Raw genomic sequence first — 41743 nt, forward strand, 5'->3', positions numbered from 1 at the left:
GGCAACAGCGCGGTGGTCCCACCTGACCCCATGCCGAACTCAGAAGTGAAACGCCGTAGCGCCGATGGTAGTGTGGGGTCTCCCCATGCGAGAGTAGGGAACTGCCAGGCATCAAATAAGTGAAGAAGCCCATCCTGACGGATGGGCTTTTTTGCGTCTGTACGTCAGAAAAAAGAACGATTACTGGCAAGTTCCGGCCACTTTTCCCCGCGATATAACCGCAAGCCTTCCCGCTACAGATACGGTAAACTACCGTCGATATAGCATCAGGAAAGCAACCATGACCCACTCCTTGAAACCCTGGAATACCTTCGGCATTGACCACTGTGCAAAACACATCGTATGCGCTGAAAATGAACAACAATTACTAAGCGCCTGGCAGACATCGACCCGTGAAGGGCTGCCAGTTTTGATTCTGGGTGAAGGCAGTAATGTACTTTTTCTGGAAGACTATTCTGGTACGGTGATCCTTAACCGAATCAAGGGCATTACGGTTAGTGAAACGGCGGATGCATGGCATTTGCACGTAGGGGCTGGCGAAAACTGGCATCAGCTGGTGCGTTTTGCGTTAGAAAACAACATGCCAGGTCTGGAGAATCTTGCACTGATCCCCGGTTGTGCGGGTTCTTCCCCAATTCAAAACATCGGCGCCTATGGCGTTGAACTGCAGCATGTTTGCGAATATGTTGACTGTATTGAACTGGCTACTGGGGAGCATCAGCGTCTCTCAGCGGCACAATGCCAATTTGGCTACCGCGATAGCATCTTTAAGCATGCCTATCAGGATCGCTTTGTGATTGTGGCTGTTGGTTTCCGATTGGTAAAAGAGTGGAAACCGGTTCTGACCTATGGCGATCTTACCCGGCTGGATCCTCAAACGGTTACGCCGCGTGATGTGTTTGACTCGGTATGCCATATGCGGATGACGAAATTGCCCGATCCGAAAGTGAACGGCAATGCGGGCAGCTTCTTTAAAAATCCCGTTGTTAGCGCTGAGTACGCCGCAACATTGCTGGCAAATTTCCCTAACGCACCACATTACCCACAGGCCGATGGCAGCGTAAAATTGGCGGCTGGATGGCTTATCGATCAATGCCATTTGAAAGGGCACGCCGAAGGTGGCGCTGCCGTTCATCAGCAGCAGGCATTGGTTTTGATAAATGTCGATCATGCGCAGAGTCGTGATGTTGTGCAGCTCGCCCATCACGTTCGCCAGCAGGTTGGTGACAAATTTAACGTTTGGCTGGAGCCCGAGGTTCGGTTCATCAGCCAGAAGGGTGAAGTCAGCGCGGTTGAGGTAATTAAATGAAAGACAACACGGTGCCATTAACGCTTATTTCCCTGTTAGCAGATGGCGATTTTCATTCTGGCGAACAGCTGGGTGAACAATTAGGTATGAGCCGCGCGGCTATCAATAAGCACATGCAGACGTTAAGGGACTGGGGTGTCGATGTTTTTACGGTTCCCGGAAAAGGTTACTGCTTACCTGAACCTATCCAGTTACTGGATGTGGAACGTATACGTCATGCGGTAAAGCACGGTAACGTTGCGGTTCTGCCGGTTATCGACTCAACCAATCAGTATCTACTGGATAGAATGAGTGAACTACAGTCTGGCGATGCCTGTGTGGCCGAATACCAGCAGGCGGGTCGTGGCCGGCGCGGGCGAAAATGGTTCTCACCATTTGGCGCGAATCTGTATCTCTCCATGTTCTGGCGCCTCGAACAAGGGCCGGCAGCCGCGATCGGCCTTAGCCTCGTTATCGGGATTGTGATGGCTGAAGTCTTACAAAGTCTGGGGGCTGATAAAGTTCGTGTGAAATGGCCGAATGACCTGTATCTCAACGATCGTAAGCTGGCAGGGATCCTGGTCGAACTGACGGGGAAAACGGGCGATGCAGCGCAAATTGTTATTGGTGCAGGCATCAATCTGGTGATGCGCAGGGCTGAGAATGACGTGATTAATCAGGGGTGGATTAACCTGCAGGAAGCGGGAATTGTGATTGATCGTAATATTCTGGCTGCTCGTTTGATTAACGAATTGCATGATGCATTATATCTGTTCGAGCAAGAGGGCTTGGCTCCTTATCTTGCGCGCTGGGATAAATTAGATAACTTTATTAACCGACAGGTCAAATTGATTATTGGCGATAAAGAGATCTTTGGTATTTCCCGCGGTATTGATACGCAAGGTGCCTTATTACTTGAGCAGGATGGGATTATCAAACCCTGGATTGGTGGTGAGATCTCACTGCGTAGTGCGGAATAGAAAAGGGAGCCAAGGCTCCCTTTTTAATATCAAAATAATCATTTACGTAGACGAACTTGCTCTACTGAATGATTCGCACTTTTAGTCAGGATTAAGCTGGCTCTTTCACGCGTCGGCAAGATGTTTTCGTTAAGATTCCTAAGGTTAATCTCATTCCATAGTGAGGTCGCGACATGCACTGCTTCCTCTTTTGAAAGCTGTGCATAGTTATGGAAATAAGAATCAGGGTCAGTAAAGGCCCCCTCTCGGAATTTAAGGAAGCGATTTATATACCAGGATTGTAATAGTTTTTCTGGTGCGTCAACGTAAATCGAGAAATCAACAAAGTCAGATACGAATACATGATGCGGGTCATGAGGATAATCCATTCCACTTTGTAGAACGTTGAGCCCTTCAAGTATTAAGATATCCGGATGGGTAACCGTTTTATCACCGTCAGGGATCACATCATAAATAAGATGGGAATATACAGGGGCGGTGACATTAGGTACGCCAGACTTCAGGTCGGATACGAACTGTACCAGACGGCGCATATCATAAGATTGGGGGAATCCCTTCTTCTTCATCAAGCCACGCTCTTTCAGCACTTCGTTAGGGTGCAAGAAACCATCGGTGGTGATGAGCTCAACGCGGCGATGTTCAGGCCAGCGGCTAAGTAATGCTTGCAGCACACGCGCGGTGGTGCTTTTTCCAACCGCCACGCTGCCAGCAATGCTAATGATATAAGGAATGCGCTGACCATTCGTTCCCAGGAACTGCTCCAGAACTGCCTGGCGACGGAGGTTAGAACTAATATAGAAGTTCAGTAAACGTGATAAAGGCAAATAGATCTCGGCCACTTCTTCCAGTGACAGATCTTCGTTGATACCTTTCAGGCGCGTAATTTCCCCTTCGGTCAGGGTCATTGGCACTGAATCACGCAGCGCCGCCCACTGGCTACGATTGAACTGTAGGTAAGGTGTCATTAACGTCTGCTCTTGTTTATTCATAAGCATGTTTTGGCTACCGCGCGGATTTCACGCGACGCTTCACATTAAGTTAATCAGGACAATGGGCAGGAGGTTAACACCAGATGGAAGATAAAAAGAAGAAAAAATCCAAATCAGTCGCGCTTTCGTGAGAAAACACCGCTCTTTATCACTGACTTCGGCTATCGATTCCGTATTGAGATAGCTATATAGAAAGAGAATAGCGCCGGATAGGCAATTTAGTACCTCCTTATGTCGTACACCGAAGGTAATAAGCGGGGCATTGCCAGGTTCATCATCCTATTTTTGGTCATAAAACTGGCAAGGTGATGAGTTTTTACGCGCAAACGCACAAAACATGAGCGATAGAACATTTTATGCAAATTTTTAGTTGCATGTCGCCGCAGGTCTCCATAGAATGCGCGCTACTTGATGCCGACTTAGCTCAGTAGGTAGAGCAACTGACTTGTAATCAGTAGGTCACCAGTTCGATTCCGGTAGTCGGCACCATCAGGTGGGGTTCCCGAGCGGCCAAAGGGAGCAGACTGTAAATCTGCCGTCACAGACTTCGAAGGTTCGAATCCTTCCCCCACCACCACTTTCAGGCTAAGCATTGCGAAGCCAGAGTTGGTTGGTAAGATAACTAGCTCAAACAAAGAAAAGAGAGAAATCTCTTTTTTTTGCACAGAAAGAACTGGGTAGCCGAGTTTCAGGATGCGGGCATCGTATAATGGCTATTACCTCAGCCTTCCAAGCTGATGATGCGGGTTCGATTCCCGCTGCCCGCTCCAGACGTGCTGATATGGCTCAGTTGGTAGAGCGCACCCTTGGTAAGGGTGAGGTCCCCAGTTCGACTCTGGGTATCAGCACCACTTCACTTCTCCTTCCCGTTTCTCTCTGTTTAAATTATGCATTCAACAGTTCAGGCGTATCGTCTGGTTGATGTGGTGATATCACCGATTTATCCGTGTATTAGAGGGACTATCGATGTCTAAAGAAAAATTTGAACGTACCAAACCGCACGTCAACGTCGGTACTATCGGCCACGTTGACCATGGTAAAACTACCCTGACCGCTGCAATCACTACCGTACTGGCTAAAACCTACGGCGGTGCTGCTCGTGCTTTCGACCAGATCGATAACGCACCAGAAGAAAAAGCTCGTGGTATCACCATCAACACTTCCCACGTTGAATATGACACCCCGACTCGCCACTACGCACACGTAGACTGCCCAGGCCACGCCGACTATGTTAAAAACATGATCACCGGTGCTGCGCAGATGGATGGCGCGATCCTGGTTGTTGCTGCAACTGATGGCCCTATGCCACAGACTCGTGAGCACATCCTGCTGGGTCGTCAGGTAGGCGTTCCTTACATCATCGTGTTCCTGAACAAATGTGACATGGTTGATGACGAAGAGCTGCTGGAACTGGTTGAAATGGAAGTTCGTGAACTTCTGTCTCAGTACGATTTCCCAGGCGACGACACTCCTATCGTTCGTGGTTCCGCGCTGAAAGCGCTGGAAGGCGACGCTGAGTGGGAAGCAAAAATCATCGAACTGGCTGGCTTCCTGGATTCTTACATCCCAGAACCAGAGCGTGCGATTGATAAGCCGTTCCTGCTGCCAATCGAAGACGTATTCTCCATCTCCGGTCGTGGTACCGTTGTTACCGGTCGTGTAGAGCGCGGTATCATCAAAGTTGGTGAAGAAGTTGAAATCGTGGGTATCAAAGACACTGCTAAGTCTACCTGTACCGGCGTTGAAATGTTCCGCAAACTGCTGGACGAAGGCCGTGCTGGTGAGAACGTTGGTGTTCTGCTGCGTGGTATCAAACGTGAAGAAATCGAACGTGGTCAGGTTCTGGCTAAGCCAGGCTCCATCAAGCCGCACACCAAATTCGAATCTGAAGTTTATATCCTGTCCAAAGACGAAGGCGGCCGTCATACTCCGTTCTTCAAAGGCTACCGTCCACAGTTCTACTTCCGTACTACTGACGTGACTGGTACCATCGAACTGCCAGAAGGCGTAGAGATGGTAATGCCGGGCGACAACATCAAAATGGTTGTTACCCTGATCCACCCAATCGCGATGGACGACGGTCTGCGTTTCGCAATCCGTGAAGGCGGCCGTACCGTTGGTGCTGGCGTTGTTGCCAAAGTAATGAGCTAATTGCTGATATTATTTGACGCAATGCGCAATAAAAGGGCATCATTTGATGCCCTTTTTATACGCTGTCGAACCAGAACCTGGCTCATCAGTGATTATTTTTGCCATAATCATTGCTGAGACAGGCTCTGTAGAGGGCGTTTAGTCCGAAACTCAATTTCGGTTTGGATCGCCTCGCACTCGCGGGGTGGAAATGTTTGTAGAATACTTCTGACAGGTTGGTTTATGAGTGCGAATACCGAAGCTCAAGGGAGCGGGCGCGGCCTGGAAGCGATGAAGTGGGTAGCCGTTGCCGTACTGCTGATCGTAGCAATCGTAGGTAACTACCTTTATCGTGACATGATGCTGCCGCTGCGTGCGCTGGCCGTAGTAATTATTATTGCTGCAGCGGGTGGTGTCGCGCTGTTGACGACGAAAGGCAAAGCGACCGTTGCGTTTGCTCGTGAAGCGAGAACTGAAGTTCGTAAGGTGATTTGGCCAACTCGCCAGGAAACGCTGCACACTACGCTGATTGTTGCTGCGGTCACTGCGGTAATGTCACTGATCCTGTGGGGACTGGATGGTATTCTGGTTCGCCTGGTATCCTTTATCACTGGCCTGAGGTTCTAAGATGTCTGAAGCACCTAAAAAGCGTTGGTACGTCGTTCAGGCGTTTTCCGGTTTTGAAGGCCGTGTAGCCACGTCGCTGCGCGAGCATATCAAATTACAAAACATGGAAGAACTGTTTGGCGAAGTCATGGTTCCGACCGAAGAAGTTGTCGAAATCCGTGGCGGCCAGCGTCGTAAAAGCGAACGCAAATTCTTCCCGGGCTACGTGCTCGTTCAGATGGTGATGAACGATGCAAGCTGGCACCTGGTTCGTAGCGTTCCGCGCGTGATGGGCTTTATCGGTGGTACATCTGACCGCCCAGCGCCTATCAGCGACAAAGAAGTTGATGCGATCATGAACCGCCTGCAGCAGGTGGGTGATAAGCCGCGTCCGAAAACAATGTTCGAACCGGGTGAAATGGTTCGCGTTAGCGACGGTCCATTCGCTGACTTTAACGGCGTTGTCGAAGAAGTGGATTACGAGAAGTCCCGCCTGAAAGTTTCTGTTTCTATCTTCGGTCGTGCGACCCCGGTAGAACTCGACTTTGCTCAGGTTGAGAAAGCGTAAGACGGCGATCAAAAAAGCATCGATTTAATCGTTGCACGAGGCGCGAAATTGGCATACAATTTCGCGCCTTTTGTTTTTATGGGCATCTGCCTGTAAAACGAATTTTTATCACGGGGAGCCTCCTTGAGGCGCTATCACCCAATTAGAGGATTTTAGAATGGCTAAGAAAGTCCAAGCCTACGTTAAGCTGCAGGTTGCAGCTGGTATGGCGAACCCAAGTCCACCGGTTGGTCCAGCACTGGGTCAGCAGGGCGTGAACATCATGGAATTCTGCAAAGCGTTCAACGCAAAAACTGATTCCATCGAAAAAGGTCTGCCAATTCCGGTTGTTATCACCGTTTACGCTGACCGTTCTTTCACCTTCGTTACCAAAACGCCTCCAGCAGCAGTTCTGCTGAAAAAAGCCGCTGGTATTAAGTCTGGTTCCGGCAAGCCGAACAAAGACAAAGTAGGTAAAGTTTCCCGTGCTCAGGTACAGGAAATCGCGCAGACCAAAGCTGCCGACATGACTGGCGCCGACATTGAAGCGATGACTCGCTCAATCGAAGGTACTGCACGTTCCATGGGCCTGGTAGTGGAGGATTAAGAAATGGCTAAACTGACCAAGCGTATGCGCGTGATCCGTGAAAAAGTTGATGCGACTAAACAGTACGACATCAACGAAGCCATTGCTCTGCTGAAAGAGCTGGCCACTGCTAAATTCAACGAAAGCGTTGACGTTGCTGTTAACCTCGGCATCGACGCTCGTAAATCTGACCAGAACGTACGTGGTGCAACTGTACTGCCGCACGGTACTGGCCGTTCAGTTCGCGTTGCTGTATTTACCCAGGGCCCTAACGCTGAAGCAGCTAAAGCTGCTGGCGCAGAGCTGGTAGGTATGGAAGATCTGGCTGACCTGATCAAGAAAGGCGAAATGAACTTTGACGTTGTTATTGCTTCCCCGGATGCAATGCGCGTTGTTGGCCAGCTGGGCCAGGTTCTGGGCCCACGTGGTCTGATGCCAAACCCGAAAGTTGGTACTGTAACTCCTAACGTTGCTGAAGCGGTTAAGAATGCTAAAGCAGGTCAGGTTCGTTACCGTAACGACAAAAACGGCATCATCCACACCACCATCGGTAAAGTGGACTTTGACGCTGACAAACTGAAAGAAAACCTGGAATCTCTGCTGGTTGCGCTGAAAAAAGCAAAACCAACTCAGGCGAAAGGCGTGTACATCAAGAAAGTTAGCATCTCCACCACCATGGGTGCGGGTGTTGCTGTAGATCAGGCTGGTCTGAGCGCTGCGGCGAACTAAGATTAGCTTTACGTGGGCGGTGGATTTGTCTACAATTCTACCCCCACGTTTGTTAACGAAAGTTAGCAGATAAAAAGATTTGTTCGTTGGAGCCTGGCCTATCCAGGCCTCCGTCGAAGACCGCAGGTGTTTCGAAAGAAGCTTAATGCCCTGCGTAGACGGTGACAGAACGCTAAGATTATTTTTAATACTCTGGCTTGTTTCTGCTCACCGTATTTAGACGCTCTTTCCGTTGGGGAGAGTGAAGTGAGTTCCGGAACATGAGTTCCGGCAAACATCCAGGAGCAAAGCTAATGGCTTTAAATCTTCAAGACAAACAAGCGATTGTTGCTGAAGTCAGCGAAGTAGCCAAAGGCGCGCTGTCTGCAGTAGTTGCGGATTCCCGTGGCGTAACTGTAGACAAAATGACTGAACTGCGTAAAGCAGGTCGTGAAGCTGGCGTATACATGCGTGTTGTTCGTAACACCCTGCTGCGCCGCGTCGTTGAAGGTACTCAGTTCGAGTGCCTGAAAGACACGTTTGTTGGTCCGACCCTGATTGCATACTCTATGGAACACCCGGGCGCAGCTGCTCGTCTGTTCAAAGAGTTCGCGAAAGCGAATGCAAAATTTGAGGTCAAAGCCGCAGCCTTTGAAGGTGAGTTGATCCCGGCATCGCAAATCGATCGCCTGGCTACACTGCCAACCTACGAAGAAGCAATTGCACGCCTGATGGCAACCATGAAAGAAGCTTCGGCTGGCAAACTGGTTCGCACTCTGGCTGCTGTACGCGATGCGAAAGAAGCTGCTTAATAGCAGTTGTCTTTGTAAAGTATTTGCTTACGTATAAACTTATTCTGATTTTCAGGAACAATTTAAATGTCTATCACTAAAGATCAAATCATTGAAGCAGTTGCAGCTATGTCCGTAATGGACGTTGTAGAACTGATTTCTGCAATGGAAGAAAAATTCGGTGTTTCCGCTGCTGCTGCTGTAGCTGTAGCTGCTGGCCCGGCTGAAGCTGCTGAAGAAAAAACTGAATTCGACGTAATTCTGAAAGCTGCTGGCGCTAACAAAGTTGCTGTAATCAAAGCAGTACGTGGCGCAACTGGCCTGGGTCTGAAAGAAGCTAAAGACCTGGTAGAATCTGCTCCAGCCGCTCTGAAAGAAGGCGTGAGCAAAGATGACGCTGAAGCACTGAAAAAATCTCTGGAAGAAGCTGGCGCTGAAGTTGAAGTTAAATAAGCCAACTTTTCTAGTTGAAGCCTGAGAAATCAGGCCGATGGCTGGTGACTTTTTAGTCACCAGCCATTTTGCGCTGTAAGGCGCCAGTAGCGTTTCACACTGTTTGACTGCTGGCTGTCCTGACAATGCCTGTTTCTATCGACGACTTAATATATTGCGACAGGGTGCTCGCTCTGTGTAAATCGCAATGAAATGGTTTAAGCGTGATAGCAACAGGTATTGCGGAAAGTGTTCCATTTTCCGGTCAACAAAATAGTGTTGCACAAACTGTCTGCCAATGGACAGATGCGTCGACTTGTCAGCGAGCTGAGGAACCCTATGGTTTACTCCTATACCGAGAAAAAACGTATTCGTAAGGATTTTGGTAAACGTCCGCAGGTTCTGGACATACCTTATCTCCTTTCTATCCAGCTTGACTCGTTCCAGAAGTTTATCGAGCAAGATCCTGAAGGTCAGTATGGTCTGGAAGCAGCTTTCCGTTCCGTATTCCCGATTAAAAGCTACAGCGGTTATTCGGAGCTGCAATACGTCAGCTACCGCCTGGGCGAACCGGTGTTTGATGTTCAGGAATGTCAGATTCGTGGCGTGACTTACTCCGCACCGCTGCGCGTAAAACTGCGTCTGGTGATCTACGAGCGCGAAGCGCCGGAAGGCACCGTTAAAGACATCAAAGAACAAGAAGTGTACATGGGCGAAATTCCGCTCATGACCGACAACGGTACCTTTGTTATCAACGGTACTGAGCGTGTTATCGTTTCTCAGCTGCACCGTAGCCCAGGCGTCTTCTTTGACTCCGATAAGGGTAAAACCCACTCTTCGGGTAAAGTGCTGTATAACGCGCGTATCATCCCTTACCGTGGTTCCTGGCTGGACTTCGAGTTCGATCCGAAAGACAACCTGTTTGTCCGTATCGACCGTCGTCGTAAACTGCCTGCAACCATCATCCTGCGTGCACTGCAGTACACCACTGAGCAGATCCTTGACCTGTTCTTTGACAAAGTTGTCTTCGAAATTCGTGACAACAAACTGCAGATGGAACTGGTGCCAGAGCGCCTGCGTGGTGAGACTGCCTCCTTCGACATCGAAGCCAATGGCAAGATCTACGTAGAAAAAGCGCGTCGTATTACTGCGCGTCATATTCGCCAACTGGAAAAAGACGATATCAAGCATATCGAAGTTCCAGTTGAGTACATCGCGGGTAAAGTTGCGGCGAAAGACTACGTTGACGAATCCACCGGTGAGCTGATCTGTGCAGCGAACATGGAGCTGAGCCTGGATCTGCTGGCGAAGCTGAGCCAGTCTGGTCACAAGCGTATCGAGACGCTGTTCACCAACGATCTGGACCACGGCGCATACATTTCTGAGACTATCCGTGTCGACCCAACCAACGACCGCCTGAGCGCGCTGGTAGAAATCTACCGCATGATGCGCCCTGGTGAGCCGCCGACTCGTGAAGCTGCAGAAAGCCTGTTCGAGAACCTGTTCTTCTCTGAAGACCGTTATGACCTCTCTGCGGTCGGTCGTATGAAGTTCAACCGTTCTCTGCTGCGCGACGAAATCGAAGGTTCCGGTATCCTGAGCAAAGAAGACATCATCGAAGTGATGAAAAAGCTCATCGATATCCGTAACGGTAAAGGCGAAGTCGATGATATCGACCACCTCGGCAACCGTCGTATCCGTTCCGTAGGCGAAATGGCGGAAAACCAATTCCGCGTTGGCCTGGTGCGTGTAGAACGTGCGGTGAAAGAGCGTCTGTCTCTGGGCGATCTGGATACCCTGATGCCTCAGGATATGATCAACGCCAAGCCGATTTCTGCAGCCGTGAAAGAGTTCTTTGGCTCCAGCCAACTGTCTCAGTTTATGGACCAGAACAACCCGCTGTCTGAGATTACGCACAAACGTCGTATCTCTGCCCTCGGCCCAGGCGGTCTGACCCGTGAACGTGCAGGCTTTGAAGTTCGAGACGTACACCCGACTCACTACGGTCGCGTATGTCCAATCGAAACGCCTGAAGGTCCAAACATCGGTCTGATCAACTCCTTGTCCGTGTACGCACAGACTAACGAATACGGCTTCCTCGAGACTCCGTATCGTAAAGTGACTGACGGTGTGGTAACCGACGAGATTCATTACCTGTCCGCTATCGAAGAAGGTAACTACGTCATCGCTCAGGCGAACTCCAACCTGGATGACGAAGGCCACTTTGTAGAAGACCTGGTAACTTGCCGTAGCAAAGGCGAATCCAGCTTGTTCAGCCGCGACCAGGTTGACTACATGGACGTATCCACCCAGCAGGTGGTTTCCGTCGGTGCGTCCCTGATCCCGTTCCTGGAACACGATGACGCCAACCGTGCATTGATGGGTGCAAACATGCAACGTCAGGCCGTTCCAACTCTGCGTGCTGATAAGCCGCTGGTTGGTACCGGTATGGAACGTGCTGTAGCCGTTGACTCCGGTGTTACCGCTGTTGCTAAGCGTGGCGGTACCGTTCAGTACGTCGACGCATCCCGTATCGTTATCAAAGTTAACGAAGACGAGATGTATCCGGGCGAAGCGGGTATCGACATTTATAACCTGACCAAATACACCCGTTCTAACCAGAACACCTGTATTAACCAGATGCCGTGCGTGTCTCTGGGTGAACCAATCGAGCGCGGTGACGTGCTGGCAGATGGTCCATCTACCGACCTCGGTGAGCTGGCGCTGGGTCAGAACATGCGCGTGGCATTCATGCCATGGAACGGTTACAACTTCGAAGACTCCATCCTCGTATCCGAGCGTGTTGTTCAGGAAGACCGTTTCACCACCATCCACATTCAGGAACTGGCCTGTGTGTCCCGTGACACCAAGCTGGGGCCAGAAGAGATCACCGCTGACATCCCGAACGTGGGTGAAGCTGCGCTCTCCAAACTGGATGAATCCGGTATCGTTTACATCGGTGCAGAAGTGACCGGTGGCGACATTCTGGTTGGTAAGGTAACGCCGAAAGGTGAAACCCAGCTGACGCCAGAAGAGAAGCTGCTGCGTGCAATCTTCGGTGAGAAAGCGTCTGACGTTAAAGACTCTTCTCTGCGCGTACCGAATAGCGTTTCCGGTACCGTTATCGACGTTCAGGTCTTTACTCGCGATGGCGTAGAAAAAGACAAACGTGCGCTGGAAATCGAAGAGATGCAGCTGAAGCAGGCCAAAAAAGACCTGTCTGAAGAACTGCAGATCCTCGAAGCTGGCCTGTTTAGCCGTATCTACGCGGTGCTGGTTGCCGGTGGTGTTGAAGCTGACAAGCTCGACAAACTGCCTCGCGATCGCTGGCTGGAACTCGGCCTGACCGACGAAGAGAAACAAAATCAGCTGGAACAGCTGGCTGAGCAGTACGACGAACTGAAGCACGAGTTTGAGAAAAAACTCGAAGCGAAACGCCGCAAAATCACCCAAGGCGACGATCTGGCACCGGGCGTGCTGAAGATTGTTAAGGTATACCTGGCCGTTAAACGCCGTATCCAGCCTGGTGACAAAATGGCAGGTCGTCACGGTAACAAGGGTGTTATCTCCAAGATCAACCCGATCGAAGATATGCCACACGATGCTAACGGTACGCCGGTAGATATCGTACTGAACCCGCTGGGCGTACCATCGCGTATGAACATCGGTCAGATCCTTGAAACCCACCTGGGTATGGCTGCGAAAGGTATCGGCGATAAGATCAACGCCATGCTGAAACAGCAGCAAGAAGTCGCGAAACTGCGCGAGTTCATCCAGCGTGCCTACGATCTGGGTACCGACGTTCGTCAGAAAGTCGACCTGAGCACCTTCAGCGATGACGAAGTGCTGCGTCTGGCAGAAAACCTGCGTAAGGGTATGCCAATCGCGACACCAGTGTTCGATGGTGCGAAAGAGTCTGAAATTAAAGAGTTGCTGCAACTCGGCGGTCTGCCTTCCTCTGGTCAGATTACCCTGTTCGACGGTCGCACCGGTGAGCAGTTTGAGCGTCAGGTAACCGTAGGTTACATGTACATGCTGAAACTGAACCACCTGGTTGATGACAAGATGCATGCGCGTTCTACCGGTTCTTACAGCCTGGTTACTCAGCAGCCGCTGGGTGGTAAGGCACAGTTCGGTGGTCAGCGCTTCGGGGAGATGGAAGTGTGGGCGCTGGAAGCATATGGCGCAGCATACACCCTGCAGGAAATGCTCACCGTTAAGTCTGATGACGTGAACGGCCGTACTAAGATGTATAAAAACATCGTAGACGGTAACCATCAGATGGAACCGGGCATGCCGGAATCCTTCAACGTACTGTTGAAAGAGATCCGTTCCCTGGGTATCAACATCGAGCTGGAAGACGAGTAACTCTCGCTCAAACAGGTCACTGGTGCCGGGGTAAGACCCGGCGCCAGATTGTGCTAACTCCGACGGGAGCAAATCCGTGAAAGATTTATTAAAGTTTCTGAAAGCGCAGACTAAAACCGAAGAGTTTGATGCGATCAAAATTGCTCTGGCCTCGCCAGACATGATCCGTTCATGGTCTTTCGGTGAAGTTAAAAAGCCGGAAACCATCAACTACCGTACGTTCAAGCCTGAGCGTGACGGCCTTTTCTGCGCCCGTATCTTTGGGCCAGTAAAAGATTACGAGTGCCTGTGCGGTAAGTACAAGCGCCTGAAACACCGTGGTGTGATCTGTGAGAAGTGCGGCGTTGAAGTGACCCAGACCAAAGTGCGTCGTGAGCGCATGGGCCACATCGAGCTGGCATGTCCAACTGCGCACATCTGGTTCCTGAAATCGCTGCCGTCCCGTATCGGTCTGCTGCTCGATATGCCACTGCGTGATATCGAACGCGTACTGTACTTCGAATCTTATGTTGTTATCGAAGGCGGTATGACCAATCTGGAACGTCAACAGATCCTGACTGAAGAGCAGTATCTGGACGCGCTGGAAGAGTTCGGTGACGAATTCGACGCGAAGATGGGTGCGGAAGCTATCCAGGCCCTGCTGAAGAGCATGGATCTGGAGCAAGAGTGTGAAACTCTGCGCGAAGAGCTGAACGAAACCAACTCTGAAACCAAGCGTAAGAAGCTGACCAAGCGTATCAAACTGCTGGAAGCGTTCGTACAGTCTGGCAACAAGCCAGAGTGGATGATCCTGACCGTTCTGCCGGTTCTGCCGCCAGATCTGCGTCCGCTGGTTCCACTGGATGGTGGTCGTTTCGCGACTTCTGACCTGAACGATCTGTATCGTCGCGTCATTAACCGTAACAACCGTCTGAAACGCCTGCTGGACCTGGCTGCACCTGACATCATCGTACGTAACGAAAAACGTATGCTGCAGGAAGCGGTCGATGCCCTGCTGGATAACGGTCGTCGCGGTCGTGCAATCACCGGTTCTAACAAACGTCCTCTGAAATCTTTGGCCGATATGATCAAAGGTAAACAGGGTCGTTTCCGTCAGAACCTGCTCGGTAAGCGTGTTGACTACTCCGGTCGTTCTGTTATCACCGTAGGTCCATACCTGCGTCTGCATCAGTGCGGCCTGCCGAAGAAAATGGCTCTGGAGCTGTTCAAACCGTTCATCTACGGCAAGCTGGAACTGCGTGGCCTCGCCACCACCATCAAAGCCGCTAAGAAAATGGTTGAGCGTGAAGAAGCTGTCGTTTGGGATATCCTGGACGAAGTGATCCGCGAACACCCGGTTATGCTGAACCGTGCACCAACACTGCACCGTCTGGGCATCCAGGCGTTTGAGCCAGTACTGATCGAAGGTAAAGCTATTCAGCTGCACCCGCTGGTTTGTGCGGCATATAACGCCGACTTCGATGGTGACCAGATGGCTGTTCACGTACCGCTGACGCTGGAAGCCCAGCTGGAAGCGCGTGCGCTGATGATGTCTACCAACAACATCCTGTCACCTGCGAACGGCGAGCCAATCATCGTTCCATCTCAGGACGTTGTATTGGGTCTGTACTACATGACCCGTGACTGTGTTAACGCCAAAGGCGAAGGCATGGTGCTGACTGGCCCTAAAGAAGCTGAGCGTATCTATCGCGCAGGTCTGGCCTCTCTGCATGCGCGCGTTAAAGTGCGTATCACCGAATATGAAAAAGATGAAAACGGCGAATTCGTTGCGACAACCAGCCTGAAAGACACGACCGTTGGCCGTGCGATTCTGTGGATGATCGTGCCGAAAGGTCTGCCTTTCTCCATCGTCAACCAGGCGCTGGGCAAGAAAGCTATCTCCAAAATGCTGAACACCTGTTACCGCATTCTGGGCCTGAAGCCGACCGTAATCTTCGCTGACCAGACCATGTACACCGGCTTTGCTTACGCTGCGCGCTCAGGTGCGTCCGTTGGTATCGACGACATGGTTATCCCAGAGAAGAAATACGAAATCATCAGCGAAGCGGAAGCCGAAGTTGCTGAGATCCAGGAGCAGTTCCAGTCTGGTCTGGTTACCGCGGGCGAACGCTATAACAAAGTTATCGATATCTGGGCAGCGGCGAACGATCGTGTATCCAAAGCGATGATGGATAACCTGCAAACTGAAACCGTTATTAACCGTGACGGCGTCGAAGAGCAGCAGGTTTCCTTCAACAGCATCTACATGATGGCCGACTCCGGTGCGCGTGGTTCCGCAGCACAGATTCGTCAGCTGGCAGGTATGCGTGGTCTGATGGCGAAGCCAGATGGCTCCATCATCGAGACGCCAATCACCGCGAACTTCCGTGAAGGTCTGAACGTACTCCAGTACTTCATCTCTACTCACGGTGCTCGTAAAGGTCTGGCGGATACCGCACTGAAAACAGCTAACTCCGGTTATCTGACGCGTCGTCTGGTTGACGTTGCGCAGGATCTGGTTGTTACCGAAGATGACTGCGGCACGCTGGAAGGCATCACCATGACCCCGGTTATCGAGGGTGGTGATGTTAAAGAGCCACTGCGCGATCGCGTACTGGGTCGTGTGACTGCTGAAGACGTTCTGAAGCCGGGCACGGCGGACATTCTGGTTCCACGCAACACTCTGCTGCACGAGCAGTGGTGTGACCTGCTGGAAGAGAACTCCGTTGACTCCGTCAAAGTCCGTTCCGTTGTATCCTGTGACACCGACTTTGGTGTATGTGCGCACTGCTACGGTCGTGACCTGGCGCGTGGCCACATCATCAACAAAGGTGAAGCTATCGGCGTTATCGCGGCACAGTCCATCGGTGAGCCAGGTACACAGCTGACGATGCGTACGTTCCACATCGGTGGTGCGGCATCTCGTGCGGCTGCTGAATCCAGCATCCAGGTGAAAAACAAAGGTAGCATCAAGCTCAGCAACGCGAAGTCGGTTGTGAACTCCAGCGGTAAACTGGTTATCACTTCTCGTAACACCGAGCTGAAACTGATCGACGAATTCGGTCGTACCAAAGAAAGCTATAAAGTGCCTTACGGCTCCGTTATGGCTAAAGGTGACGGCGAACAGGTTGCAGGCGGCGAAACCGTAGCAAACTGGGATCCACACACCATGCCAGTTATCACCGAAGTGAGCGGTTTCCTCCGCTTCACCGACATGATTGACGGCCAGACCATTACTCGTCAGACCGACGAGCTGACCGGTCTGTCTTCTCTGGTTATTCTGGATTCTGCTGAGCGTACCTCAGGTGGTAAAGACCTGCGTCCAGCACTGAAAATCGTTGATGCGAACGGTAACGACGTTCTGATCCCAGGCACCGATATGCCTGCTCAGTACTTCCTGCCGGGTAAAGCGATTGTTCAGTTGGAAGATGGTATTCAGATCAGTGCGGGTGATACCCTGGCGCGTGTTCCTCAGGAATCCGGCGGTACCAAGGATATTACCGGTGGTCTGCCACGCGTTGCGGATCTGTTCGAAGCACGTCGTCCGAAAGAGCCAGCAATCCTTGCGGAAATTACCGGTATCATTTCCTTCGGTAAAGAAACCAAAGGTAAACGTCGCCTGGTTATCACTCCGTTAGACGGTAGCGATCCATACGAAGAGATGATTCCAAAATGGCGTCAGCTCAACGTGTTCGAAGGCGAACGTGTAGAACGTGGTGACGTTGTTTCCGATGGTCCAGAAGCGCCGCACGACATCCTGCGTCTTCGTGGTGTACACGCGGTAACGCGTTACATCACCAACGAAGTACAGGACGTATACCGTCTGCAAGGCGTTAAGATTAACGATAAGCACATTGAAGTTATCGTTCGTCAGATGCTGCGTAAAGCGACCATCGAGAATGCCGGTAGCTCCGACTTCCTGGAAGGCGAGCAGGTTGAATACTCCCGCGTCAAGATTGCAAACCGCGATCTGGAAGCGAACGGCAAAGTGGCGGCAACGTATTCCCGCGACCTGCTGGGTATCACCAAAGCGTCTCTGGCAACCGAATCGTTCATCTCTGCCGCATCGTTCCAGGAGACCACTCGTGTCCTGACCGAAGCAGCCGTTGCGGGTAAACGCGACGAACTGCGTGGCCTGAAAGAGAACGTTATCGTTGGTCGTCTGATCCCAGCGGGTACCGGTTATGCGTACCACCAGGATCGTATGCGCCGTCGTGCAGCGGGCGAACTGCCTGCGGCACCACAGGTTAGCGCAGAAGAAGCTTCTGCAAACCTGGCAGAACTGCTGAATGCAGGTCTGGGTGGTTCTGATAACGACTAATCGTTCACGTTAGTGCGATAAGTTGAAAAGGCCAGTCTTATGACTGGCCTTTTTTATTGTGTATTTTTTGCCTCCTACCCTATTTAGCACCGCCGGGTTCGACCCTGGAATATTGTGCAGTGCCTCACTCTGACCGTCTTTGGGCTTGACTATACTGCATCGGGTATTGCGTCTAACCCTACCTCTAATAATGGATAACATCATGAATAGAAAAGTTTTTTCTTATTTCATTGGTTCTGCCGCTGCGATGGCGCTTTCTGCAGCGATCGTTAATCCTGTTTTTGCTGCAGAGTCTCAACCGCATAAACCTAAAGTCGCGTTAGTGATGAAATCGCTGGCGAATGAGTTTTTCCTGACGATGGAAAACGGCGCGAAAGATTATCAAAAGAAAAATGCCGATAAGTTCGATTTGATCTCTAACGGGATTAAAAATGAGACCGATACCTCGAGCCAGATCCAAATCGTTGAACAGATGATTGTGTCAAAAGCTGATGCCATCATTATCGCGCCGTCCGATTCAAAAGCGCTGGTACCGGTGGTGAAAAAGGCCGTGGATGCCGGCATTCTGGTGATTAATATCGACAACCAATTCGATGCCGCCGTGCTAAAAGACAAAGGTCTGAACGTGCCTTTTGTGGGGCCGAATAACCGCAAAGGGGCGAAAGATATCGGTGATTATCTGGCGAAACACCTGAAGGCGGGCGATGAAGTTGGCATTATCGAAGGGATTCCAACGTCCACCAACTCTCAGCAGCGTACCCTAGGCTTCCAGGATGCCATGTCGGCCGGTGGTATGAAGGTGGTTTCCGTACAGTCTGGCCAATGGGAAATGAACAACGCCAACGCAATCGCCGCTGCCATGCTGAGTGAATATCCCAATATAAAAGCGCTGCTGGCGGATAACGACAATATGGCGCTGGGGGCGGTTTCGGCGATTCGTGCAGCCGGTAAACGTGGCCAGGTGCAGGTCGTCGGCTATGACAACATCGAAGCGATTAAACCGATGCTTCAGGACGGTCGCGTGCTGGCGACGGCGGATCAGTTTGCTTCACAGCAGGCGGTCTTTGGGATCAACACCGCGCTGGATGCATTAAAAGCCGGGAAGAAACAAAGTGAACTCTCCGGTAGCGTGGAGACGCCGGTCAAACTGATTGTGAAGCAGTAACTCGCAGCGGGCTCTCCGGGGTCATAGGGTGGCCCCGGTTTTATATAGGGACTCTACCGAGCAGGTGCGCGAGCGAAATGGCTGAATACCAACAAGTCTTAACCATCTCCGACATCGGAAAAACTTACAACGAACCGGTGCTGTCGCATATCGACCTCACGCTGTACGCCGGGAAAGTGCTGGCGCTGACTGGGGAGAATGGCGCTGGAAAAAGCACGCTGTCCAAAATCATCGGCGGCCTGATTACGCCCACAACCGGTACGATGACTTACCGCGGGCAGCCGTATGCACCCGCCAGCCGTAAGGAGGCTGAAAAGCTCGGCATTCGCATGGTGATGCAAGAGCTGAATCTTCTGCCAACATTAACCATTGCCGAAAACCTTTTTCTCGACCAGTTGCCAAACTGGGGTGGGTGGATCCAGCGTAAGCGCCTGAGGGAGATGGCGTATCCCGTCATGGCCACGGTCGGCCTACAGATGCTGGATCCGGATATGCTGGTGGGGGATCTCGGTATCGGCCATCAGCAGATGATAGAAATTGCCCGCAACCTGATTGGCGAAAGCCGGATTTTGATTCTCGATGAACCCACCGCCATGCTCACCAGCCGTGAAGTTGCGCTGCTGTTTGAACAAATTCAACTCTTTAAACAACGCGGCGTATCGCTGATTTACATTTCCCACCGGCTCGATGAGCTGGCGCAAATCGCTGACGATATTACGGTGCTGCGCGATGGTCACCTGGTCTGTACCGATGATATTACGCGCTACACCAGCGACCAGTTGGTGTCACTGATGGTGGGGCGCGATCTGGAAAGCACTCTCGATATTAGCGCCCGTCGTCGCGGAAATCCGATCCTGCAAGTCGAGCACTTTACCCGTGGCAACGTGTTGCAGGACATCTCCCTGACCCTGCACCGGGGCGAGGTTTTGGGCATCAGTGGTCTGGTCGGTGCGGGACGTACGGAGCTGATGCGCGCCATTTTTGGCGCCGATCGTATCGACAGCGGACAGTTGCTGGCGGGTGACCCGTTAAAGCCCGTGACGATCCGTACGCCGTCGGACGCGATTGCCCATCGCATTGCGCTAGTGACGGAGGACCGTAAAGGAGAAGGGCTGATGTTGCCCCAGTCGGTGGCGGCCAATACCTCGCTGGGTAACAGCGAAAAAGTCAGCCGGCTTTCGTGGCTGAATGCTCATGAAGAGCAGCAGCTGGCGCAAAAATACATTACCCGGCTGGGTATTCGCACCTCGGGGAGTGAATTTGCGGTCGAGAGCCTATCGGGCGGTAATCAGCAAAAGGTGCTGATTAGCCGCTGGTTGGAACGTAACTGCGACGTCATTCTTTTTGATGAACCGACGCGCGGCATTGATGTTGGCGCGAAGCGCGATATTTACCTGCTGCTCAATGAACTGACGCAGAGTGGTAAAGGGCTCATTGTGGTCTCCAGCGATCTCAGAGAGCTGATGCTGATTTGCGATCGCATTGCGGTGCTGTCCGCCGGCAGGCTGGTAGAGACCTTTACTCGCGATAGCTGGACGCAGGATGCGATTCTGGCCGCCGCATTTTCTGGCTATCAACATGCCACAGGGAATTCACACGATGAGTAACACTTCACTGCCCGTTAAGCGCCAGAGTGCATCATGGCGTGGGCTAAGCAGCTATCTGGGATTGATTGGCGCACTGCTGGCGATGATCGTACTGTTTTCGTTTCTGAGCGACCATTTCCTGAGTCTGAATACCTTCAGCACGATTGCGAACCAAATACCTGACCTGATGGTGATGTCGGTTGGGATGACTTTCGTCCTGATTATTGCCGGTATTGACCTGTCGGTGGGCTCGGTGCTGGCGCTTTCGGCGGCTGTCGTCAGCGTGACCTATCTTAATCTGCACTGGTCTCCATGGCTGGCTGCGCTGTCCGGTATTGTCGCGGCAACGCTGGTGGGTTCACTGACCGGGCTGATTTCAGTTATCTGGCGCATTCCCACCTTTATTGTCTCGTTGGGGATGCTGGAGATGGCGCGCGGTAGTGCGTACCAACTGACGGATTCCCGCACCGCCTATATCGGCTCAAGTTTTGATTTTCTGGCTGACCCGATTATTTTCGGTATCTCACCGTCATTTGTTATCGCCGTGCTGGTGATTTTACTCGGGCATCTGGTGCTAACCCGAACTATCTTTGGCCGCCATCTCATTGGAATTGGGACTAATGAGGAAGCCGTGCGGCTGTCGGGTATCAATCCTGCACCCTACAAAGTCGTTGTCTTTGCATTGATGGGGGCGTTGGCCGGTTTGGCATCATTATTTCAGGTGGCACGTTTGGAAGCGGCTGATCCCAATGGCGGTGTTGGAATGGAGCTGCAGGTGATTGCCGCGGTCGTCATTGGCGGAACCAGCCTCATGGGGGGGCGAGGATCGGTCATCTGCACCTTCCTCGGCGCACTGATTATATCCGTGTTGGCTGCGGGGCTGGCGCAGATTGGGGCAACAGAACCCACCAAACGGGTGATTACCGGTGCTGTTATCGTGGTTGCCGTCGTGCTGGATACTTACCGTAGCCATCGGCAGAAAAAGTAACGCGCGAGCGTGGCCGGAAGCCCAAAAAATAAAAGGCACCCTTGAGGGTGCCTTCTGCATTCTTACGGCAGTGGGATTAGCTAACCAGTGGAATGCGGCGGTACAGCTCAATCATATCGGTCGCCAGATCCTGGATGACCATCGCGTTCATCAGGTGATCCTGGGAATGAACGGTGATCAGATTCACCGGCAGTTTGCCCGTGCCTTCGTCAATGCCGATAAGCTGGGTCTGGATACCATGGGCCAGTTTGACAAACTCGCGAGACTCTTCCATTGCTTGGCCTGCGCCTTCGAAGTCACCTTTGCGTGCAAGCTGTAGTGCGGTCAATGCTGAACTACGAGCGGCACCGGCATTCACCAGCAGTTCCATGATGATTGATTCTAAATCTTCCACGTCTATCTCACTCCATTAACTTAAGGGCTTTCTCAAGCACGACATCGCCTTTCATCATGCCGTAATCCATCATGTCGATGACGGCGACTTTTTTACCGAGAGGATCGGCCAGAGCCTGCAGTTTAGCCTGCTCATACTTCACCTGTGGGCCGAGCAGAACGATGTCCGCGTCGTTAATATTGGCTTTAAACTCGGCCACCGGTACGGCTTTAATCGAGACTTCAATGCCTTTTTTCTGGGCTGCATCCTTCATACGTTGAACCAGCATACTGGTAGACATTCCTGCAGCGCAGCATAAAACGATATTCTTCATAATGCTCCCTCATGAACCGTGATGAATCATGTTTATCGCGAGCTGAAACGATCAACAACCGCTTTGCGCTGAATGTGTGTAAGGCATCACAAAGATCGCCGCAAAAAACTGAAACCGGTTACATTTTGCGGGTAAGGAAGACAAAAAACCCGCTGTGCGGGTTTTCGGTGGGTAGCGTTTAGACTCAGGTGATAGATGTCCGCAAGATGCGGTTTTTTCCCTGACGTTTGGCTTTATAAAGCGCTTCGTCGACGCTGGAGACCAGATGTTCCAGCGTCTCCATATGCCATTCACCCAACCCGGCGCTGAAGGTCACGTTCAGCCCTTCTTCACGCCAGGTACGATTTGCGACGTTGATCCGCCACAGCTCCAGCAGCGCGCCGGCCTGTTCAACGTGCTCTGCGGTAAAGATAATGGCGAACTCCTCGCCGCCGTAGCGGTAAAGGGAAAGCCCATGCGTTTGCAGAATAGTGATGCCTTCACGGGCAACATTACGCAGCACGATATCACCGCTAAGATGACCCCAGGTATCATTGATAGATTTGAAGTTATCAATATCGACGAGCGCTAGCGCGAAGGGCTGATGTTCGTTCATCAGCGTAGAAATATCCGTATCGAACGCCCAGCGGTTTTTGCACCCGGTGAGCGAATCTACCGTGGCCTGCCGGACATAGGCGCGTTCGCGTTCCTTATTGGTTTCAATCGCTTTATGCAGCATCACTTCAATCCCCGGTGCATGCCGGGTGTCGCCGGTTTTAATGGCGTTGATGATATTCATCAGGATGCCACGAGAAGCATGACGCAGGTATAAACCAAAGGTAATGATGATGATTCCCGCCAGCGCAAACCCCCAACTGACGATAATGCTCTCATGCTGCGCCAACTGACTCATGGTTTCGTCAGAGACTTTATAGATGACAAACCAATCCGGATTGGTAAAGGAGTAATAGTAGTACCAGGTTTGGCTAGGTTTATCGAAAAATTCCCCTTCACCCGCCGTCATGCCGGTCAGTAGCTTATCAGAGACCACGGTTTGGAAAAGCTTACCGCTATCGGGATGCAGCAGTGCCTGGCCCTGTCGATTGACGACAAAAAATTCCCCAGGCACCGGCGATTTCATCTGACGCAGGGTATGGCTCATCGCGGACAAATCGAAGTGGAATGCCAGCGTACCCTTAAGTTTTCCATCCGCAGAGATAACCGGTTTGGACAGCGTCACGGTCTGCTGTTTGGTGAAAAAATCAATATAGGGCTGAGTGTAGCGGCTGAAGATCCCAACATCCCCCTGGTGAACAAACCAAGGGCGGCTCGTGGCATCGAAGGCATGGGTGTCGGGGCGCTCTACCGCCTGCGGAGCCCGAAGATAGTGGCCTGACGTATCGGCGACGGAAAGGGATGAAACGGTCGGCATCATCGACAGTAGCTGCATCATGGTTTGCAGCCCTTTATCGGGGTTGATATTCACGATGTTATTTAACTCGTCGTTACGGGCTAAATAGGTGGCGGCACGGCCGAGGATGTAATCATTCTCGTGCAGAATGGACTCGGTGTAGTTAACGGCAAGATTATGGGTGAAATTGCGGTTGATATTATGATAATCGCGGATGGTATCGTTGCGCTGGATAACGGTAACAAGCGAGGCGATGAGAATGAAACTCAGGATAATTCCCGCAAAACTAATAAAGATTGGTGCCGTAAAAGATAGTTTTCTGCCGCTATGTTGCATATGGTTTCCATTCCTGAGAACAAATTGCAGAGGAAGGATGGGTATAACACTGCAATTTCTAACGTCGGTCTGTGCAGGGAAATTATAGTCTACGGGTATAGCTATGGATATTTAACGCACGTTTAAAATTATACGTGATTACCCTTGGTAAGAGTATGTGATCTGCACCGTTAGATTAAATTGCGAAGAGCAGCGATCTTTTTATGGTTTCTTTGCTTTGTGATTGGGCAGGGTAGCAGAGGAAGAAGGCGCTACCCTGGTCAGCTCAGATAGCCAACCTGGGCAGCGTAGAATGTGGCGTGCCGTTGAACAATGCCTGTGTCTCGCCTCTGCGAGGCGCTGTCCAGAGGGTTTATCGCCGTTGCGGAAATTTCATTAGAGCTGCGAGGTGCGTCCCAGCCAGCTATCCCAATCTTTCCATACCGGCTGCAGCCCACGCGCCGTTAACGCGCTGGCCACTTCAACGGGTGTGCGCGCATCGTGCGGTGAAAACTGCTCAAGTTCAGGCCTCTCGTCGGCATAGCCGCCGGGCTGCGTTTTTGAGAAAGCGCTAACGTTGTTGATGGCCAGTGGGATCACATGGTCGCGGAACCACGGCGATTCGCGGGTTGAGAGCGACAGTTCGGTATCCGGAGAGAATAACCGGAAGGCGCAAATCACCTGTACCAGCTGGCGCTCATCCATCAGCGAAGCCGGCTCAATACCGCCCGCGCATGGACGCAGACGCGGGAACGAGATTGAATAGCGGCTTTGCCAGTAGCGCTGCTGCAGCCACAGCAGATGCTCGGCAACCATAAAGCAGTCTACCCGCCAGCTATCCGAAAGCCCAATCAGTGCGCCGAGCCCGATTTTATCGATACCGGCCTGACCCAGCCTGTCCGGGGTGTCCAGACGCCAGAAGAAATCCTGCTTTTTCCCTTTCAGGTGATGCTGAGCGTACATGCCTTCGTGATAGGTCTCCTGATACACCATCACTCCGTCAAGCCCCAACGTTTTCAGCTCGCCGTACTCTTCGGTGGACAGCGGCTGAACTTCCATGTGCAGAGAAGCGAACTGACGGCGAATATCCGGCAAGTGGCGGCGGAAATAGTCCATCCCGACTTTTCCCTGATGCTCACCGGTGACCAACAGCAGATGTTCAAACCCTAAAGCCCGAATGGCATCGCACTCGCGGGCAATCTCAGCTTCATCCAGCGTCTTACGCTTGATGCGGTTGCTCATGGAAAAGCCGCAGTAGGTGCAGTCGTTGGCGCACAGGTTGGAGAGATACAGCGGTACGTAAAAACTGACGGTATTGCCAAAACGCTGACGGGTCAGCTTCTGCGCCCGCTGCGCCAGCGGTTCAAGGTAGTCGGCGGCGGCGGGGGAGAGAAGCGCCATCAGGTCATCGCGGTTAAGCGCTGAGGCGTTAAGCGCCCGTTCGACGTCGGCTGCGGTTTTACCGTTGATGCGTAGACGGATGTCATCCCACTCCAGCTCCCGCCAGCGGTCAGTGAAGGTTTTCATACCAGCGCCTCCAGAAAACCGGTCAGTGGGCTGGTGGCGATCGCCTGCATGCTTCGACTGCCCGGCACTGCCTGACGCGCCAGGAGTCCCGCCTCAACCGCCAGACGGAAGGCCGTGGCCATCATGACCGGATCGTCGGCCACGGCAATGGCGGTGTTAACCAATACCGCATCGGCCCCCATCTCCAGCGCCTGAGTGGCATGACTCGGCACACCGATCCCGGCATCCACCACCACCGGCACGGTGGCCTGCTGAATGATGATCTCCAGCATCGCGCGCGTTTCCAGCCCCTGATTAGAGCCGATGGGCGCGCCAAGCGGCATCACCGCCGCACAGCCCACTTCCTCCAGCCGTTTGCACAGCACCGGGTCGGCGCCACAGTAGGGCAGTACCACAAACCCTTGTTTGACCAATGCTTCGGCGGCTTTCAGCGTTTCGATAGGATCCGGCAGCAGCCAGCGGGCATCGGGGTGAATTTCCAGCTTCAGCCAGTGGGTTCCCAGCGCTTCACGCGCTAACTGAGCGGCAAAAATCGCTTCTTCGGCGGTTTTGGCGCCGGAGGTGTTGGGCAGCAGCGTAACCCCCGCCTCAACTAATGGCGCCAGAATGGCATCGTTGTGCTGACGTAAATCTACCCGCTTCATCGCTAGCGTTACCAACTGGCTACCCGAGGCGCGAATCGCGTCAACCATCAACTGCGATGAGGCAAATTTTCCCGTACCGGTGAACAGATGTGAATCAAACGTCTTATCGGCAATGCGTAACATATCAACCCCCTGCGATAACCTGAAAAAGCAGGATCTGGTCGCCTTCCTGCACGATGTGCTGTTCCCACTGCTCGCGCGGCAGGATCCGTTGATTCAGCGCCAGCGCGGTGCCCGGCTTCAGTTGATGAAGCTGGGCCAGCAGCGCGTTGACGGTTTGCCCTTCGGCACATTCGACGGGCTCGTCATTGAACTGAATCTGCATGACGCCCTCCGCATACCGGGCAGCCGATTGCACGCCGCAGCGCCAGGCTGCGCCACTGGCTGGTTTTGCCGTCAAACAGGCGCAATTCCCCGCTGGGCGTCTCCATACCGCTGAGTAGCTTGAGGGCTTCCAGCGCCTGTAACGTACCCATGATGCCGACAACCGGGCCGATAATGCCTGCCGTTCGACAGTTGCGTTCTGGCTCGATATCGTCTGGCCACAGGCAGCGATAACAGCCCTGTTGCCACGGCGGCGCAATCACCATCAACTGACCGCCAAAACCGACCGCGCTGGCGGTGATTAGCGGTTTACTCAGCGCCACGCAGGCGGCGTTAATTTGCTGGCGAGTCGCCATGTTGTCGGTGCAATCCAGCACGACGTCAGCCTGTTCTACCGCATGGCGAAGTGCGTCGCCGGTTAAACGTTGCTGAAGCACCACCAGTTCGATATCGGGGTTGAATCGCGACAGCCTTTGCTGGGCAACCTGCGCTTTCGAACGCGCCACGTCATCGTTGGTAAACAGGATTTGCCGCTGCAGGTTGCTTAAATGCACATCGTCATCATCGGCCAGTACCAGCGTGCCGACTCCTGCACCGGCAAGATACAGCGCGGCCGGCGAGCCTAAACCACCTAAACCCACGATGAGCACACGGCTGCCGAGCAGCTTTTGCTGGCCTTCTATCGCAATGTCACCCAGTAATATTTGGCGGCTGTAGCGCATAAAATCGCGGTCATTCATCGCCCACTCCCGCTAATGCAAGCAGTTGCGCGGTAGCGCTACGCCAGTCCGCTGCTTGGGTGATCGCGCTGACGACGGCAATGCTGCCGACGCCGGTTGCCAGAACGGCGGGGGCGCGTTCGAGGCTGATCCCACCGATGGCGACGGTGGGATAATCCGCCAGTCTTTCGATGTGGCTCGCCAACTGCGCCAGACCCTGCGGTGCGGACGGCATCTGCTTGGTTTGCGTCGGGAAGACATGGCCCAATGCGATATAAGACGGACGGGCGGCCAGCGCCACGTCAATCTCCATATCATCGTGGGTTGAGACCCCAAGGCGTAACCCCGCCGCCTGAATCGCTTTCAGGTCAGTTGTTTCGAGGTCTTCCTGGCCCAGATGAACGCCGTAAGCGCCGTGCTTTATCGCCAGTCGCCAGTAATCGTTGATGAACAAGCGGGCGTCGTAACGACGCCCCAGTTCAATGGCGGCAACAACGTCTGCTTCGACTTCGGCATCGCGCTTGTCTTTGATGCGCAGCTGGAGCGTGCGCACGCCGGCATCCAACAGGCGTGCAATCCACTCCACGCTATCGACGACCGGATAAAGCCCGAGGCGAAACGGCACGGTAGGGAAATCAGGCTGGTACATTACGCCTCCTCTTTTTTGAGGTAGATTTCGCCACCTTTGGCACGGAAGTTCTCCGACATGTCCGCCATTCCGACTTCAATGGTTTGCGCGGCGGCGTAGTCACGCACTTCCTGGCTGATTTTCATTGAGCAGAATTTTGGCCCACACATCGAGCAGAAATGCGCTACTTTGCCGGATTCCTGCGGCAGCGTTTCGTCGTGGTAAGCGCGAGCGGTGAAGGGATCGAGCGCCAGGTTGAACTGATCTTCCCAGCGGAATTCGAAGCGCGCTTTCGACATCGCGTTATCGCGGATCTGCGCGCCCGGATGGCCTTTGGCTAAATCGGCGGCGTGGGCGGCGATCTTGTAGGTGATCAGCCCTTGCTTCACATCCTCTTTATTCGGCAGGCCAAGGTGCTCTTTCGGTGTGACGTAGCACAGCATGGCGCAGCCGAACCAGCCAATCATCGCCGCGCCGATCCCGGAGGTGAAGTGGTCGTAACCCGGTGCGATATCGGTGGTTAACGGGCCGAGGGTATAGAACGGGGCTTCATGGCAGTGTTCCAGCTCTTCGGTCATGTTGCGCTGGATCATCTGCATTGGCACGTGCCCCGGGCCTTCAATCATCACCTGCACATCATACTCCCAGGCGATTTTGGTCAGCTCACCCAGCGTATGCAGCTCTGAGAATTGCGCTTCGTCGTTGGCATCCTGAATGGAGCCTGGACGCAGGCCATCGCCCAGCGACAGCGAAACGTCGTAGGCGGCGCAGATTTCGCAGATTTCACGGAAATGTTCAAACAGGAAGTTCTCTTTGTGATGAGAGAGGCACCACTTCGCCATGATGGATCCACCGCGCGAGACAATGCCTGTCAGACGTTTGGCGGTCATCGGTACGTAGCGCAACAGCACGCCGGCATGAATGGTGAAGTAGTCTACGCCCTGTTCGGCTTGCTCCAGCAGGGTATCGCGGAAGGCTTCCCAGGTAAGATCTTCAGCGATCCCATTCACCTTTTCCAGCGCCTGATAGATCGGAACCGTACCGATCGGTACCGGGCTGTTACGCAGGATCCATTCGCGGGTTTCGTGAATATAGCGCCCGGTTGACAAGTCCATCACCGTGTCGGCGCCCCAGCGGGTAGACCACACCAATTTTTCGACCTCTTCCTCAATAGAGGAGGTCACCGCAGAGTTACCAATGTTGGCGTTCACCTTCACCAGGAAGTTGCGGCCAATAATCATCGGCTCGGATTCCGGGTGGTTGATGTTAGCGGGAATAATTGCGCGCCCAGCGGCGACTTCATCGCGAACAAACTCTCCGGTGATGTTTTCCGGCAGGCGCGCGCCAAAGCTCATTCCCGGATGCTGGTGGCGTAAAACCTCGCTGCGAATACGTTCGCGACCCATGTTTTCACGTACGGCGATGAATTCCATCTCCGGGGTGACGATCCCCTGACGGGCGTAATGTAACTGGGTGACGCGACGGCCCGCTTTGGCGCGTTTTGGCGTCAACAAACCGCTAAAACGCAGCTCATCCAGGCCATCATCGGCCAGGCGCTCTCGGGTATAGGCCGAGCTGCGGTGGTCTAATTCTTCGCTATCATTACGTGCCGCAATCCACGGCTGGCGTAGCTTTGCCAGGCCCTGTTGGACGTTAATCGTTATGTCTGGGTCACCATATGGGCCAGAGGTATCGTAGACCGGAACGGCTTCGTTTTCTTCAAACTGCGGATTGTCTTTTGAACCGCCAATCAGCGTTGGGCTGAGCTGGATTTCGCGCATGGGAATACGGATATCTGGCTGCGAGCCTTCAATGTAAATGCGTTTGGAGTTCGGGAAAGCGGTGCCTTCCAGCGTATCGATAAAGTGTTGGGCCTGGGCGCGCTGTTCGCGACGGGATGGTTTAGTTGTGGCAGACATAGCTCATTCCAAAAAAGTCAGGATATGGCTTGTCAGACGACGGATGAAGCAAGAGATGATTACACTTCATCATTCAGGCTGCCTCTGCGTCGGCTGCCTTCGTTCACCCTAGTCTCTTACTCTAGTAAGCTCCTGAGGATCCTCTCAGTTGCCGCCTTGATGCAACTTGAATGATTTTGTGTAATCGGCACGACTCTTGTTCCCTTCGCAGGTCTTAACCTGATCAGGTTCCGCGGATCCCGAATTAACGGTCTCAGCCCGTGCTTGCGCACTGGGCACTCCGACAAGAAGTAACCTCAGATGAGAGGTAATGAATGTAAATTACTCGTTAATGCAGCAAATCTCAAGCCGGGCGTTTCAATTCACTCTGAGCAAGCGTATCAAAAGCCAGCATGATCAATTGGTCCTCCAGCCGGAAACGGGCCTCCAGCGCCTCGCCAATGTCAGACAGCGCCTGCTGAAACTCGTAGCAGTTGTCCTGATCGATGGCGTTTTCGAGGGTCGAGTCGTAGAAATCCATAATCAGCTGCGTGTTAGCATCCAGCTGCGGCCAAATTTTCGTGGCGTTTAAAAGCGGACTGTCGCCTTCCATTTTATGGATAATACGTTCATAAATACTGAAATGACCGGCAGAAAGGTAGTCGACCAAACGCTGACAAAAATCGTCGAGCGCTTTTTCGTTAAGACGCATGAAGGATTCTTTGCCAGGCTTAAGGCCAACAAGATTGTAGTAAGCCACGAGCAGATGCTTACGAATATTCAGCCAGCGGTCGACCAGTCTATGGTGTCCTTTTACACGCTCTGTCAGGCTCTCTAACTGGTTTAACATAGGTTGACCCCCGCATCGTTAAGATTAATATCTGCTCACGTCAAAATGTAATAATAATGTTAATAACATGCCTGTGAAGCAAAGGTAGCGCAAGAGATATGGATCGTATAATTGAAAAATTGGATCGCGGCTGGTGGATCGTCAGCCATGAACAAAAATTATGGTTGCCTGGTGGTGAATTACCACATGGCGAAGCGGTAAATTTCGATCTTGTGGGTCAGCGCGCGCTGCAAATCGGCGAATGGGAAGGATCGCCGGTATGGCTGGTTCAGCAATCGCGTCGCCACGATATGGGATCCGTAAGGCAAGTCCTCGATCAGGATGTCGGCCTGTTTCAGCTCGCGGGGCGCGGGGTACAGCTGGCGGAATTTTACCGTTCGCACAAATTCTGCGGCTATTGCGGCCATACCATGCACCCCAGCAAAACCGAATGGGCGATGCTTTGCAGCCACTGCCGTGAACGTTATTACCCACAGATTGCTCCCTGCATTATCGTCGCCATTCGCCGCAATGATTCCATTCTCCTGGCCCAGCACGTCCGTCACCGTAACGGTGTGCATACCGTACTGGCCGGCTTCGTAGAAGTTGGCGAAACGCTGGAACAGGCGGTGGCGCGTGAGGTGATGGAAGAGAGCGGTATTAAAGTGAAAAATCTGCGCTATGTGACCTCTCAACCCTGGCCGTTCCCGCAATCACTGATGACCGCCTATATGGCGGACTACGACAGTGGTGAGATTGTTATCGACCCGAAAGAGCTGCTGGAGGCCAACTGGTATCGCTACGACGATTTACCGCTGCTTCCACCGCCAGGCACCGTGGCGCGTCGGCTGATTGAAGATACCGTGGCAATGTGTCGGGCTGAATACGAGTGACATGACACCTCATCATTCAAATTGGCTCTTTGTTGGCTGCATTCATTCACCCCAGTCACTTACTTCAGTAAGCTCCTGGGGATTCATTCATTTGCCGCCTTGATCCACTTTGAATGGTTTTGTGTATACACTGGGCGCATCAACGCTAAAGGAATGTAAAATGACCGAACTCAAGAACGATCGTTATCTGCGTGCGCTGCTGCGCCAGCCCGTTGATGTGACTCCGGTATGGATGATGCGCCAGGCAGGCCGCTATTTACCGGAGTACAAAGCCACCCGCGCGCAGGCCGGCGATTTTATGTCGCTGTGTAAAAACGCCGAGCTGGCTTGTGAAGTGACGCTGCAGCCGCTGCGCCGCTATCCGCTTGATGCGGCGATCCTCTTCTCGGATATTCTCACCATCCCGGACGCGATGGGGCTGGGTCTCTATTTCGAAACCGGTGAAGGTCCGCGCTTTACCTCGCCAATCACCAGCAAAGCTGACGTAGACAAGCTGCCGATTCCGGATCCGGAAGGCGAGTTGGGCTACGTCATGAACGCCGTGCGCACCATTCGCCGCGAATTGAAAGGCGAAGTGCCGCTGATTGGTTTCTCCGGTAGTCCGTGGACGCTGGCGACCTACATGGTGGAAGGTGGCAGCAGCAAAGCCTTTACCGTGATTAAAAAAATGATGTATGCCGATCCGAAAACGCTGCATCTGCTGCTGGATAAGCTGGCGAAAAGCGTCACCTTGTACCTAAACGCCCAGATTAAAGCGGGCGCGCAGTCGGTGATGATTTTTGATACCTGGGGCGGTGTGCTGACGGGGCGCGATTATCAGCAGTTCTCGTTGTACTACATGCATAAAATCGTCGACGGTCTGCTGCGTGAAAATGACGGCCGCCGCGTTCCGGTCACGCTGTTTACCAAAGGCGGCGGGCAGTGGCTGGAAGCGATGGCTGAAACCGGCTGCGACGCGCTGGGGCTCGACTGGACTACCGATATTGCCGATGCGCGACGCCGCGTGGGCCATAAGGTTGCGCTGCAGGGCAACATGGATCCGTCCATGCTCTACGCGCCAGGACGGCGCATTGAAGAAGAGGTGGCGACGATCCTCGCCGGCTTCGGCGAAGGCGAAGGCCATGTCTTTAACCTTGGTCACGGCATCCATCAGGACGTGCCGCCGGAGCATGCGGGCGTCTTTGTGGAAGCGGTTCACCGTCTGTCGGCACCGTACCACCGTTAAGAAATGGGCATGGATCTCGCGTCGCTGCGCGTGCAGCAGCTTGAGCTGGCGAAATCGGTGTGCCGTGAGGATCGTGGATTAAGCGATCTTCCGCGGCTTATCGGCGGCGCCGACGTGGGATTCGAGCAGGGTGGTGAGGTCACGCGCGCAGCGATGGTGCTGCTGAAGTACCCCTCGCTGGAGCTGGTCGAATATCAGGTAGCGCGCATTGCCACCACCATGCCGTACATTCCCGGATTTCTCTCGTTTCGCGAGACGCCTGCGCTGATGGCTGCATGGCAGTTGCTCTCACAAAAGCCTGACCTGCTATTCGTTGACGGCCACGGTATTTCTCACCCGCGCCGCCTTGGCGTGGCCAGCCATTTTGGCCTGCTGGTGGATGTTCCGACTCTTGGTGTGGCGAAAAAGCGTCTGTGCGGCCAATTTGAGCCGCTGGCGGCTGAACCCGGGGCGCTGGTGCCGCTGCTGGATAAAGGCGAACAGTTGGCCTGGGTTTGGCGCAGTAAAGCGCGCTGTAATCCGTTATTTATCTCAACGGGGCATTGCGTCAGCGTCGACAGCGCGCTGATCTGGGTGCAGCGTTGCATGAAGGGCTATCGCCTGCCGGAGCCCACGCGTTGGGCTGACGCGGTGGCATCGGAACGCCCGGCATTTACGCGCCTTGCAGCAAAAGTGCCCCATATCAGGTAAACTGCGGTTAATTTCCGTATTTGAGAACTCATCATGTTACAAAATCCGATTCACCTGCGTCTGGAGAAGCTGGAAAGCTGGCAGCACGTCACTTTTATGGCCTGCCTGTGCGAACGTATGTATCCGAACTACGCCATGTTCTGTAAGCAAACCGAATTTGGTGACGGCCAGCTTTATCGCCGCATTCTCGATCTGGTGTGGGAATCGCTGACGGTGAAGGATGCGAAAATCAACTTCGACAGCCAGCTGGAAAAATTTGAAGAAGCAATCCCCGTTGCTGATGATTACGATCTGTACGGCGTCTATCCGGCCATCGATGCCTGCGTTGCGCTGAGTGAATTAATCCACTCCCGTTTAAGCGGTGAAACGCTCGAACACGCTGTTGAAGTCAGCAAGTGCTCAATTACGACGGTTGCGATGCTGGAAATGACCCAGGCTGGTCGTGAAATGACCGATGAAGAGCTGAAATTGAACCCCGCCGTTGAGCAAGAATGGGACATTCAGTGGGAGATTTTCCGCCTTTTAGCCGAATGCGAAGAACGCGATATTGAACTGATTAAAGGGCTGCGCGCAGACCTCCGCGAAGCCGGTGAAAGCAATATTGGTATAAATTTTCAGCAATGAGGCAATAAAACGTGATTTACCGCCTGAATTGTCACGCCTGAAGGCTTCACATCTGCCCCCCGTCTGGTCTACATTTGGAGGGCGAAAAAAAGTGGCTATCGGTGCGTGTATGCAGGAGAGTGCTTTTCTGGCATTTTCGTCGCACTCGATGCTTAGCAAGCGATAAACACATTGTAAGGATAACTTATGAACAAGACTCAACTGATTGATGTAATTGCGGACAAGGCTGAACTGTCTAAAACCCAGGCTAAAGCTGCTCTGGAATCCACCCTGGCTGCTATTACTGAGTCTCTGAAAGAAGGTGATGCTGTGCAACTGGTTGGTTTCGGTACCTTCAAAGTGAACCACCGCGCTGAGCGTACTGGCCGCAACCCGCAGACCGGTAACGAAATCAAAATCGCCGCAGCTAACGTGCCGGCATTTGTTTCTGGCAAAGCACTGAAAGACGCTGTTAAGTAAGATTGCGTGGCAGTGAACAGTTTTAAAGAAGGGGCGGTTTCGCCCCTTTCGTCTATCTGGTGTCGTTTATCGGTGCTGGCCGGCGCATTGTTGCTCACGGCCTGTAGCCATAACAGCGCATTACCTCCTTTTACCGCCAGCGGCTACGCTGACACGCAGGGGGCCGTACGCATTTGGCGTAAAGACAGCGGCGGCGAAACACACCTTCTGGCTACGCTAAGCCCATGGCACAGCGGCAGTACCTCAACCAGCGAATATCGTTGGCAGGATGATAAGCTGCAGCTGATTGAACTGAATATCTACGGTAAACCCACCGAACATATCCGCGCCCGTTTTGACAGTAGCGGCGAGCTAAGCTTTATGCAGCGCGAGATCGATGGGCAAAAACAGCAACTCTCGAACGATCAGGTTGCGCTCTACCGCTACCGTGCCGAGCAGATCCGCCAGACCAGCGATGCGCTACGGCAAGGGAAAGTGGTGCTGCGTCAGGGGCGCTGGCACGCAGACCAGACGGTAACGACCTGCGAAGGCGAGACAGTAAAGCCTGACTTTGACTCCCGCGCCCTGGGGCATATTGCCAGCCGCCAGAGTCGCTCCTCCGCGGAGGTCAGCATTGCCTGGCTGGAAGCGCCTGAAGGATCCCAGCTTTTGCTGGTGGCAAACCAGGACTACTGTACCTGGCAGCCAACCGAAAAGAACTTCTAAGGTTTACCCGCGGTGCATGCCGCCCATATGACCGCCGCTGTGTCTACCTCCATCACAGCCATAGCCCATCCCACCGTGACGTGGAATGCCAGCCTGGGCCATTTCGACATCAAACTTCACTCGCTGTTTTTCAAGCTGCTGGCTCAATGCCTCTTTCTCGGCAGCGACGGCCTCAATTTTTGCGCTATCAAGTTTATCCGCAGTGAGCAGCGCATTGTATTCGTAGCGTTTTGACGTGAGCTGCTGGCGTAGCGCTTGGGTTTGCGCGTAGTAGTCATTACGCAGCTTCTGCGCCGTGGCCTGTTGCGCCTCGGTGAGCTGGCTGTAACCGCCGTTATCCGCGTTATTATTCCAGTGATGTGGGCCGGCTAGCACCGCACCGCTGGTGAAGGTCAGTGTGGCAACGGTTAACAGGGCGAGGGTCAGTTTATTGTTCCGTTTCATGGTTGATTCTCCTGTAGTGTGTTCTCCTTAGCTATTGCATCTTCTGTGCCAGCTTCTCATGTCGCGATAAGCGCGGAGTGGCGTGCGGCGGATTGCTCAGAGCGAGTAAAATTGACCCGCTGCGAGTATCCAGCTGAGTCATTTTTACCCGGCTATTCAGGGGATTTGTGCAAACCGGCCGGATTACGAGGCATGAAGAGTGGCATGATTTCTGCTCAAGGATCGCAAAGGGAAAAAAAGGAAGTGCCATGAACCTCTTACGATTACAGAAGGACTCGTTAACAACCGGCATAAGCTGGCTATTAACCGGCGTGGTTTTACTGCTGATGTGTTTGTTCTCTGGGCTCATCGTTCGCGACCATCTGCGGGAAAACGCGTCGGCGCAGCAAACCATTCAGGAGAAAGGCAGTGTGCTTATCCGTGCGCTGGAATCCGGGGCGCGAGTTGGAATGGGTATGCGGATGCACCATGCTCAGCTTCAGACCATGCTGGAAGAGATGGCGTGGCAGCCCGGTGTCTTGTGGTTTGCGGTGACCGATGAGCAGGGGAAAATTATCGCCCACAGTGATGCCCAGCAGGTGGGACAGCCGCTCTACGACGCCCGGACGATGCAGAAACTTGCCCCAGGCGATACCGAGCGTTGGCGGCGATTGACGTCACCGGAACCGGCGCTGGAAATCTATCGCCAGTTTCGCCCGCTTAATGCGGCAGGTTCACACCATATGCGGATGATGATGCGTCGCAATGTGGTCGAAACGCCGCAGGTGATTTTTATCGCCTTCGATGCCCGTGAATTGGAAGCCGAACAGGCGCGCGGGCTACGCAATATGATCGTCATGCTGTGTGCTGCCGCCGTAGTGATGGTGGCAACCGTCCTCGCGCAGTTCTGGTTCAGCCGCTATCAGCGTTCACGCAAACTGTTGCAGGAAGCCACGCATCGTAAAGAGAAGCTGGTCGCGCTGGGCCACCTTGCCGCCGGGGTGGCCCATGAAATTCGCAATCCGCTGTCGTCGATCAAAGGATTGGCGAAGTACTTCGCTGAACGCACGCCGCCGGGGGGGGAAGCCTATGAGCTGGCGCAGGTGATGGCGAAAGAGGCCGACCGACTGAATCGGGTGGTGAGCGAGTTGCTGGAGCTGGTGCGTCCGACGCATTTAAAATGGCAGCCGGTGGATCTTAACGAGGTGATAAGCCATTCACTGCAGTTGGTAAGCCAGGATGCATTGAGCCGCCATATTACGCTGCAGTTTAGCGCGCATCCGGTGGGATGCCACATTCAGGCCGATCCGGATCGCCTCAATCAGGTGCTGTTGAATCTCTATCTTAACGCGATCCAGGCGATGGATCATGAGGGTGCCATTACGGTGTCGGTGGCGGAGTGTGGTGATGGACGCGTCAAGCTTAGTGTGGCGGACAGCGGCAAAGGGATGACCGCAGAGCAGCGGCAGGCCATCTTCACCCCGTACTTCACCACCAAGGCCGAGGGGACTGGGCTAGGATTAGCGGTCGTACAGAATATCGTTGAGCAGCACGGCGGAACAATTCACGTTGAGAGCACGCCCGGCAAGGGATCGGTATTTACCCTTTACCTGCCGGTTAATGGGCAACAAAAGGATGAGCAAGGATGAATCGGCAACAGGTCAATATTCTGGTGGTAGATGATGATATTAGCCATTGCACCATTTTGCAGGCGCTACTGCGCGGCTGGGGATACCAGGTTGCGCTGGCCAATAACGGTTTACAGGCGCTAGCTCTGGTACGCGAGCAGGTATTTGATTTGGTGCTCTGTGATATCCGCATGGCACAGATGGACGGTATTGAAACGTTAAAAGAGGTGAAAGCCTATAACCCATCGATACCGGTGCTTATTATGACGGCCTACTCCAGCGTTGATACGGCGGTGGAGGCGTTAAAATCCGGTGCGCTGGATTATCTGATCAAGCCGCTGGACTTTGACCGTCTACAGCAAACGCTGGCTCAGGCTTTAGCCCATACGCGCCAGCCTGAGCGATCTTCGGCATCGGGCCCTGCGCTGCAGTTTGGCATGGTCGGTGATAGCCCGGCGATGCAGACGCTGTTGAACAACATTGCGCTGGTGGCGCCCTCCGATGCCACCGTATTGATTCAGGGCGAATCCGGCACCGGTAAAGAACTGGTGGCGCGTGCGCTGCATGGCTGCAGCTCGCGTCGGGATAAGGCGCTGGTCACGCTCAACTGCGCTGCGCTGAATGAGTCGTTGCTAGAGTCGGAGATGTTTGGCCATGAAAAAGGTGCGTTTACCGGTGCAGATAAGCGGCGGGAAGGGCGATTTGTTGAGGCCGACGGCGGCACGTTGTTTCTCGATGAAATTGGCGACATTTCACCGCTGATGCAGGTGCGTCTGCTGCGAGCCATCCAGGAACGAGAAGTACAGCGAGTCGGCAGCAACCAGACGATTTCGGTTGATGTACGCCTGATTGCCGCGACGCATCGTGATTTAGCCGAAGAGGTAAGTGCCGGTCGTTTCCGTCAGGATCTTTACTACCGTCTGAATGTGGTGACTATCGATATGCCGCCGCTGCGCCAGCGCCATGAGGATATCCCGCAGTTGGCGCACTATTTCCTGCAACGCTATGCCGAACGTAACCGTAAAACGGTGCAGGGCTTTACGCCTCAGGCGATGGACCTGCTGATTCATTACGCCTGGCCTGGCAATATTCGCGAACTGGAAAACGCCGTGGAGCGAGCGGTGGTACTGCTGACGGGAGAGTATATTACAGAGCGCGAGCTACCGCTGGCGATGCGTGGTACGGTCGTCCCGGCGGCATCGTCCGATGAGGGAATTCAGCCGCTGGTGGAAGTGGAGAAAGAAGTGATTCAGGCGGCGCTTGAAAAAACGGGCGGCAACAAAACAGAAGCCGCCCGTCAGTTGGGCATTACGCGCAAAACGCTGTTGGCTAAGCTCAGCCGTTAGTTTTGCTCACGCTCGATGGCGCGCCAGCCGATGTCGTTACGGCTGAAGCTACCGTCCCAGTGGATATCAGTCATCAGGGCATAAGCGCGTTGCTGCGCTTCGGCAACGGTATGGCCCAGCGCGGTCGCGCACAGCACGCGTCCACCGTTGGTCAGAACCCGGTCGTCTTCCGCCAGCTTTGTCCCGGCGTGGAAGACTTTACCGTCGGCAACTTCTTCCAGCGGCAGGCCGTGGATCACATCACCGGTACGGTAGTCAGACGGGTAACCACCTGCCGCGATAACCACGCCCAGCGAGGCGCGTTCGTCCCACTCGGAGGTTTTCTCATCCAGCTTACCGGCACAGGCCGCGAGGCACAGATCTATCAGATCCGATTTCATGCGCAGCATGATCGGCTGTGTTTCCGGATCGCCGAAGCGGCAGTTGAACTCGATAACCTTCGGGTTCCCCTGTTTGTCGATCATCAGGCCGGCGTATAAGAAACCGGTGTAAGTGTTGCCTTCCGCCGCCATGCCTTTTACGGTTGGCCAGATGATACGTTCCATGGTGCGCTGGTGGACTTCATCGGTAACGACCGGAGCAGGGGAGTATGCGCCCATGCCACCGGTGTTCGGGCCGGTGTCGCCATTGCCTACGCGCTTATGATCCTGGCTGGTTGCCATCGGTAGAACGTGCTCGCCGTCGACCATGACGATAAAGCTCGCCTCTTCACCATCAAGGAACTCTTCGATAACGATACGGTGACCCGCATCGCCAAAGGCGTTGCCGGCCAACATGTCGTGCACGGCGGCTTCTGCTTCTTCCAGCGTCATCGCCACGATAACGCCTTTACCGGCTGCCAGGCCGTCCGCCTTAATGACGATCGGCGCGCCTTTTTCACGCAGATACGCCAGCGCAGGCTCGATTTCGGTGAAGTTCTGGTACTCCGCCGTCGGGATCTGGTGGCGGGCGAGGAAATCTTTGGTGAAGGCTTTGGAGCCTTCCAGCTGCGCAGCACCTTCAGTTGGCCCGAAGATAGTCATGCCGGCGGCGCGGAAGGCATCAACCACGCCAATCACCAGCGGCGCTTCCGGGCCGACGATAGTCAGGTCAATCTTCTCTTTCTGCGCAAAACTCAGCAGCGCCGGAATGTCGGTCACGCCAATCGCCACGTTTTGCAGGGTTGGCTCCAGCGCGGTACCTGCGTTGCCCGGTGCGACAAAAACGGTATCAACCTGCGGCGACTGCGAGGCTTTCCAGGCTAACGCGTGTTCGCGGCCGCCGTTACCAATCACTAATACTTTCATCGTCTGCTCCGTGAATTAATGGCGGAAGTGGCGCATGTCGGTGAAGATCATGGCGATGCCGTGTTCATCGGCGGCGGCAATCACTTCTTCGTCGCGAATAGAACCGCCAGGCTGGATAACGCAGCTCACGCCTACGGCGGCGGCGGCATCAATACCATCGCGGAACGGGAAGAAAGCATCGGAAGCCATGGCAGAGCCTTTCACTTCCAGGCCTTCGTCGGCCGCTTTAATGCCGGCAATTTTCGCCGAGTACACGCGGCTCATCTGGCCTGCACCTATACCGATGGTCATGTTCTCTTTGGCATAGACAATGGCGTTGGACTTAACGAACTTCGCGACTTTCCAGCAGAACAGCGCATCGCGCAGCTCCTGCTCGCTCGGCTGGCGCTTGGTCACGACGCGCAGCTCGCCTTCTGTCACCATGCCCAGATCGCGATCCTGAACCAGCAAACCACCGTTTACACGTTTGAAGTCCAGCCCCGGCACGCGCTGCGCCCACTGACCGCAGGTCAGGACACGGACGTTCTGCTTAGCCGCAGTAATCTTCAGCGCGTCTTCGGTGGCGGACGGTGCGATGATCACTTCGACAAACTGACGAGAGATGATGGCCTGTGCCGTTTCAGCGTCGAGCTCACGGTTGAAAGCAATAATGCCGCCGAATGCGGAGGTTGGGTCGGTTTTGTATGCGCGGTCGTAGGCATCAAGCAGAGACGTGCTAACCGCAACGCCGCATGGGTTAGCGTGCTTCACGATAACGCAGGCTGGTTCCTGGAACTCTTTTACGCATTCCAGCGCCGCATCGGTATCTGCGATGTTGTTGTAAGAGAGTGCTTTGCCCTGAACCTGGGTTGCGGTAGCCACGGAAGCTTCTTTGACATTCTCTTCTATATAGAAGGCGGCCTGCTGGTGGCTGTTTTCGCCGTAGCGCATGTCCTGCTTCTTAATAAAGTTCAGGTTCAGCGTACGAGGGAAGCGGCCAGCGGCTTCTTTGCTGTCACCGTGGTAGGCCGGAACCATGCTGCCGAAGTAGTTGGCAATCATGCTGTCGTAAGCGGCGGTATGTTCGAAAGCTTTAATTGCGAGATCGAAACGGGTATCGAGGGTCAGAGAACCTTCGTTAGCATCCATCTCTTCAATAATGGCGGTGTAGTCACTGCTCTTCACCACGATGGCCACGTCTTTGTGGTTCTTGGCGGCAGAGCGAACCATGGTTGGGCCGCCGATATCAATGTTCTCTACCGCATCTTCCAGCGAGCAACCTTCACGGGCGACGGTCTCAGCGAACGGGTACAGGTTTACGACGACCATATCGATAGGCTCGATGTGGTGCTGTTGCATAATCGCGTCGTCCTGACCGCGACGGCCAAGAATGCCACCGTGAACTTTTGGATGCAGGGTTTTCACTCGTCCATCCATCATTTCCGGGAAACCGGTGTAATCGGAAACTTCGGTCACCGGCAGACCTTTTTCTGCCAGCAGGCGGGCGGTGCCACCTGTTGATAGCAGTACCACACCACGTGCGGAAAGTGCCTGGGCGAATTCGACGATACCGGCCTTGTCAGAAACACTGAGCAGAGCGCGGCGGACTGGACGACGTTGTTGCATGGTAAATCCCCTGGATTTGACTATTACAGAGAGCGTTAGGTGAATTCTTGCGGAAAAACTCAGCTAACGCCCCTTACGGGGCATCCTTGTTTTGCGGTGGCATTGTAACGAAAACGTTTGCGCAACGCTCGCAAATTTTTAGCATTCCACTGAAGCGGTTATTTTGCCCCTCTATATAAGGCCCAGGATAAAGAGAGGAAGGGGCTCAATCATTAAATTTGTGGATAACTCTGTGTGTAAATAGGTATAAGGCGGGGTTCTGCTGGGGATTGCAGCAGTCAGTCATTTTTCTGCAATTTAAGGGTTGCAGACGCTCGGGAACTCCCTATAATGCGCCTCCATCGACACGGCGGATGTGAATCACTTCACACTAACTAGCCGGTTCGATTGAAGAGAAAAACCTGAAAATGAGGG

36 protein-coding genes, 4 tRNA genes, 1 rRNA gene and 1 riboswitch are annotated in these 41743 nt (G+C 53.5%); of the genes, 27 read left to right on the top strand and 14 right to left on the bottom strand.

Annotated elements, in window-relative coordinates; genetic code table 11:
• The 3 genes from rrf to birA form a co-directional block, all read left to right on the top strand.
• Positions 1–110, top strand: a 5S ribosomal RNA gene (gene rrf / locus KCR01S_RS19350); the annotation flags it as partial.
• A 170-nt stretch (positions 111–280) separates the two neighbouring features.
• Positions 281–1309 carry a UDP-N-acetylmuramate dehydrogenase gene (gene murB / locus KCR01S_RS19355; protein WP_061284695.1) on the top strand — a complete coding sequence of 343 codons (1029 nt, stop codon included), beginning with the start codon at positions 281–283 and terminating at the stop codon, positions 1307–1309.
• On the top strand, positions 1306–2268 hold the full coding sequence (gene birA / locus KCR01S_RS19360; RefSeq protein WP_061284696.1) for a bifunctional biotin--[acetyl-CoA-carboxylase] ligase/biotin operon repressor BirA: 963 nt from the start codon (positions 1306–1308) through the stop codon (positions 2266–2268). Before murB ends, birA begins: the two co-directional genes overlap by 4 nt.
• Before the next feature lie 38 nt (positions 2269–2306).
• Here birA and coaA read toward each other — a convergent pair whose 3' ends face one another.
• A complete protein-coding gene (gene coaA, locus KCR01S_RS19365; protein ID WP_061284721.1) occupies positions 2307–3257 on the bottom strand; it encodes a type I pantothenate kinase in 951 nt (316 codons plus the stop codon).
• 413 nt (positions 3258–3670) lie between these two features.
• Between coaA and KCR01S_RS19370 the strand changes: the two genes are divergently transcribed.
• The 16 genes from KCR01S_RS19370 to KCR01S_RS19445 all read left to right on the top strand — a co-directional run bounded on the left by KCR01S_RS19370 (position 3671) and on the right by KCR01S_RS19445 (position 21464).
• A tRNA-Thr gene (locus KCR01S_RS19370) sits at positions 3671–3746 on the top strand.
• A gap of 3 nt (positions 3747–3749) precedes the next feature.
• Positions 3750–3834 (top strand) — tRNA-Tyr (locus tag KCR01S_RS19375).
• A gap of 118 nt (positions 3835–3952) precedes the next feature.
• A tRNA-Gly gene (locus KCR01S_RS19380) sits at positions 3953–4027 on the top strand.
• 5 nt (positions 4028–4032) lie between these two features.
• Positions 4033–4108, top strand: a tRNA-Thr gene (locus KCR01S_RS19385).
• 115 nt (positions 4109–4223) lie between these two features.
• Positions 4224–5408, top strand: a complete 1185-nt coding sequence (gene tuf, locus KCR01S_RS19390) for an elongation factor Tu (RefSeq protein WP_047407352.1) — start codon at positions 4224–4226, stop codon at positions 5406–5408.
• A gap of 222 nt (positions 5409–5630) precedes the next feature.
• Positions 5631–6014, top strand: a complete 384-nt coding sequence (secE, locus tag KCR01S_RS19395; RefSeq protein ID WP_035895925.1) for a preprotein translocase subunit SecE — start codon at positions 5631–5633, stop codon at positions 6012–6014.
• Between the two features lies 1 nt (position 6015).
• Positions 6016–6561, top strand: coding sequence for a transcription termination/antitermination protein NusG (nusG, locus tag KCR01S_RS19400; RefSeq protein WP_052285355.1), 546 nt, complete (start codon positions 6016–6018; stop codon positions 6559–6561).
• A 157-nt stretch (positions 6562–6718) separates the two neighbouring features.
• Positions 6719–7147 (top strand): 50S ribosomal protein L11, encoded by a 429-nt coding sequence (gene rplK / locus KCR01S_RS19405; protein WP_052285354.1) that lies wholly within the window; start codon positions 6719–6721, stop codon positions 7145–7147.
• Between the two features lie 3 nt (positions 7148–7150).
• Entirely contained in the window at positions 7151–7855 is a 705-nt protein-coding gene (gene rplA, locus KCR01S_RS19410; RefSeq protein ID WP_052285353.1) for a 50S ribosomal protein L1, read from the top strand.
• Positions 7856–8148: 293 nt separating this feature from the next.
• On the top strand, positions 8149–8646 hold the full coding sequence (gene rplJ, locus KCR01S_RS19415) for a 50S ribosomal protein L10 (protein ID WP_001207203.1): 498 nt from the start codon (positions 8149–8151) through the stop codon (positions 8644–8646).
• A 66-nt stretch (positions 8647–8712) separates the two neighbouring features.
• The gene (gene rplL / locus KCR01S_RS19420) at positions 8713–9078 is read left to right on the top strand and encodes a 50S ribosomal protein L7/L12 (RefSeq protein ID WP_006176746.1); all 366 of its coding nucleotides are present in this window, start codon (positions 8713–8715) and stop codon (positions 9076–9078) included.
• Between the two features lie 318 nt (positions 9079–9396).
• Positions 9397–13425 carry a DNA-directed RNA polymerase subunit beta gene (gene rpoB, locus KCR01S_RS19425; protein ID WP_052285351.1) on the top strand — a complete coding sequence of 1343 codons (4029 nt, stop codon included), beginning with the start codon at positions 9397–9399 and terminating at the stop codon, positions 13423–13425.
• A 76-nt stretch (positions 13426–13501) separates the two neighbouring features.
• The gene (gene rpoC, locus KCR01S_RS19430) at positions 13502–17725 is read left to right on the top strand and encodes a DNA-directed RNA polymerase subunit beta' (RefSeq protein ID WP_061284697.1); all 4224 of its coding nucleotides are present in this window, start codon (positions 13502–13504) and stop codon (positions 17723–17725) included.
• Positions 17726–17927: 202 nt separating this feature from the next.
• Positions 17928–18890 carry a sugar ABC transporter substrate-binding protein gene (locus KCR01S_RS19435; RefSeq protein WP_112202296.1) on the top strand — a complete coding sequence of 321 codons (963 nt, stop codon included), beginning with the start codon at positions 17928–17930 and terminating at the stop codon, positions 18888–18890.
• 77 nt (positions 18891–18967) lie between these two features.
• On the top strand, positions 18968–20497 hold the full coding sequence (locus KCR01S_RS19440; RefSeq protein ID WP_061284699.1) for a sugar ABC transporter ATP-binding protein: 1530 nt from the start codon (positions 18968–18970) through the stop codon (positions 20495–20497).
• Positions 20490–21464, top strand: coding sequence for an ABC transporter permease (locus tag KCR01S_RS19445; protein ID WP_061284700.1), 975 nt, complete (start codon positions 20490–20492; stop codon positions 21462–21464). The genes KCR01S_RS19440 and KCR01S_RS19445 overlap by 8 nt, the downstream gene beginning before the upstream one ends.
• A 76-nt stretch (positions 21465–21540) precedes the next feature.
• On the opposite strand, the gene KCR01S_RS19450 is transcribed toward KCR01S_RS19445, so the two are convergent.
• The 10 genes from KCR01S_RS19450 to KCR01S_RS19495 form a co-directional block, all read right to left on the bottom strand.
• Entirely contained in the window at positions 21541–21858 is a 318-nt protein-coding gene (locus tag KCR01S_RS19450) for a PTS lactose/cellobiose transporter subunit IIA (RefSeq protein ID WP_061284701.1), read from the bottom strand.
• A gap of 7 nt (positions 21859–21865) precedes the next feature.
• Positions 21866–22171, bottom strand: a complete 306-nt coding sequence (locus KCR01S_RS19455; protein WP_035895906.1) for a PTS sugar transporter subunit IIB — start codon at positions 22169–22171, stop codon at positions 21866–21868.
• Between the two features lie 184 nt (positions 22172–22355).
• Positions 22356–23897 carry a sensor domain-containing diguanylate cyclase gene (locus tag KCR01S_RS19460; protein ID WP_061284702.1) on the bottom strand — a complete coding sequence of 514 codons (1542 nt, stop codon included), beginning with the start codon at positions 23895–23897 and terminating at the stop codon, positions 22356–22358.
• A gap of 375 nt (positions 23898–24272) precedes the next feature.
• Positions 24273–25403 (bottom strand): 2-iminoacetate synthase ThiH, encoded by a 1131-nt coding sequence (gene thiH, locus KCR01S_RS19465; RefSeq protein WP_061284703.1) that lies wholly within the window; start codon positions 25401–25403, stop codon positions 24273–24275.
• Positions 25400–26170 (bottom strand): thiazole synthase, encoded by a 771-nt coding sequence (thiG, locus tag KCR01S_RS19470; RefSeq protein WP_061284704.1) that lies wholly within the window; start codon positions 26168–26170, stop codon positions 25400–25402. Before thiG ends, thiH begins: the two co-directional genes overlap by 4 nt.
• Before the next feature lies 1 nt (position 26171).
• Positions 26172–26372: a sulfur carrier protein ThiS gene (thiS, locus tag KCR01S_RS19475; protein WP_061284705.1), complete on the bottom strand. Its 201-nt coding sequence runs from the start codon at positions 26370–26372 to the stop codon at positions 26172–26174.
• On the bottom strand, positions 26353–27111 hold the full coding sequence (locus tag KCR01S_RS19480; protein WP_061284706.1) for a HesA/MoeB/ThiF family protein: 759 nt from the start codon (positions 27109–27111) through the stop codon (positions 26353–26355). The genes thiS and KCR01S_RS19480 overlap by 20 nt, the downstream gene beginning before the upstream one ends.
• Positions 27104–27739 (bottom strand): thiamine phosphate synthase, encoded by a 636-nt coding sequence (thiE, locus tag KCR01S_RS19485; RefSeq protein ID WP_061284707.1) that lies wholly within the window; start codon positions 27737–27739, stop codon positions 27104–27106. The genes KCR01S_RS19480 and thiE overlap by 8 nt, the downstream gene beginning before the upstream one ends.
• On the bottom strand, positions 27739–29637 hold the full coding sequence (thiC, locus tag KCR01S_RS19490) for a phosphomethylpyrimidine synthase ThiC (RefSeq protein WP_061284708.1): 1899 nt from the start codon (positions 29635–29637) through the stop codon (positions 27739–27741). The genes thiE and thiC overlap by 1 nt, the downstream gene beginning before the upstream one ends.
• Positions 29638–29820: 183 nt before the next feature.
• Positions 29821–29930: riboswitch (TPP riboswitch) on the bottom strand.
• 50 nt (positions 29931–29980) lie between these two features.
• A complete protein-coding gene (locus KCR01S_RS19495; protein ID WP_061284709.1) occupies positions 29981–30466 on the bottom strand; it encodes an Rsd/AlgQ family anti-sigma factor in 486 nt (161 codons plus the stop codon).
• A 98-nt stretch (positions 30467–30564) separates the two neighbouring features.
• Here KCR01S_RS19495 and nudC point away from each other — a divergent pair, with 98 nt between their 5' ends.
• The 6 genes from nudC to KCR01S_RS19525 all read left to right on the top strand — a co-directional run bounded on the left by nudC (position 30565) and on the right by KCR01S_RS19525 (position 35041).
• Positions 30565–31338 (top strand): NAD(+) diphosphatase, encoded by a 774-nt coding sequence (nudC, locus tag KCR01S_RS19500; protein ID WP_061284710.1) that lies wholly within the window; start codon positions 30565–30567, stop codon positions 31336–31338.
• Positions 31339–31498: 160 nt separating this feature from the next.
• Positions 31499–32563 (top strand): uroporphyrinogen decarboxylase, encoded by a 1065-nt coding sequence (gene hemE, locus KCR01S_RS19505; protein WP_061284711.1) that lies wholly within the window; start codon positions 31499–31501, stop codon positions 32561–32563.
• A gap of 9 nt (positions 32564–32572) precedes the next feature.
• Positions 32573–33253 (top strand): deoxyribonuclease V, encoded by a 681-nt coding sequence (nfi, locus tag KCR01S_RS19510; RefSeq protein ID WP_061284712.1) that lies wholly within the window; start codon positions 32573–32575, stop codon positions 33251–33253.
• A gap of 33 nt (positions 33254–33286) precedes the next feature.
• Positions 33287–33877 carry a YjaG family protein gene (locus KCR01S_RS19515; protein ID WP_061284713.1) on the top strand — a complete coding sequence of 197 codons (591 nt, stop codon included), beginning with the start codon at positions 33287–33289 and terminating at the stop codon, positions 33875–33877.
• Positions 33878–34063: 186 nt separating this feature from the next.
• Positions 34064–34336, top strand: a complete 273-nt coding sequence (gene hupA, locus KCR01S_RS19520; RefSeq protein WP_061284714.1) for a nucleoid-associated protein HU-alpha — start codon at positions 34064–34066, stop codon at positions 34334–34336.
• Positions 34337–34348: 12 nt separating this feature from the next.
• The gene (locus KCR01S_RS19525) at positions 34349–35041 is read left to right on the top strand and encodes a DUF1481 domain-containing protein (RefSeq protein WP_061284715.1); all 693 of its coding nucleotides are present in this window, start codon (positions 34349–34351) and stop codon (positions 35039–35041) included.
• Positions 35042–35044: 3 nt separating this feature from the next.
• On the opposite strand, the gene KCR01S_RS19530 is transcribed toward KCR01S_RS19525, so the two are convergent.
• Positions 35045–35485, bottom strand: a complete 441-nt coding sequence (locus KCR01S_RS19530) for a periplasmic heavy metal sensor (RefSeq protein WP_061284716.1) — start codon at positions 35483–35485, stop codon at positions 35045–35047.
• A gap of 248 nt (positions 35486–35733) precedes the next feature.
• Here KCR01S_RS19530 and zraS point away from each other — a divergent pair, with 248 nt between their 5' ends.
• Together zraS and zraR are read left to right on the top strand one after the other, a co-directional pair.
• Positions 35734–37113, top strand: a complete 1380-nt coding sequence (gene zraS / locus KCR01S_RS19535; protein WP_061284717.1) for a two-component system sensor histidine kinase ZraS — start codon at positions 35734–35736, stop codon at positions 37111–37113.
• Positions 37110–38438 (top strand): sigma-54-dependent response regulator transcription factor ZraR, encoded by a 1329-nt coding sequence (gene zraR / locus KCR01S_RS19540; protein ID WP_061284718.1) that lies wholly within the window; start codon positions 37110–37112, stop codon positions 38436–38438. Before zraS ends, zraR begins: the two co-directional genes overlap by 4 nt.
• Here zraR and purD read toward each other — a convergent pair.
• On the bottom strand, positions 38435–39724 hold the full coding sequence (purD, locus tag KCR01S_RS19545) for a phosphoribosylamine--glycine ligase (protein WP_061284719.1): 1290 nt from the start codon (positions 39722–39724) through the stop codon (positions 38435–38437). The genes zraR and purD overlap by 4 nt on opposite strands.
• A gap of 15 nt (positions 39725–39739) precedes the next feature.
• Positions 39740–41329, bottom strand: coding sequence for a bifunctional phosphoribosylaminoimidazolecarboxamide formyltransferase/IMP cyclohydrolase (purH, locus tag KCR01S_RS19550; RefSeq protein WP_061284720.1), 1590 nt, complete (start codon positions 41327–41329; stop codon positions 39740–39742).
• Between the last annotated feature and the right edge of the window lie 414 nt (positions 41330–41743).

Source organism: Kluyvera cryocrescens NBRC 102467 (assembly GCF_001571285.1).
Classification (GTDB): Bacteria; Pseudomonadota; Gammaproteobacteria; order Enterobacterales; family Enterobacteriaceae; genus Kluyvera; species Kluyvera cryocrescens.

Bases quoted from the DNA above. Each gene is read 5' to 3' on its own strand.
- murB (WP_061284695.1), top strand. From the start codon at position 281: ATGACCCACTCCTTGAAACCCTGGAATACCTTCGGCATTGACCACTGT.
- birA (WP_061284696.1), top strand. From the start codon at position 1,306: ATGAAAGACAACACGGTGCCATTAACGCTTATTTCCCTGTTAGCAGAT.
- coaA (WP_061284721.1), bottom strand. From the start codon at position 3,257: ATGAATAAACAAGAGCAGACGTTAATGACACCTTACCTACAGTTCAAT.
- tuf (WP_047407352.1), top strand. From the start codon at position 4,224: ATGTCTAAAGAAAAATTTGAACGTACCAAACCGCACGTCAACGTCGGT.
- secE (WP_035895925.1), top strand. From the start codon at position 5,631: ATGAGTGCGAATACCGAAGCTCAAGGGAGCGGGCGCGGCCTGGAAGCG.
- nusG (WP_052285355.1), top strand. From the start codon at position 6,016: ATGTCTGAAGCACCTAAAAAGCGTTGGTACGTCGTTCAGGCGTTTTCC.
- rplK (WP_052285354.1), top strand. From the start codon at position 6,719: ATGGCTAAGAAAGTCCAAGCCTACGTTAAGCTGCAGGTTGCAGCTGGT.
- rplA (WP_052285353.1), top strand. From the start codon at position 7,151: ATGGCTAAACTGACCAAGCGTATGCGCGTGATCCGTGAAAAAGTTGAT.
- rplJ (WP_001207203.1), top strand. From the start codon at position 8,149: ATGGCTTTAAATCTTCAAGACAAACAAGCGATTGTTGCTGAAGTCAGC.
- rplL (WP_006176746.1), top strand. From the start codon at position 8,713: ATGTCTATCACTAAAGATCAAATCATTGAAGCAGTTGCAGCTATGTCC.
- rpoB (WP_052285351.1), top strand. From the start codon at position 9,397: ATGGTTTACTCCTATACCGAGAAAAAACGTATTCGTAAGGATTTTGGT.
- KCR01S_RS19435 (WP_112202296.1), top strand. From the start codon at position 17,928: ATGAATAGAAAAGTTTTTTCTTATTTCATTGGTTCTGCCGCTGCGATG.
- KCR01S_RS19440 (WP_061284699.1), top strand. From the start codon at position 18,968: ATGGCTGAATACCAACAAGTCTTAACCATCTCCGACATCGGAAAAACT.
- KCR01S_RS19445 (WP_061284700.1), top strand. From the start codon at position 20,490: ATGAGTAACACTTCACTGCCCGTTAAGCGCCAGAGTGCATCATGGCGT.
- KCR01S_RS19455 (WP_035895906.1), bottom strand. From the start codon at position 22,171: ATGAAGAATATCGTTTTATGCTGCGCTGCAGGAATGTCTACCAGTATG.
- KCR01S_RS19460 (WP_061284702.1), bottom strand. From the start codon at position 23,897: ATGCAACATAGCGGCAGAAAACTATCTTTTACGGCACCAATCTTTATT.
- thiH (WP_061284703.1), bottom strand. From the start codon at position 25,403: ATGAAAACCTTCACTGACCGCTGGCGGGAGCTGGAGTGGGATGACATC.
- thiG (WP_061284704.1), bottom strand. From the start codon at position 26,170: ATGTTACGCATTGCCGATAAGACGTTTGATTCACATCTGTTCACCGGT.
- thiS (WP_061284705.1), bottom strand. From the start codon at position 26,372: ATGCAGATTCAGTTCAATGACGAGCCCGTCGAATGTGCCGAAGGGCAA.
- KCR01S_RS19480 (WP_061284706.1), bottom strand. From the start codon at position 27,111: ATGAATGACCGCGATTTTATGCGCTACAGCCGCCAAATATTACTGGGT.
- thiE (WP_061284707.1), bottom strand. From the start codon at position 27,739: ATGTACCAGCCTGATTTCCCTACCGTGCCGTTTCGCCTCGGGCTTTAT.
- thiC (WP_061284708.1), bottom strand. From the start codon at position 29,637: ATGTCTGCCACAACTAAACCATCCCGTCGCGAACAGCGCGCCCAGGCC.
- KCR01S_RS19495 (WP_061284709.1), bottom strand. From the start codon at position 30,466: ATGTTAAACCAGTTAGAGAGCCTGACAGAGCGTGTAAAAGGACACCAT.
- nudC (WP_061284710.1), top strand. From the start codon at position 30,565: ATGGATCGTATAATTGAAAAATTGGATCGCGGCTGGTGGATCGTCAGC.
- hemE (WP_061284711.1), top strand. From the start codon at position 31,499: ATGACCGAACTCAAGAACGATCGTTATCTGCGTGCGCTGCTGCGCCAG.
- nfi (WP_061284712.1), top strand. From the start codon at position 32,573: ATGGATCTCGCGTCGCTGCGCGTGCAGCAGCTTGAGCTGGCGAAATCG.
- KCR01S_RS19515 (WP_061284713.1), top strand. From the start codon at position 33,287: ATGTTACAAAATCCGATTCACCTGCGTCTGGAGAAGCTGGAAAGCTGG.
- hupA (WP_061284714.1), top strand. From the start codon at position 34,064: ATGAACAAGACTCAACTGATTGATGTAATTGCGGACAAGGCTGAACTG.
- KCR01S_RS19530 (WP_061284716.1), bottom strand. From the start codon at position 35,485: ATGAAACGGAACAATAAACTGACCCTCGCCCTGTTAACCGTTGCCACA.
- zraS (WP_061284717.1), top strand. From the start codon at position 35,734: ATGAACCTCTTACGATTACAGAAGGACTCGTTAACAACCGGCATAAGC.
- zraR (WP_061284718.1), top strand. From the start codon at position 37,110: ATGAATCGGCAACAGGTCAATATTCTGGTGGTAGATGATGATATTAGC.
- purD (WP_061284719.1), bottom strand. From the start codon at position 39,724: ATGAAAGTATTAGTGATTGGTAACGGCGGCCGCGAACACGCGTTAGCC.
- purH (WP_061284720.1), bottom strand. From the start codon at position 41,329: ATGCAACAACGTCGTCCAGTCCGCCGCGCTCTGCTCAGTGTTTCTGAC.